The sequence below is a fragment of the Sphingobium sp. TomTYG65 genome (assembly GCF_055395525.1).
Genome location: NZ_AP027330.1, coordinates 1 through 54,477 on the forward strand (window position 1 = coordinate 1; position 54,477 = coordinate 54,477).

Below are 54,477 nucleotides of genomic sequence, written 5' to 3' on the forward strand. Positions count from 1 at the left end.
ATGAAGGGTTTAGCGGCAGTGTCAGGTAATTCGAGCGTTCAGGCTTCGCATGATCATGCGCGCCTTGAATCCGCCTGGGACGCCATCCGCACGGGGCTCCGCCGGGACATCGGCCCGCGCATGTTCGACCAGTGGCTGAAGGCCGGTCAACTTGGCGACTATTGCCCGGAATCCCAGACGCTGGACCTGTTGTTCGCGTCGGACTTCACCGCCAATTTCGTATCCGGCCATTTTGGCGACCGTTTGCGCATGGCCTGGCGTTGCGCCGGGGTCGGCGTGCGCGAGGTGCGGCTGCGCCGTGCGCCCCATATGGTCGGCCCGCGCCTCCTGGAAGCCACCCCGGCACAGGACGCCGCTCCGGCGGCTGATGCTGTCCTTCCCGAAGCTGGCGTCGCCTGCAATTTCCAGCCGCGCCACAGCTTTGCCGATTTCGTGACGGGCGACTCCAACCATCTCGCCTTTTCCGCGGCGCAGGCGATCGCTGGCGAGGCTCAGCCGCGCTTCAGCCCGCTCTTCATTCATGGGAGCACTGGTCAGGGCAAGACGCACCTGCTGCACGCCATCGCGCAGCATTTCTCCACCCACTCGCCAAGCGCCCCCGTCCTCTACATGTCGGCCGAACGGTTCATGATGGAATTCGTGAACGCCATGCGCGCGAACGAAACCATGATGTTCAAGGCGCGCCTGCGCGCTGCCCGGCTGCTGCTGATCGACGATATCCAGTTCATTGCTGGCAAGGGTTCGACTCAGGAGGAGTTCCTCCACACCATCAACGACCTCATCGATTCGGGTGCCCGCATCGTCGTTACCGCCGATCGCGCACCGCAGATGCTCGACTCGATCGACGCCCGCATCCTCTCCCGCCTCGCGGGCGGTCTGGTAGCGGACATTCGCCCGGCCGACCTCGACCTGCGCCTCGCCATCCTGGAGGCGAAGCGCGCCATCGCCGGCGACCCGCCGGTGCCCGATGCAGTGGTGGATTTCCTTGCCCGTTCGATCCGATCGAACATCCGGGAACTGGAAGGCGCGTTCAACAAGCTCATCGCCTATGGCCAGCTGACCGGCCGCTCGGTCGATCTGGAATTTGCGCAAAGCATGCTGGCTGATGCCGTCCGCGCCAACGCCCGCCGCATCACCGTCGATGAGATCCAGAAGATCTGCGCCGCCCATTACAAGATCGATGCGGCGGAGATGCGCTCGAAGCGCCGTGCCCGTGCCGTCGCCCGTCCGCGCCAGGTCGCCATGTATCTCGCCAAGAAGATGACGCCGCGCTCGCTTCCCGAAATCGGTCGCATCTTTGGCGGCCGCGATCATAGCACGGTGATCCACGCTGTCCGCACGATCGAGGAATTGCGCCAGACCAATGCGGACATCGATGCCGACATCCGCGCCTTGCTGCGTCAGCTGGAAAACTGACGCTGACAAGAAGGCGGCGAAGGCATTAGGGTGAGAGCCATGATCCGCTATGTCGCCCTGCTACTCGCCGCTCTCCTGACGCTTTCGCCGCTTCGGGCTCAGACAGCTGCCACAGCATCGCCTGCCGATGTGCGGGTTGCGCTCGATACCGACGCCGGGCGCATCATCGTCGCGGTCCATTTGGGCAAGGCGCCCATCACTGCAGCTAATTTCCTGCGCTATGTCGATCAGAAGCGGTTCGATGGCGCCAGCTTCTATCGCGGCGTCGGCTCGCCGGACTATGGCTTCGTTCAGGGCGGCACGCAAAATGCCCCTTCGCGCGTCCTGCCACCGATCGCACATGAGCCAACCACGCAAACCGGCCTCACCCATGATGACGGCGCGCTCTCCATGGCCCGCTACGCGCCCGGCAGCGCCACCGGCGATTTCTTCATCGTGCTGGGCAATATGCCAAGCATGGACGCCCATCCGGAAGCAGCGGGCGACAATCAGGGTTTTGCCGTGTTCGCCCATGTCGTGGAGGGCATGGACGCCGTCCGTGCGATCCTCTCCGCGCCCAAGTCACCGACCGCAGGCGAAGGCGTGATGAAGGGTCAGATGCTCGATCAGCCTGTCAAGATTCTCACGGCCCGCCGTCTTCCCTGACGGGGCAAAAGAAAAGCCCGGCGATCACCGACCGCCGGGCAATGGGCATGGCTGGGAGCCGCCCCGTTACAATCTACTCAGCCCTTCCGCTCGGGCGGCAGGGTGATCTTCACTTCCTCGCCATTTTGCCCCGGGAAGCCGGTAAACATGGCGTCGATCAGGTTCGGCACCAGATAGGTCAGCCGGTTCGACAGCGATTGCGCGCTCGCCTTGCCCTCGAACAGCCGGCGATTGTCCGCCGCCCGGTCGATCTTCATGCTGAGGTCGCTGGTATAGACGGTGTAGCTGCTGACGTCGCTATAGCCCGGACCGAAGAGCCACGGATCATAAAAGCCGTAGCCCCATGGCCGACCCCAGCGGCCGCGCCAGCCCCAGCCGCCATAGAAGAACGGATCGGGCCGCCCGAATCCGGTTGAGCGTACCTTTTCCCGCCCATTATCCACATGATAGGCGACCCGCACGATCAGGTCGGCGCGCGCCGGATCGCTCGCGGGAACATAGCCGGTCTGGCTCAGCCGCTGTCCTACCAATCCTGCATATTGCGAAAATTCAAGACCACCCGCCAGACGAGGATCGTCGGCAACGATGGTGAAACTCTGCCCGGCGGGCGCGGGCAACTGCTGGAAGCGGGCCACGTCCGCCTTGAACGGCGTCGCGCAGCCAGACAGGGCCACCAGCGCCAGAGCGGGCGCCGCAGCCAGGCCGATCTTCTTGATAGGGTTCATCGTTCTGCGTCCTGTAGGCGGTAAGCCTGTTACAATCTTGCGCTCTGGCGTAGCATAACGCAACTGAACACCATTTGAACGCTCGAACAGGGCGAGCGAGCGCAAATCATGTCCGGTCATCCCTAGGACGGCACGGTCATGATCTTCCCGTCAGACGGCCCGGCCAGCAGGCTTCAGCGCATCAGTCCCATGGCATCATAGGCCGCACGCAGCGTCGGTTCCGCTGCAGCCTTTGCCTTGGTCGCACCCTTCTCCAGGATAGCATCCAGCGCCGCATCATCGGTGCGCAATTCCAGGAAGCGGGACCGGATCGGCCGCAGTGTTTCCACCAGCAGTTCACCCAGCGCAGGCTTGAACGCGCCAAAGCCCTTGCCCGCGAATTCGGCGCAGACAGCGTCGGCGGTGGTGCCGGCCAGGGTCGCGTAGATGCCGACGAGGTTGTTCGCCTCCGGACGTCCAGTCAGCCCCGCCGCGCTTTCCGGCAGCGGTTCGGGATCGGTCTTCGCCTTCCTCACCTTCTGCATGATCGTATCATCATCGTCGGTCAGGTTGATGCGGCTCATGTCGCTGGGATCGGACTTGGACATCTTTGCCGTCCCGTCGCGGAAGGACATGATGCGCGCCGATTCCTTGGGGATGATCGGGTCGGGCAGGGTGAACAGCTCCACCCCAAAATCAGTATTGAACTTGGTCGCGATATCGCGCGCCAGTTCCAGATGCTGCTTCTGGTCCTCGCCCACCGGCACATGGGTAGCGTTATAGACCAGGATGTCGGCCGCCTGCAGGACGGGATAGACGAACAGGCCGATCGACGCGCCCTCGCGGTCCTTGCCCACCTTGTCCTTGAACTGGGTCATGCGGTTGAGCCAGCCGATCCGCGCCGTGCCGTTCAGCAACCAGCACAATTCCGCATGGGCGGGCACGCGCGCCTGGTTGAACAGGACGGAACGATCGGGATCGATGCCCGCCGCGACCAGCGCCGCCGCCATGTCGCGGACGTTGCGGATGCGCTGCTCGCGCCCCTCATGCACCGTGATGGAGTGCATGTCGGCGAGGAAGAAGAAGCACTGGCTTTGCGCGTCCATCTCGTCCTGCATCCGCACCCAGTTGCGGATCGCGCCCAGATAATTGCCCAGGTGCAGATTGCCGGTCGGCTGGATGCCGGAAAGGACGCGCATTCTTCTATCCGTTCTTCGATGTTGCGGTTGAACCCCGCCGGCGCATAAGCGCCTTTAGGTCGGACACCCGATAAGCGCCCGTGAGGAAACAGGCCACCCCGTAAAGGGCGATCCCCGCGCCGACAAGCATGGCGAGCGCCACATAACGCTGGATCATCGCTCCGCCGAGCCATGGCTCCAGAAGGCTTTCGCCCGCGAACAGCGCGCCACCCATCGCCACCGCCGCCAGCGCCAGCCGGGGCAGCCGCCTGCGCAGCTGAGCGTCAGCCGCGAAATGCCCGCGCTTCACCAGTGTCGCATAGAGCATCGCCACATTGACGGTGGACGACAGCGCGGTCGCGAGCGGCGGCGCGACATGCCCCAGCCCGGCGCGCGCCATCAGCGGGATCAGCGCGATATTGCCGATGATGTTGATGAGGATCGACAGCATCGCATAGCGCACCGGCGTCTTCGTATCGCCGCGCGCATAATAGCCGGGCGTCAGTACCTTCACGAGCACATAGGAGGGCAGGCCGATCGAAAAGGCCGACAGCGCCCAGCCGCACCGCTGCGCATCTTCGACCGTGAAGCGCCCATATTGGAACAGCCCGCGTACGATCGGTTCGGCCACGGTGATGAAGGCGACGGTTGCGGGCAGGGTGAGGAACAGCGCCAGCTCGATGCCCCGGTTCTGCGTCTCCATCGCTTGCTGTTCCTGCCCGGTGGACAGCATGCGGGAAATGGTTGGCAGCAATATCGTGCCAAGGCCGATGCCGATCAGCCCCAGCGGCAACTGGTTCAGCCGGTCGGCATAATAGATATAGGTGATAGAGCCCGATGCGAGCAGCCATCCAGACAGAGCGGTGGAGATCAACAGGTTGATCTGCGACGCACCCGCACCGGCCGCAGCAGGCACGATAAGCCGCAGCAATTCGCGAACATCCGCGTCGAAGCGCGGGCGCTTGAGCTTCATCGACACGCCCGCCCGGCGGCAAGCCCAGATCAGCCACAACAGTTGCAGCGCGCCGCCCACCGTCACGGAAATCGCCTGCACGCGCGCAGTCTCATATTCGTCCGCGCCGTGGAACAGCCACAGCCCGGCGATCATCGCCAGGTTGAGCAGAATGGGCGCGGCCGCATTGACCCAGAATTTGTCGAGCGAGTTCAATATGCCGCCCAACAGGGAGGCGAGGCTGATCAGCGCCAGATAGGGCAGGGTGATGCGGGACAGCAGCACCGCAAAGGCGAATTGTTCAGGCGTCGGGTTCTGCCGCGAAAAGCCGCCCGACAGCAGCCAGGTGATCGGCCACGCGGCAGCGATCAGCACGACAGTGAAGAGGATCAGCACCGGCAGCAGTACGGCCAGCGCCCGCTCGGCGAAATGATAGCCTGCCGCGATCCCGCCGGGCCCCGCCGCCTTGCGGTTGAACATGGGGATGAAGGCGGCGGAAAAGGCGCCCTCTGCGAAGAGGGCACGGAACATGTTGGGCAGGCGGAAGGCGACACCGTTGAAGGCATCGGATGCGAAGCCTGCGCCGACATAGCGCGCCGCCAGCGAATCCCGCACCAGGGCAAGTATGCGGCTGGCCAGCGTCAGCCCGCCGACCGACCCGAGCGCCTTTGCCAGTTTCATATTTTCATGTCTCCGCCCGTTCGCCCTGAGCTTGTCGAAGGGCTTTCCTTCTCTTGAACTGAGAAGAGAAGGGCTTTGACATTCGAACGACGCCAGTGACTTGTTCGAACAGCCCGAACGGGACCAGAGATCATTATATTGTCAGGCGTGCCCGGCCGGCTCACCCGCCGTCTGCGCGATCGCCTGCGCTTGCTGTTCATAAAGGCCGCCGAAATCGATCGGGTCCAGCAGCAGCGGCGGGAAGCCGCCGTCGCGGATGGCGTCTGCCAGCACGCGGCGGGCGAAGGGGAAGATCAGGCGTGGCGCTTCGGCCAGCATGAAGGGCTGAAGCTGCTCGTCGGGCACGTTGCGCATGCCGAAGATGGCGGCATAGACCAGTTCGACGGCAAAGGCGGTGCCCTGCGGCGCGGTCGCCTTCACTTCGATCTTCAGCGAAACTTCGACGACTTCTTCGCCGACCTTGTCAGCGCCGATGTTGAACTGCACGTCGATCTGCGGCTGGTCCTGCCACTGATAAACGGTGGGCGCGTTCGGGTTTTCGAACGACAGGTCCTTCACATATTGGCTGATCAGCGCGATCTGCGGCCCCGTGTCCGCGCCGTTGCCCGTGTTGGCAGTCTGGATGGTATCGGCTTCGTCGGCCATCTGTGCTTCCTGATTTTCCCTGTTGATCCACAGGCGACGCGCCCGGGACAATGGCCCGTGCGCTTAGCAGGGGCGGCGGGGCAGGGCAATGGCGGCGGCCGAAAGCGGAGATTTGAATTTGGGGGAAACATGCCTATGTTGGCTGCGTTGTTTTCTTGAATCTAGACCAAAGGGTGCCTGGCCCCGTGTATGTAATTGTCATCCTCGCCCTCATCGCCGGATTTCTGGCGCTGCGGCTCTATTCCGTTCTTGGCAAGCGGACGGGGCATGAGCAGGAGCCTGCCCTGCGTCCGGCCGAGGAGCGGGCCAAGGTGACGGTGCTTCAGCCGCGGCCGGTAACCGACATGCCCGGCGATTCGGTGCGGCTTGCCGACGGCCTGATCGCGCCCGGCGGCGAAGCGGGCGTGCGTGCGCTGATCGCGGCTGACCGCAGCTTCGATGTGCCGCAGTTCGTCGAAGGCGCCAAGGCTGCCTACAAGATGGTGCTTGAAGCCTTCTGGCGCGGCGACCGTTCGGAACTGGAATGGCTCTGCGACGCCGACGTGCTGGCGTCCTTCGAAGAAGCCATCGCGCAGCGCGAAGCAGCTGGCCATGTCCTCGACAACCGCCTCGTCCGCATCGAAAAGGCGCAGATCGTCGATGCGAGCGTCAGCGGCCGGATTGCCGAAGTGTCGCTACGGTTCGAAGCCGACATCGCGGCAGTAACGCGTGACCAGGATGGCAATGTCGTCGCGGGATCGTTGACCGACGCGGTCGGCACCAACGATATCTGGACCTTCACGCGCGACCTGCGCAGCACCGATCCCAACTGGAAGCTCAGCGAAACCGACGAGGCTGCATGAGCCTGCGCCAGTCGGGGGGTGCGCTGGCCGCGGCGCTGCTGCTATCTGCATGCGCTGGCGGCGTCATACCGCCCGGAGCGCCGGGAGCCCCACCAGCCCGACCGTCACGCGGCGGCGAAGCGGCAGTTCGCCCGCTTCCCGCTACGCCACGCCCGACGCTGCCGGTAACCCCGCCGCCGGTCCCTGTGGCCGACACCGGAACGGCGCTCGCCGCAGGCATTATCCGTGGCCCCGACCTCGCGACCCTCATCCCGTCCGGCGAGCGTTCCCGAAAGGCGCTGGAAGCTTTCCGCATCTCCTGCCCATCGCTGATGCGGCGCACCGACCAGAGCGGCCTCACCCGTGGATCGGACTGGAACAGCGCCTGCGCCGCCGCGTCCAGTTGGCCCGACGCCAGTGCCAGCGAATTTTTCTCGCGCAATTTCGAAGCGGTGCAGGTCGGGCCGGGAACGGCCTTCGTCACCGGCTATTATGAACCGGAAATCGCCGGGTCCCGTACTCGGCAGGCTGGTTATCAGGTGCCGATCTATCGCCGCCCGCCCGATCTGATCGATGTCAATCTCGGTCTGTTCAGCGACAGCCTCAAGGGCAAGACGATCCGCGGCAAGGTGCAGGGCAGCAACTTCGTCCCCTATGACGACCGGTCGCAGATCGTGTCCGGCTCGCTGGCGGGGCGCGGTCTGGAGATTGCCTGGGCGGCGGACCCGGTCGAATTTTTCTTCCTTCAGGTGCAGGGTAGCGGCCGCCTTCTCCTGTCCGATGGCGGCGTCATGCGTATCGGCTATGACGGGCAAAATGGCCGCGACTATACCGGTATCGGCAAGCTGATGAAGGATCGCGGCCTCATCCAGGCCGGATCGATGCAGGACATCATGGCTTATCTGCGCGCCAATCCCGCCGAAGGCGCGCAGATCATGAATGAGAATAAGAGCTTCGTCTTCTTCCGCGAACTGACGGGCGCGGGGCCGCTGGGGGCGTTGGGCGTACCCGTGACCGCGGAAGCGACGGTTGCTGCCGACCCGAAATATGTGCCGCTGGGCGCCCCCATCCTGCTCTCGCTCGACCGCGCCGAACCCAATGGCATCTGGATCGCGCAGGATACCGGCGGCGCGATCAAGGGCGCGAACCGCTTCGACAGCTTCTGGGGCGCGGGCGACCGCGCACGGTCGGTCGCCGGGGGCATGTCCGCTCGCGGCAGCGCGCTCATTCTGCTGCCGATCGGCTCTGCCGCGCGCCTCTCGAGCCAGTGAGCGCCCTTGGCCATGGCGCGGCGGCATCTTTCGTCTGAAGAACAGGCGCTTTGGAGCGCGCTCACCCGATCGGTCCGGCCGTTGCGGCCTGGCTCTCGCCCGGTCGATGCGCCCCCTGCACCCACAGCACCCGCGGCCCGGCCAGGGTTAACGCCAGCGCCGCTCCCTTCTGCCATTCCGGCGCCCGTTCGAAGCCCGGCGGCCATGCTCGATTCCAATTGGGAGCGTCGGATCCGTAGCGGCACGCTCGTACCGGACATGGCGATCGACCTCCATGGCCACAGCCTTTCCGCCGCCCACACCAGGCTGAACCAGGCGCTCGCCACGGCCCTCTCCCGCGACCTGCGTATCCTGTTGATCGTGACGGGCAAACCGCCCAAAGCCAACGCAACCGGCCGCGATTCACGTCGCGGCGCGATCCGGGGAGAGATTGGCCACTGGCTGGAAACCAGCGCCTATGCCGACCGCATCGCCAGCGTCCGCCTGGCTCATCCCCGCCACGGCGGAGAGGGCGCAATCTATGTCATATTGCGCCGCAAAAAATAGCCTCCCTACGGACGGTCACTGACCTTTTCTTAACCAGCGTCCTTCATACCCCTCCTCATCCGCGGCTCATCGTCGAGCTGCGCTCTGGGCGGGAGGCACATGCAGGGCGTGACATTGAAAAGCCGCGCCACCGCCTTCGCCTGCGCCGCGGGGGCGCTGGTGTTTACCCTGTCCCTCGTGCTCGGGCAGGATCAGGCGACCGACATCGTCGGCATCGGCCGCTCGCTCATCATCGCCATATTATGCGGCACGATGAGCTGGGCGTCCGCGCGCCAGACGATCGCCACGACCGCCGACGCCATCGACATTGCAACGGAAAGGCTGATCGCGGCCGCGCATGGCGACCTGCAATCGCCAGTCTCTCCGGAGATAGCGGACGAACTGCCCGACCTCTCCGTCGCCATGACCAGCCTGTTCAGCCAGGTGCGCACCAATCTCGACCATGTGCAGACGCTCGCCCTGTTTGATCAGGTCACCGGCCTCGCCAACCGCACCAGCTTCTGCCGCCAGGTCGAACGGCTGCTCGCAGAACGGGAGGAGGAGCGCGCGGCGGCACTGTTCTTCATCGACCTTGATGGCTTCAAGGGCGTCAATGACACGCTCGGCCATGCCGCGGGCGATCAGCTGCTCGCCCGCGTCGCCGGCCGCCTGCGCGAAGTCGTGATGGCGCAGGTCAGTGCCGGCCTGAGCGATGCCGTCCTCGGCCGCCTCGCTGGCGATGAATTCACGATGTTCTTCCCGGACCTCCCCGGCCGCGAGTCCGCCAGCCGGATCGCCCGCGCCATCCAGTTCGCGCTCAGCGAGCGATTCGACCTTGGCAGCCAGCATATCGAACTAGGCGCGTCGATTGGCATCGCCTGCTACCCCGATCATGGCGACACGCTTTCCGCGCTGTTGCGTTCGGCCGACATCGCCATGTACCACGCCAAGCATCAGGGCCGTAACCGCGCCGAGATGTTCACCACCGAACTCGCTCTGGAAGCAGCGGACCGCGCCGAGTTGGAACGCGACCTGCTGCTCGCCCTGCAGCGCGACGAGTTCATCCTCGAATTTCAGCCGCAGGTCGAGGCGATCAGCGGCCGCGTCGTCACTGCCGAAGCCCTCATCCGCTGGGCGCATCCGGAGCGCGATCTGGTGATGCCCGGCTTCTTCGTGCCGGTGGCCGAAGAAAGCGGCGCGATCGTGGCGCTGGGCGATTGGGTCATGGGCCGCGTCTGCGAAACCGCCTCCCGCTGGGCGCAAGCGGACATTGGGCAGCGGATCGCCGTCAACATATCCTCGCGCGAATTGTCGCAGGCGGACTTCTTCCTGCGCCTGCGCCACGCCATGGCCGCGCACCAGACGCCCCCGCACATGCTGGAGCTGGAAATCTCCGAATCGCTCGCGATGGAAATGGACAGGCGCGTGCTGGATCAGCTGCGGGCTCTGCGACAGGAAGGCGTGCGGATCGCTATCGACGATTTCGGCACCGGCTATTCCAACCTCTCGCGTCTCAAGGAATTGCCGATCGACCGCGTCAAGATTGACCGCAGCCTGGTGCGCGACATCGCCATTTCCGCCGAAGCACGCACGATCTGCAGCGCCGTTGTCGGCCTGATCCAGGGCCTGGGCATGGAAGTGGTGGTGGAAGGCGTCGAATCGCAGGCGCAGATGGAAATGCTGCGCGTCATCGGCTGCACCCTTTTCCAAGGCTATCATTTCGCACGGCCGACCGGCGAGGCGGACTATCTCGCCCGCTTTACCGCCCCGGTCGAGAGCGATCGCCGTATCGTCTGATTTCCCATTCTAAAGAAGTTCAGCATGGCGCGGCGGTTAGGGTGCGTGGCCGCGAAATCAGCCAGCCAAAGCGCGCCGCACGATCAGCGCATAAATCTCGCCCAGCGCTGTCAAATCCTGCACCGCGACCGCTTCATCCAGCTTGTGCATCGTCGCGTTGTTCAGCCCGAACTCCACCACCGGGCAAAGCCGCGAGAGGAACCGCGCATCGGATGTGCCGCCGGTTGTGGAAAGCTCCGCCTCCACGCCCGTCACATCCCGGATCGCTCCCGCTACGAGGTCTGACAGAGGCCCAGGCGCCGTAAGGAAAGGCTCCCCGCTGATCTTCGCCGTCACAACGCCGCCTTCGGTCGCGGCAATCGCGCTGATCCGTTCGATCAGTTCCGCGCCGCTATGCTGGTCGTTGAAGCGGATCGAGATGCGCGCCTTTGCCGCCGCCGGAATGACATTGGTGGCCGGGTTGCCGACCTCCAGATCGGTGATCTCGATATTGCTCGGCTGGAACCAGTCATTCCCCTCGTCCAGCACCTCCGCATCGATGGCTGAAAGGATGCGGACGAGGCGCGGGATCGGATTGTCGGCCAAATGCGGATAGGCGACATGCCCCTGCGTGCCATCGACCCTGATCCACATATTGACCGATCCACGTCGGCCGATCTTGATGACATCGCCCAGCCGCTGTGATGAGGTCGGCTCGCCCACCAGGCAAAGGTCGGGCCGCAGGCCATGCGCCGCCATGCGCTCCATCAGCGCCAGCGTGCCGTACACCGCCGGACCTTCCTCATCCCCGGTGATGATGAGGCTGATCGTGCCCGGAAGTTCCTCCGAAATGCTGCCGATGGCGCCCACGAAAGCAGCGATCGATCCCTTCATGTCAACAGCGCCACGCCCGTAGAGCAGTTCTCCGCGCAGCTCCGGCGTAAAGGGATCGCTTGTCCACCCGTCGCCCGGCGGCACCACATCCAGATGCCCGGCAAAGGCGAAATGCGGCCCTGCACCCGTCGTCCGCCAGGCGAGCAGATTTTCGACCGGCCCGTCGGGCGCTTCGCCCACCACGAACCGGTCGACGGTGAAGCCCATCGGCTTCAGCATCGCCTCCAGCACTGCAAAAACTTCGCCCTGAGCCGGCGTGACCGAAGGACAGGCGATCAGCTTGCGTGCTATATCCACTATGTCGGCATTGGTGCTGGTCATGCTCATGGCGCTGCGTTAGCGAAAGCCGAGCGCCTTTGCCAGCCGGAGGAAGGATCATGCCCAAGATCAATCTCACACTCATAGAGCAGAGCAACAGGACCGGCTATCCGGCTCCCTACGCCGCTGCCGTGGATGGCCGTTGGGTGCGAAAGCTCGGCCCTGACAATGGGCTCGCGGACTTCGGCGTCAGCCATGTCGTGCTGAAGCCGGGCGCTGCCTCCTCCCAAAGGCACTGGCATGAGGATGAGGATGAATTTGTCGTCGTCCTGAGCGGCCAAGCCGTTCTGGTGGAGGATGAAGGCCGCGTGGCGATGCAGCCGGGAGACATGGCCGCTTTCCCCAAGGGAGAGCCCAACGGCCATCACATCGTCAACGAAAGCGACGGCGATTGCGAACTGCTCGCCTTCGGCCGGACACCGACCGGCGACGCGCATTATCCGGACATTGACCTGCTTTGGTCGCGCGGCGGGTATCATCGCAAGGACGGGAGCGCTTTTTGAGCGGATCGGCCGGGCTCGACAGGCGCATGATGCTGGCTGGCATGGGCGGCGCGCTGATCGCGGCCAAGTCTCCGCCGCCACTCCTTACCAAGCCGCCCCGGCTTCGTCCCGGTGACACGGTGGGGCTGATCGAACCGGCGGGCTTCACCGACGACGCCTTTGACCTCGAAATCGTCAAGGAAACCGTCGCCGCCATGGGTCTGAAGCCCAAGCCTGCCCGGCATCTGGTGGAGCGCTACGGCTATCTCGCGGGCAGGGATGCCGATCGCGCGGCGGACGTCAACGCGATGTTCGCCGACCGTGATGTGCGTGCTGTCTTCGCCGTACGGGGCGGCTGGGGCTGCGCGCGCATCCTGCCTTATCTGGATTTCGCCACGATCCGCGCCAATCCAAAGCTGCTGGTCGGGTTCAGCGACATCACCGCGCTTCACCTCGCCTTTGCCGCTCGCGCCGGATTCGCGACCATCCACGGCCCCAATGCCGCGAGCAGCTGGCCGCAGTTCAGCTGGGACACTTTCCGCGCAATCGCCTTCGACGGCGCAACGCCGACGCTGATAAACCCGCAGGGTAAGGAGGATCGGCTGGTGCCGCTCGGCGGTCGCATCCGCACCTTTCGCGGCGGCCGTGCGAGCGGTCGGCTGCTCGGCGGCAACCTGACGGTCCTTGCCGCACTGATGGGCACGCCTTGGCTCCCCGATTTCAGCGGCGCGATCCTGTTCCTGGAGGATGTGGACGAGGCCCCCTATCGCATCGATCGCATGCTGACCCAATTGTCGCTGGCCGGGGTGCTGGGAAAGCTTGCTGGCGTGGTCTTCGGCCAATGCACCAGTTGCAGCGCGCGCGAGCCGTCCTATGGCGGCTTCACCCTGTCCGAAGTGCTGCAGCAGCATCTGGAGCCCTTGGGCGTGCCTGCTTTTCAGGGCGCCGCGATCGGCCACATCGCCAACCAGTTCAGTCTGCCGCTTGGCGTGCGCGCCGAAATCGATGCGGATGCTGGCAGCATTCGCCTGCTGGAACCGGCGGTCAGCTAAGCTCGCCTCAGTCCTTCTCGTCCGACGGCCGAACATAGGCCCCGCGCCCATCGGGCGGCACCAGCGCGTGATCCTTGATGGTCAACGTCAGCGTCTGAAAGCCGGGCTCAGGCACATCCTTGGTCTTTTCCGCCGTGAGCAGCACGACCCCGTCCTTCTCCTGCCACCGCCCTTCGGCAAACAGGTCGAGCGCGCCATAAACCAGATACCATTGAAAGCGCCCATCGGCGCGAAGCAGCAACTCCGACCCGGTCTCCATCACCCCGCGCAGATAATAATGCCCAACCCGCTCCGTCGCGTCAGCCAGCGCAGGCGCCGCAAGGAAGGCGGCAAGTGGAAGGAGGGCAGTCATCATGCGCATCGCATGAAGGCTACTCCAAAATCCTCCTCACGCCTATTGCTCGGCGCGAGAAAGTTCGATAATTCGAAGAAACCAGAAATATACCCCAAGGCTCCTCCTTGAAAACGCAGAAACAGATTCAGCTACCCGACGCCGTCGAAGCTCTTTCGGCCTTGGCGCATGGCCACAGGCTCGCCGTCTTCCGCCTCCTCGTAAGGGCGGGCACGGATGGCGTGCCCGCGGGCGAAATAGCGCGGGAGCTTGGGGTACTGCCCAACACGCTCTCAACCCATTTAAACATTCTGGGTCATGCAGGCTTGATCCAATCCCGGCGCGAGGGCCGCTCGGTCATCTACTCCGCCGATTATGGAGCGATGCGCGATCTTCTGGGCTTTCTTGTCTCGGACTGTTGTGGAGGACGGCCGGAGATATGCGCGCCACTGGCAGGTATCGCCGAAGCCGCCCAATGTTGCGCAGCCCCATGACCTTGACGCGCAATATTGTCTCTGAAGCGTTAGGCACGGCGATGCTGTTGGCGATCGTCGTAGGCTCCGGCATCATGGGGCAGCGCCTTTCGGCCGGGAATGATGCGGTCGCCCTGCTCGGCAACACGGTCGCGACAGGAGCGGGACTGGTCGTCCTGATCCACATGTTCGCGCCATTGTCTGGCGCGCATTTCAACCCGGCAGTGACATTGGCCTTCCTCCTCCGCGGGGAGACCGCGCCCCGCATCGCGCTGCTCTATGTGGCGGCACAGCTGGCCGGCGCTGTCCTTGGCGTCTGGATTGCTCACGCCATGTTTGGGGAGCCGCTGATGCAGGTTTCCGCCAAGCTGCGCGACGGCTGGGGGCAGGGCCTTGCGGAAGCCGTCGCCACCTTCGGCCTCATCGGAACCATATTGACCACGCAGCGGTCCCGGCCGGAATTCACGCCCACGGCAGTCGGCCTCTACATCACGGCGGCCTACTGGTTCACTGCATCCACCTCCTTCGCCAATCCCGCCGTGACCGTCGCCCGTTCGCTTACCGACAGCTTCGCCGGGATCGCTCCGTCTTCGGTCCCCTTGTTCATCGCCAGCCAGTTTGCGGGCGCGCTCCTCGCGCTTCCGCTGTTCGGCTGGCTCATCCAGGAAGAGCCGCCCCATGTCTGATGCCTTTCCGGTCACTATCTACCATAATCCTGCCTGCGGTACGTCCCGCAACGCGCTCGCGATGATCGGAGCGGCGGGCTATCTCCCTCAAATCGTGCCCTATATGGAGGCTGGCTGGACACGTCCGTTGCTTGAGCGCCTGCTCCTGGACATGGACGCGTCGCCACGCGATGTGCTGCGGGAAAAGGGCACTCCCGCCGCCGAACTCGGCTTGCTGCAACAGACGACGTCGGATGAAGACATTCTCGCGGCGATGGTCGAGCATCCGGTCCTTGTGAACCGCCCGATTGTCGTAACCCCCAAGGGCACGAAGCTATGCCGCCCGTCAGAGGTCGTGCTGACCCTGCTGGAACGCCTGCCCGATCAGTTCACGAAGGAAGATGGCGAGATAGTCAGGCTTTGAAGGCGGCTGTAAGCGCCTTCGCCTTCACGCCCCCTCAAAAGGCAGCAAAGCCTCATAAACCTCCAGCGGCGGCTTCCCCTCGACCCGCCCGCCCCGGCGCATCAGGAAAGCGTGCCGCACGATCTCCGCCTGTTGCTCAAGCCCGTACCGCTGGAAAGGGCGGCCCGGCACCATCTCATAGCCATAGCGGCAGAAGGGGTGCCGCATCAGCGGCAGAAACCATTTCCCGCCCCGCTGCGCCTGCCAGACATGTGTCATCTCATGGATGAAATGGCTCTGCAGATGCAGCGGCTGATCGCAGAAGTCGGCGCAGAACAGCCCGCCCTTCGGAGGGAACCACAGGTCCCCGTCCGGCGCCATGGTTACGCGGTCGGGCTGGAGCGGCCACCATTTTCGGTTATGCGCCCACACCCGGTCATAGGCGATCGCATCGCCGAAAATGGACCGGGCGAGCGCGATCTCCCCCGATGTGAGGACGCGGCTGGTCAATGCGCCTTGGACTCTTCAGGCTTGGGTGAAGGGCCCGCAGCGCCAGGCTTCTGGATCACCGCGTCCACCAGCAACCGGTCGCCATTGGCCAGCAGGAAAGTGAAGGTCATCTTGCCCCGGCTGATCGCCGTATCATTGACGCCCCAGATCATCAGATGCTTGCCGCCCGGTGCGAAGGCGACCTTCGTCTTGGCGGGAATATCCACCGAATCGAGCTTCTGCATCATGGTCATGCCATCATGGTTCATGCTTTCATGCATCTCGACCTTCAGCGCATAATCGGTCAGCACGCCACGCAGCTGGGTCGCCGCGTCGCCGCCATGCGCCACGAAATAACCGGCCGACGGGGTTTCCTTGTTGGGGCTGAGCCGCACCCATGCCTGGTCGATATAGGTGGGTGCTGGATCGCCGCAGGCCGCCAGCGCGAGAGGGGCGGCCAAGGCAAAAAAGGATAGGGGTGCGCGCATCATTCCACTTTCGTGACTGTCTCGTTTCCGGTCGCTTGCCACGGTAATCGCAGGCACTTCTTGTGCCAAGAAAGATCGCGCCTATATCCCATCCGCAAACCGGCCTTGCCTTGGCGCTTTCGTGAGGTATGGGGCCGTCAACCGCTGAATGAATTGGGGTTCAAAGAGGACAAGATGGGAAAAGTAATCGGCATTGACCTTGGCACCACCAACAGCTGCGTGGCTGTGATGGATGGCGGCAAGCCCAAGGTGATCGAAAATGCGGAAGGCGCGCGCACCACGCCGTCGATCGTCGCCTTCACCAAGGATGGCGAGCGCCTGATCGGCCAGCCCGCCAAGCGTCAGGCCGTCACCAATCCGGACAATACGATTTTCGCGGTGAAGCGCCTCATCGGCCGCCGCTTCGACGATCCGACCACCAAGAAGGACATGGAGCTTGTCCCCTATCACATCGTGAAGGGCGGCAATGGCGACGCATGGGTCCAGGCGGGCGGCAAGGATTATTCGCCCTCGCAGATTTCGGCCTTCATCCTGCAGAAGATGAAGGAAACCGCCGAGAGCTATCTGGGCGAAACTGTCACGCAGGCGGTCATCACCGTTCCCGCTTACTTCAACGACGCCCAGCGTCAGGCGACCAAGGACGCCGGCCAGATCGCCGGCCTTGAAGTGCTGCGCATCATCAACGAGCCGACCGCGGCTGCGCTCGCCTATGGCCTTGAAAAGCAGGACGGCAAGACCATCGCCGTCTATGACCTTGGCGGCGGCACCTTCGACATCTCGATCCTGGAGATCGGCGATGGCGTGTTCGAGGTGAAGTCCACCAATGGCGACACCTTCCTGGGTGGTGAAGATTTCGACGCCAAGCTCGTCGAATATCTGGCCGAAGGCTTCAAGAAGGATGAGGGCATCGACCTCACCAAGGACAAGCTGGCTCTGCAGCGCCTGAAGGAAGCAGCCGAAAAGGCGAAGATCGAGCTTTCCTCGGCGCAGTCGACGGAAGTCAACCTGCCCTTCATCACCGCTGACCAAAATGGTCCCAAGCACCTCGTCAAGAACATCACCCGCGCCGATCTGGAACGTCTGGTGACCGACCTCATCAAGCGGACCATGGACCCTTGCAAGAAGGCGCTGGCCGACGCTGGCATCTCCGCGAGCGAGATCAGCGAAGTCGTCCTCGTCGGCGGCATGACCCGCATGCCCAAGGTGCGCGAGGCCGTGAAGGAGTTCTTCGGCAAGGAGCCGCACACCGGCGTCAACCCGGACGAAGTCGTCGCCATGGGCGCGGCTATCCAGGCGGGCGTTCTGCAGGGCGACGTCAAGGACGTGTTGCTGCTCGACGTGACCCCGCTGTCGCTCGGCATCGAAACGCTGGGCGGCGTGTTCACCCGCATGATCGACCGTAACACCACGATTCCCGCCAAGAAGTCGCAGGTTTACTCGACCGCCGACGACAATCAGCAGGCGGTGACGATCCGCGTGTTCCAGGGCGAGCGTGAAATGGCGGCGGACAACAAGCTGCTCGGCCAGTTCGATCTGGTCGGCATCCCACCCGCACCGCGCGGCGTGCCGCAGATCGAAGTCACCTTCGACATCGACGCCAACGGCCTCGTCAACGTCCATGCCAAGGACAAGGGCACCGGCAAGGAACAGCAGATCCGCATCCAGGCTTCGGGCGGTCTGTCCGACGCCGACATCGAACAGATGGTGAAGGACGCGGAACGCTTCGCTGACGAAGACAAGAAGCGGCGTGAAGGCGCAGAGGCGAAGAACAACGCCGAAAGCCTGATCCACACCACGGAGCAGCAGCTTTCCGAGCATGGCGACAAGATCGACGCTGGCTTGAAGTCGGAGATCGAAACCGCGATCGCCGCGACGAAGTCGGCTGTCGAAGGCGGCGACGCCGAAGCCATGAAGGCCAAGGCGCAGGAACTCGCTCAGGTTGCTATGAAGCTCGGCCAAGCCATTTACGAGAAGGAACAGGCCGGAGCCGCTTCGCCGGGTGCTGAGGCTCCCAAGGCGGATGATGATGTCGTCGATGCCGAATTCTCGGAAGTGGACGACAACAAGGCTTGAAGCTGATGCTGATCACCCGTCATTCCAGCGCAAGCTGGAATCTCTCTCCCTCCTGCAATCTGATGCCCGTGATCGAGAGAGACCCCAGTGTTCGCTGGGGTGACGGGCAAAGCGGGCGGGGGCCCCAATGAGTACCGAACTGGACTATTACGAACTGCTCGAGGTCGAACGCACTGCCGACGCCTCGACCATCAAGAGCGCCTACCGCAAGCTGGCGATGAAATATCACCCGGACAAGACCGGGGGATGCACCGACGGCGAGGCCAAGTTCAAGGCTGTCTCCGAAGCCTATGAGTGTTTGAAGGACCCGCAGAAGCGTGCGGCCTATGACCGCTACGGCCACGCTGCCTACACCAATGCCCAAAATGGCGGCGGGGGCGGCTTCAACGAGCGCGGCGCGGGCGGCTTTTCCGACCTTGGCGATATTTTCGAGACGATCTTCGGCCAGAGCGGCTTTGGCGGCGGCGGCCGTCAGGCGCAGCGGCGCGGCGCGGACCTGCGCTACGACATGGAGATCACGCTCGACGAAGCCTATCATGGCAAGAAGACCGAGATTGAGATCGAAGTCTCCGCTGCCTGCGAGAGCTGCGACGGTTCAGGCGCGCAGCCCGGCACCGGCGTCAAGACCTGCGGCACCTGCGGCGGTCATGGCCAGGTCCGCGCGCAACAGGGCTTCTTCGTGGTCGAACGCACCTGTCCCAGCTGTCACGGCGCAGGTCAGGTGATCGAAAGCCCCTGCCGCAGCTGCCGCGGCGAGGGCCGGGTGGACAAGCCCAAGACGCTGTCGGTCAACATCCCTGCAGGCGTCGACGAAGGCACGCGCATCCGCCTCTCTGGCGAAGGCGAGGCGGGCGCACGCGGCGCACCTGCAGGCGACCTCTACATCTTCCTTCATGTGAAGCGTCACTCGCTGTTCGAACGCGACGGCACGACGCTCTTCTGCCGCGCGCCCGTCAGCTTCACTACGGCGGCGCTCGGTGGCTGCATCGAAGTGCCCGGCCTCGACGGCCAGCGGCATGAGATCAAGATCCCGAGCGGCATTCAGTCCGGCAAGCAGATCCGCCAGCGGGGCGCTGGCATGCCCGTGCTGAACGGCCGGGGGCAGGGCGACCTCGTCGTCCAGATCGATGTCGAAACGCCGACGCGCCTCACCGCCAAGCAGAAGGAATTGCTCGAAGCCTTCCGCGAAACGGAAACGGGTGAGGAATGCCCGCAATCGACCGGCTTCTTCAGCAAGCTCAAGGAACTCTGGGGCGACTGACCCGGGCATGCGCCCAACAATGACGGACATTCCTCCCCCTGACAGGGGCGGGAATGTCCGCAGCTACTTCCGCAAATTTCGCCGGAAAAAGTCCGTCATCACATCCAGCGCTTCGCGCGCTTCGGGCAGTTCCTGGTTTCCGAAGAAACAATGGTCCAGCCCGTCCCACACATGCAGGTCGGCATCCACCTTGGCCTTGATCAATTCGCGATGCGTGTTGACGGCCGCGCTGACCTCGCCCGCCCGCGTCGATGTCAGCAGCAAGGTGGCTGGGAAGAAGCGCAGCACGTCGCTCGACATCATCGGCGACATGAGCGGGTCCAGAAGATCGTGGTCGCCATAATAGAAGCGTTCATCCAGCGTCGCGGGCGTGGTCAGCCCCTGCATCGGTTTGAACGTGTACCAGCTGTCACCAGCCCAGCGCGCATCCGCTGACGCGCAGAATATGCCCGCCGCGCCCGGCGAAGGCAGCTTCACATGCTGGAACCAGGCAATCGCCTGCGCCGTCAGCAGCCCGCCTGCAGAGCTTCCGAAAATGCCGATCTGCGACGGTTTGCGCGTCTTGAGCAGCTCCCTGTAAACCGCCGCGACATCTTCGCTGGCCGCCGGAAAAACAGCTTCCGGCGCTTGCCGATAATCGATCGTCAGGATTTCAAAGCCGGTGCGCCCCGCCAGCGGAATGGATTCCTGCAGTCCCCCGGCAGCAGCATTGGCCATGATGAAGCCGCCGCCCGGCAGGTTGATCAGGATGTTGCCGCGCGACCCGCTCCGTTTGGCGGGTGTTACCAGATAGCCGTGGACGCCCCCCACCGTCACTTCGCGATACGTAACCTGGTGCTGCTCGGCCAGTTTGCGCACAGCCGACGCCATGTTGCGCGCCATCATCTGCCGCGCTGCCGGCACCCTGCCCTTTTCGATAAGCTGGGTCAGCATGTCGTTAGCGTCGAAGGGGCGGCGGGGCAGGGATTTTCGCGCTTCTTCACTGAGATATATGGAAGGCGGCAAGCGGAAACCCGGAACATTCACCGTGCCGTCTGCTTCAATGGGATTGGGCTTGGTCTGGGCTTGCACCACATTGGCGGCAAGAACCGCGGCCATGACAGTCACGCCAGTCATAATAATGCGGCGCATGATCATCCTCCCTTTGGCCGATTGCTCTGCCGGCTGCCTATATCGTACGATACAGTTCTATTTAACCTGCGTCAACGAACGAACATGTCGGCCGCAAAAGGCACAAAAAAAAAGGGCACCCCAAGCATGGGGCGCCCTCCTTTGAAGCTTGCCGGTTCTTAGAAGCGGTAGCCGAGGATCAGAGCAGCCTGATGACGCTCGGGCTTGAAGCCGCCAGCATTCTCATAGCTCGAATAACGATATTCGCCGCGGACGATGAAGCCCTGAACGGTCGTTTCGAGGCCGGCACCCAGACGATAGCCGTCGAGCTTCACGCCGTCGCCTGCTGCGTCCTCGAAGCGGGCATTGGTGTAGCCGCCCTTCGCATAAGCCAGCACGTTCGGGACGACTTCGCCGCCGATGCGCACGCCAGCGTACAGGTCACGGTCGGTGTGAACGCCCAGTTCCTTGGCGTCGGAATCGGCATATTCGCCTTCGACGCCGAACACCGCGCCGTTGACGTTGATGTCATAGCCGACGACGCCGCCATAGAGCAGGCCGCTGTCGTGATTGACCGAGTTGAGGTCAACATGGTCCAGACCGACGACGGCGCCGATGTAAGGACCCGAGAAGGGCACGGCATCCTGTGCGAAGGCCGGTGCGGAAACGCTGGCGAGCAGCAGCGCGGAAGCGATGAACTTTTTCATGGGACTCCTTTCCCTGGTTTCTAAATTCCCTGTCCGGCGCGGCTTAGAGAAGGAGGTCGGAAGGAGTAAAGCATTGAAATGCAATAGATGCCGCATTGCACAACAGGCTGTGGCAATGTTGCATCACGCCTTGAATCGGACCGCGGACGTCCTAAGCGAAACGGTAATCCGCGGGGCAGGACGCTATTTTCTCGGTGCCGATAGCGTCCAGGATAGCGCTTTCCCCACCTTAAGCGCTGATACTCTTTGATCTTGTGAACAGCCTGATCCGGGTTGGCACGGGAAGCAGCGGACGTTACCCCGCTTCCATGTTCTCGACCCTGTTGGATAAGGTGCCTGCCAAGATCAGGGGCAGGGTAGCGGCCGTCGTCGGCGCGATCCTGCTGAGCCTCGTCGCCATTCTGTTCGCCAAGAGCGGGGAATTTGCCCAAAGCGTTTTCGCGACAGTGGCTGACGCTCATCCCCTTGTGCCATTCATAATGTCTCCCGCCATCTTCATGATGGTTGTTTACGCGACGCGCCGCTGGGCGCCGGCGGCGCGTGGATCGGGCATCCCCCAGGTGATAGCCGCAGGACACAATCCTGAATTGGCTTCCAGGGGGCCGCTCGTCTCCCTGCGTTCTGGCGCAGCCAAATTGGCCGGTACAGTCATGATGCTGCTGGCTGGCGGCTCGGTAGGCCGCGAAGGGCCGACGGTACAGATCAGCGCGGCTCTGATGGTGGCGGTACATCGCTGGCTGCGGGTGCCGGTCTCTGCCGGGGTTATGATAGCAGGCGGAGCGGCGGGCGTTGCTGCCGCTTTCAATACGCCGGTAGCGGGCGTGGCCTTCGCGATTGAAGAACTCGCTTCCGCCTTCGAACAGAAAGTGGCGGTCTTCGTGATGGCGGCTGTGATGATATCCGGCTTGGTCAGTCTCGGATTGTCCGGCGACTATGTTTATTTCGGCGTAATGAGCCAAAAAATGCCCGTCAGGGACATGCTCTTTGTAGCGCCCTTGGCAGGCGTCGTCGGCGGTGTGGCAGGCGGCTTCTTCTCGCGCGGCTTGATCGCGATGAGCAGCTCAGGTTCGCCGATCCTTGTACGGGTGCGGGCGCATCCGCTGCTTTTTGCAGGCGGCTGTGGGCTGATAGTCGCGATAGGCGGCGTTGCTACTGCAGGGCTGACCTGGGGCACGGGCTATGAAACGACGCAGGGGCTATTGGCTGGGGAGCGCGCGCCGCTGATCTTCGGTCCGGCCAAGTTCATTTCAACGCTTGCGACGGCGCTCAGCGGAGCGCCCGGCGGGATATTCGCCCCCTCGCTGTCTGTTGGGGCTGGCCTCGGTAGCCTGCTTTCCCATCTGGTGCCCTTTGCCCCGTCTGGCGCCGTCGTCCTTCTTGGCATGGCGGGCTACTTCACGGGTGTCGTTCGCGCTCCCCTAACGGCCTCGATCATCATGATGGAGATGACGGCAGAGCGATCGATGATCCTTCCGCTATTCGCGACCGCGCTTATAGCCGACTGGGTCAGCTCGCTCGTTTGTCAGCCCAAATTGTATCACGCACTTTCGAAACAGTTCCTGCCAGCTTGACCTCGCGCACGCGGAAGGCTGCTTGCATATTGACCGAATGGCGGGGCAAGCGCTCCCAGCTCAAGCCGCCAGGAACATGTCCGGATCGATCGCCATCAGGCTCTCCGCGCCACCCTCGATCTTCCGCCTCAGCGCCCCGGCATCCGGCATCACCCGCTCTGCAAAGAAGCGCGCCGTGACCAGCTTCGCCTCCAAATAGCGGGCGTCGCCTTCAGCCGCCTCCAGCAGCGCCGCCGCGGCCTTCGCCATCCGCAACCACATGAGGCCGGTCGATACGATGCCCAGAATATGCATATAATGTACCGCGCCCGCCCCGGCATTGTCGGGATTTTGCATGGCGTTCTGCATCAGCCACATCGTCGCCGCGCCCAGCTGTCCGCTCGCCTTTTCCAGCGCTTCGGCTACGCTCGCCAGCTTCGCATTGCCCTTCGCTTCGGCCACCTCGTCCGCAACGATCTTCAAGAAAGCCTGCAGTGCCCGCCCGCCATTCATCGGCAGCTTGCGGCCAACCAGGTCCATCGCCTGCACGCCGTTGGTGCCCTCGTAAATCTGGGCGATGCGGGCGTCGCGCACATATTGTTCGACGCCATTTTCCCAGATGTAGCCATGGCCGCCGAACACCTGCTGGCACATGACCGCAACATCAAAGCCCTTGTCGGTGCCATAGCCTTTCAGCACCGGGGTCAGCAGCTGGACAAGGTCGTCCGCCGCCTGCCGCTCTTCCTCCGTCGCGGCATGCTGCGCCAGATCGACCTGCAATGCGCCCCACAACATCAGCGCCCGCAGCCCTTCGGTCAGGGCCTTCGCCTCCATCAGCATCCGTCGCACATCGGGATGGACGAACAGCGTGTCGGCCTTTTCCTGAATGTCCTTGGGTCCGGTCAACGCCCGGCCCTGCCGTCGCTCGCGGGCATAATGGACCGCATTCTGGAACGCGATCTCGGCCTGCCCCAGTCCCTGCATGCCAACCCACATGCGCGCGGCGTTCATCATGATGAACATGGCGGCCAGGCCCTTATTTTCCTCGCCCACGATCCAGCCCTTCGCCCCGTCATAATTCATGACGCAGGTCGCATTGCCGTGAATCCCCATCTTATGTTCGAGCGAGCCGCAGGACACAGCATTGCGCTCGCCCAATGATCCATCGTCATTCACCAGCATCTTGGGCACCACGAACAGCGAGATGCCCTTGCTGCCTTCCGGCGCGTCCGGCGTTTTGGCCAGGACCAGGTGGATGATATTTTCGGTCAGATCCTGCTCGCCCGACGAAATGAAGATCTTCGTGCCGGTGATGGCATAGCTGCCATCATCCTGGGGAACCGCCTTGGTCTTGATCAGGCCAAGGTCGGTGCCGGCATGGGGCTCGGTCAGGTTCATCGTGCCGGTCCATTTGCCCGACACCATATTGGGGATATATTTCTGCTTCTGCTCTTCGCTGCCCTTGGCGAGCAGGGCGGATACGGCGCCGCTGGTCAGGCCATGGTACATTTCAAAGCTGTGATTGGCCGACAGCACATATTCGCCTACAGCCGACGCGACGACATTGGGCAGGCCCTGTCCGCCATATTCGACCGGCGCGTGCAGCGTCGTCCAGCCGCCCTCCACATAGGTGTCGAACGCTTGTTTGAAGCCTGGAGGAGTCGTCACGCTGCCGTCCGGATGGCGGGTGCAGCCTTCCTTGTCGCCCACGGCGTTCAACGGAAACAGCACCTCTTCCGCCATCTTGCCGCCTTCGGCCAGGATCGCTTCGACCAGGTCCGGCGTCGCATTCTCGAACCCGGGCAAATTGGTGTAGCGGTCGAGCCCAACGACATGGTCGAGCACGAAGCGGGTCTCGCGAAGCGGGGCGGTATAGCTGGGCATGATCGTGTCTCTCCGGGCGTTTTTCTATTTTGGCGGGGTGGCGGGGTGGCGGGGTTCAGGGCTTTTCGATCGCCTTCACGAAGTCCGACAGTTCGGCGATGGCCGCATCGATATCGACTTTCTGCCGCGTCAGCAGCTCGATGCGGGCTTTGCATTTGGCGACTGTGACGCGCCGCTGCTCTTCATGTTCCTCGTCGGCGTCATAAAGGTCGATCATCTCGCGAATGTCGGCCAGGCTGAACCCCACCCGCTTGCCGCGCAAAATCCAGGCGAGGCGGGCGCGGTCGCGCCGCGAATAGATGCGGGCGAGGCCGTGGCGTTCCGGCGCGATCAGTCCCTCATCCTCATAAAAGCGCAATGCCCGCGCCGTCACGCCGAACTCTTCCGACAGATCGGTGATCGTGTAGGTCTGCCGTTCCTGATGGTCGGGCAATTCTATGCCCGCGATGCTGCTGCGCTGGTCCATGGCCATTAGCTAGGAGAGGTTTACGTTAACGTCAAGTGCGATCCTTCGGCTTCCAAAATCGTTTCAACTCGCCATTTCCTTCATGATTTCGCCGAGCAGGGACCTTTTGTCCTGATGACAGCGACGCCCTCCGCCGCTAAGTGCGCCCCATCATGTTGGGGGCAATCAGACAATCGGAAACAGCTCGCGGCCTGCTCGCCGCCCTGGCTCTGCTCGTCCTCGCCATTCAGATGATCGCTCCTTCGGGCTTCATGCCGGTCCGCACCGATCGCGGCATCGTCGTAACCCTCTGCACCGGCCAAGGCGCGGTCAATGTGCTTGTCGATCGCGAAAAGGCGCCTCACCGGCAGGATGACGGCGCGCCGATCCAGCAGCATTGCGCCTTCGCCGCCTCCGTCCAGCCCGCTGTCCCGCCGCTCATCCTCGCGGATCTTCCGCTGCCCGCCTGGCAACTCGCCTTCGGGCCGATAGCCTTTGCCCTCAAGACGGGGCTGATCGCGCGCCTAGCCGCGCCGCCGCCACCTTCGTCCGGGCCACCCGCCACCTCCTGAAATCGGTTCTGTTTCAACGCACTTTTGCGCGTCCCATTTTCACGAGGTTCTCTACCATGTCCGCTCTTTCTGTCGCGCGCGGCGTTTCGCTGTGCGCCCTTGCCTGTTCGCTTATCTCCATTCCCGCTCTGGCCGAAGGAGCCTCTGAGCAAAGCCGCATCATCGTCACTGCCAGCCCGGTGATTCAAGCCGCAGCAGAACGGATCGACCGCACCGCTGGCGGCGCTGATATGGTCTCCGCCGAAGAGTTTCAGGATAAGCTCGCCGTCTCCCTCCGTGACGCGCTCAGCTTCTCTCCTGGCGTTTACACCCAGCCCCGCTTCGGCCAGGAGGTTCGCATCTCCATCCGCGGCTCGGGCCTGTCGCGCGGCTTCCACATGCGGGGGCTGACGCTGCTGCAGGACGGCATCCCTATCAACATGGCCGACGATAACGGCGACTTCCAGGAACTGGACCCCCAGGTGTTCCAGCATCTGGAAGTCTATCGCGGTGGCAACGCTTTGCGTCTGGGCGGCTCCACCCTGGGTGGAGCGATCAATGCGGTCACGCCGACCGGCCGTACTGCGCCGGGCGCGGAGCTGCGGGTCGATGGCGGTTCCTTCGACACGCTGCGCGGCAAGGCAGCCTACGGCTATGCCGATGAGCGCGGCGACGCCTGGGCTGCAGTCACTGCCGACCGGTCCGATGGTGATCGTGATCATGGTCAGCGAAAGGCGTTGCGCTTCAACGGCAATATCGGCCTGAAGCTCAGCGATCGGGTGGAAACGCGCTTCTACGCCAGCGCGCAGACCATCCGGCAAAAGCTGTCCGGCGCGCTCAACGAAGCCGATGCGCTCGATGATCCTGGCAAGGGCACCTTCGCGGGCGACCAAGCGCGCAACATCGATTCGATCCGCTTCCAGAACCGAACGACCGTCCAGCTGGATAGCGGCGAACTGGCCTTCGGCGCCTATTATAACAGTAAATCGCTCGACCATCCGATCTATCAGGTCGTGGATCAGAAGTCGGAAGATCGCGGACTCTTCGTAAGCCTTGATTTGACGGGCGAACTTGGCGGCGTGCCCGTGGCGCTGACGCTGGGGAGCCAGGCGCGCTTCGGCCGTGGCGATTTCCGCCAGTTCGTCAATCTGAACGGCAAGCCAGGGGCGGTAACCTCGATCCAGAAAGCGCATGCCCAAACCATCAACAGCTATGGCGAGGCGCGGATCGCACCGGTCGCGGGCCTATGGCTGATCGCCGGGGGGATCTACACCCATGGCGAGCGACGGCTCGACAATCGCTTGGCGTCCGCGCGCAGCGGCGGTGCGAAGTTCGACAGCTTCGCCCCGAAGTTCGGCCTACTGTTCGAGCCGTCCCGGACGGCCCAGTTCTATGCCAACTATAGCCGATCGGTCGAACTGCCTGGCTTCATCGAACTGGGTCAGCTTGCGACAGGTGCAGGGGGTGTGACATTACCCGGCTTCACTCCCCTCGACGCGCAGCGAGCCTGGACGGCCGAGATCGGCACGCGCGGCAGTTGGGGCATCGCCCGCTGGGACGTCAGCCTCTACCGCGCCGATATCCGGGGCGAGATGCTGCAATATAATGTGCAGGCGGGCGTGATTCCTGCCGCTACCTTCAACGCGGACCGCACGCGCCACCAGGGTGTCGAAGCGGGCCTGGACCTGATGCTGGCGCCTTGGGCGCTGCTGCGGCAAGTCTATCAATATAGCGACTTCCGCTTCCGCGGTGACGCACTCTATGGCGACAATCGCCTGCCCGTAGTGCCGCGCCATGTTTATCGCGGGGAACTGCGTCTCGGCAGTGAGCGCGCTAGCATCTCCCCCGCCGTCGAATGGGTGCCGCAGGGCGCGTGGGTCGATTACCAGAACAGCAAGCGGACGGACGGTTATGCGACGCTCAGCCTCGGCGCGCAGGCGGAGTTGCTCCCGGGCCTCACCCTTTTCCTCGACGCTCGCAATCTGACCAAGGAGCGGGCGATCGGCGATATAGGCGCGGCGGTCCGCTACACCGGCCAGGCGGCTTTCTACCCCATCGAACGGCGTGCCATCTATGCGGGGCTGCGCGCACGTCTCTGAAAAGGCGTGCGCCTATCCTCATGAGGGGGTGGAGCGAGGCGGGAAATGGGGCTAGAGGCAGCGCCATGTTGCGTTTGTCCGGCCTGAAACTCCCCCTCGACCATCCGGCCGAGGCGATGCCTGCCGCCATCTGCGCGCGGTTAGGAATCGAGGCTTCGGATCTGATCCGCCATGTCGTTGTCCGCCGGGGCAATGATGCGCGCCGCAAGAACGCCATCCAGCTCGTCTATACTGTCGATGTCGAGCTGACCGACGAACAGGCGGTGCTGGATAGCCTCGCAGGTGACCATGATGTGCGCCGGCGGCCGGATACCGACTATCGCTTCGTTACCCGTGCGCCAGAACATTGGGCGGGGAAGCGGCCTGTCGTGGTGGGAGCGGGACCCTGCGGCCTGTTCGCGGGGCTGATCCTGGCGCAGATGGGCTTCCGCCCGATCATCCTCGATCGCGGGAAGGTTGTGCGGGAAAGGACCAAAGACACCTGGGGCCTGTGGCGACGGGCCGAACTGAACCCAGACAGCAATGTCCAGTTCGGCGAGGGTGGCGCAGGGACTTTTTCCGACGGCAAGCTCTATTGCCGGGTAAAGGACCCCCGCTTTCTGGGACGAAAAGTGTTGGAGGAATTCGTAGCGGCCGGTGCTCCCGACGACATTTTGACCGAAGCACATCCCCACATCGGCACCTTCCGCCTCGTCACCATGGTTGAAAGCCTGCGACGCCAGATAGAGGGGTTGGGCGGCGAATATCGCTGGCAGCACAAGGTTGATGAACTGGAACTGGAGCGGAATGGCGATGGTTCGCAGCGTCTGCGCGGCCTCCACTTGGGTGACGGCAGCTTTATCGAGGCGGACCATGTGGTGCTGGCGGTCGGGCACAGCGCGCGGCCGACTTTCGAGATGCTGCACCGTCACGGCGTGCATATCGAAGCCAAGCCTTTTTCCATAGGCGTACGCATCGAACATCCGCAGGGGTGGATCGATCGCGCGCGCTATGGCAAATGCGCCGGCCATCCGATATTGGGCGCCGCCGCCTACAGCCTGGCCCATCATTGCGAGAATGGGCGTACTGTTTACAGCTTCTGCATGTGTCCGGGCGGGCGCGTGGTCGCCGCGACGTCCGAAGAGGGACGTGTCGTCACCAACGGCATGAGCCAATATAGCCGCGCCGAATTCAACGCCAATTCCGGTCTGGTTGTAGGCATCGATCCGGAACGGGATTATCCGGGTGGGCCTTTGGCCGGGATCGATCTGCAGCGCCATTTGGAAAGCCTGGCCTTCACCGCTGGAGGCTCCTCCTATTGGGCGCCGGCTCAAACGGTCGGGGATTTCCTGGCGGGACGCGCTTCGACCGCGCTCGGCGAAGTGGTCCCCTCCTACAAGCCGGGCGTCACCATGACCGACCTGTCCCGCTGCCTGCCTGCCTTCGTCATAGAGTCCTTCCGGGAAGCGCTGCCCGTGTTCGGCCGCCAGATCGCCAATTACGACCACCCCGACGCGGTCATGACAGGAGTGGAAACCCGTACATCCTCCCCAATCCGCATAACGCGCGGCAAGGGCTTCCAAAGCCTCAATGTGGCCGGCCTTTATCCGGCGGGTGAAGGAGCGGGCTATGCGGGTGGCATCCTGTCCGCTGCCATTGATGGGATAAAGGTCGCCGAGGCCGTAGGAATGGCGATCAATAGCTGATGCCGAGTCGCCCTGGCGATGCCGTAGCGGAAGTTCGGCAAAAGGCAGTCGCAACGGGGACTTAACCGATCATCTTTGCGAGCCGAGGCAAAAACAGAGGCCAAAGACCATTTCTGTCAAAAAATGAAGCCTGCATGAAATAATCCTATCCCAATGACATTGCTCGGGTATATTAATTACCCCTCCGATCGGCTTTGCAATATACAGTCTGCGCTGCTCTCGGCCGGTCCGACGCTGCCGCAGTGGCTCTCAGTGAAAATCGATGAACAGACAGAGGAGGCCTCTATGTACGCCAAACCTGTGATGGCGGCGCTTTGCGTCTGCTTGGCTCTGCCGGTGGCTGCAGGTGCACGGCAGGGCCCCGGCCAATTGACGGTCGTGGCGCCTGACAAGGACACGATAAGCTATGAGAAGTGGACGGATCGGGCGGCATCGCGGCTGTCGCGGAGCATCCGTCAGGCAACGTCGCTTTATCGGGACAGCACTTCGACCGGCTATGCACGTGTGCAGTTCCGCTTGGGAGAACAGGGCAGGCCGGAAAATATCTCCCTGACTGGCTCCTCGGCATCGGGCAGCATCGATCGCATTTCGATGCGGGCGATCCGGTCGATGGGTTCACTCTATCCTCTGCCGCAGGATGTCCGTTCAGGGTCCAAGTTCGAAGCGTGGATTATCGTCGCCAATGATGCGACGGAAAGAGAGAATATGCTGACCAGTCTGCGTGCCGAACACCGCGCGCAAACAATGGCGCAGGCCCCAGGGGAGCGTCCGATCCTCATCGCGCAGCGCTAATTGAAGGGCTGACGGGGCGCACAGCCATTTTGCGCCCCCTCAACCCGCCTGGAAACTTTCCGACGGGAGGGCGCGTTCTCCCGCCATGCGTCGCCTTCATTTTGACCTCCACAACGGCACCGGTTTTACTGCGGACGAGGAGGGCCGCGAACTCAGTGACGATGACGATCCCCGCGCATTCGCTATTCGGAGCATCCGCTCGATCCTCAGCGAAGAAATAATGAAGGGCGTAATCGACCTTACCGGATGGATCGACATCAGGAGTGAATCCGGCGCACAATTCGGGCGGGTATCCTTCAGCGAGGCTGTGTGTCTCCGGCTCGGCCCAGGAGACCGCGATGATAGAGGCTCATCTCGCCAAGCTTAAGTTCCGGCACTCGCTGACGGGTGCAGAGGAAGAGGCGGTGCGCGCCATCATTCCTCCAGGTCGGCGTGTCGGACGCACCACGACCGTAGTGCATGAAGGGGAACGGCTGGAGGCGAGCACATTGCTGCTCGAAGGGTTCATGTGCCGCCTCAAGGACCTCGCCGGTGGCAAGCGGCAGATCACGCAGATCCATGTTGCTGGCGATTTTGTTGATCTGCATGGCTTCACCCTCAAGCGTCTTGAACATGATGTCATGACGTTGACTGACTGCACCATTGCGCTTGTGCCGCATGAACATATCCGGCAACTGATAGAGCAATGGCCCCGCCTGGGGCGCCTGTATTGGTTCAGCACCAATCTGGATGCCTGCATGAACCGTGAATGGGAATTGTCCCTAGGCCAGCGATCGGCGGTGGAAAGGCTGGCCGCGCTGTTTTGCGAGCTTCATGTGCGGCTGCAAGTTGTCGGCGGAGTAAGCGAGAGCTTCAATCTGGGCATGAGCCAATCACAGCTTGCCGAGAGTTTGGGAATGACGGCGGTTCACGTCAACCGTACCTTGCGGCTGTTACGGGACCGGGGCTTGCTCAGCTACCGGCGTGGTGAGGTGCAGATATTGGATCTGGACGGGCTGAAGGCCGTAGCCGATTTCGACGACCGCTATCTTTACCTGAACGCCGACCCGCTCTGACGGCGGCAGTCGAGAAGTTGTTGATTTCAGATGCAATAAGGTGTGGATTGACAGGATCGCCATCCGGAACGTCAGGAACTCATGCCGGCATCACAAGACAGTCAGCAGGTGAACGCTGAAAGGGTGAAACCACCGATCCCGGCGGACGAGGTCGATCGGCTGAAGGCGTTGGAACATTATCGTCTTGGCGGCATCGGCCGCGAGCTTCCCTTCGACCATATCACGCAGTTCGCAGCGGAACTGTTCAAAGTTCCCATGTCCCTAGTATCGATTGTAGGGTCGGACACACAATGCTTCCGCGGGGCGTGCGGTATCGATCAGACGCACACGTCGCGCGATATCGCCTTTTGCGCTTTCGCGATCCTGCAGCAGGACGTCATGGTGGTGCCTGACGCGACCCAGGACCCGCGCTTCCGCGGCAATCCCCTCGTCCGGGGTGAGCCGCATATCCGCTTCTATGCCGGGGCGCCCCTGCGGGTGGCCAATGGGCAGCCGATCGGCACTTTGTGCATTGTCGATTACAAGCCTCGGCTTTTCGGTGAGGCGGACAAAGAGCGATTGGCTCAACTGGCGCGCACGGTGATTGACCTGATTGAGCTGCGCGTCGAAGGTTTCGCCGCCGAGGAGCATCGCCGCAAGCTCGACGAAGAGCGGCAGTTGCTGAAACTGACGGTGGAAAATGTCAGCGGCGGTGTCGCAGTGGTCGATCAAAACCTGCGGCTGATGCTGTGGAACCAGGCTTTCGTCGATCTTTTCGACTACGCTCCTGACAGCGTAAAGGGGGGATTGGATGCGCGCAATCTCATCCGCATGACCGCTGAGCGGGGCGAACTTGGTCCAGGCGATCCAGATCAGATCGTCGCAGGCTTCGTCCAATCCATTCGAACTAATAGCAGCCGGCGCCTGGAGATACAGCGTCGCGACGGCCGCATCCTCGACATCCGCCGCGAATCAATTAGGGGCGGGCGCTTCATCATGACCGCACGGGATGTGACGCAGGAAAGGCAGATTAGCCGGATCAAGGATGAACTGGTTTCGACTGTCAGCCATGAGCTTCGGACGCCGCTGACCGCCATTTCGGGTGCGCTGGGTTTGATGGCGGGCGGCGCTGCGGGCGAGTTGCCGGAGCGTGCGAAGCAGTTGGTCGCGATCGGCGGCAAGAATGCAGAGCGCCTGATTCATCTGGTGAACGACCTACTGGACATGGACAAGCTGCAGTCGGGCAAGCTTGTCTTCCATTTCGATGACCGCGATCTGACCACTCTTCTCACTGAAGCCGTTGAGCAGATCGAGCCTTATGCTCAGCGTTTCGGCGTACATGTCGATTTCGACCAAGCCGCCGCGCCATTACTCGCCAACGTGGATGGCAACCGCATTTGCCAAGTGATGGCGAACCTTCTTTCGAACGCCTGCAAATTCTCGCCCGCTGGAGGCCATGTACGCGTTTCGCTCGAGCGTGCGGGACAAGTTGCCCGGATCAGTGTCGCTGATGAAGGGCCCGGCGTTTCGCCCGAATTCCGCGCGAGGCTGTTCAAACGGTTCGAGCAGGAGGATGGCGCGCATCAGCTTGGCCATACGGGCACGGGCCTGGGCCTCGCGATCAGCAAGGCCATTGTCGAGGCCCACGGCGGAAGCATCGCGCTGGACCCGGAAGCGGAGAGGGGGGCGACTTTCCTTGTAGAACTCCCTCTTTCCCCGACGAATTGAGCAGGGAGGGCGCAGATGACTCGCATCCTTTATGTTGATGATGAGGCGGATCTGCGGGAGATCGCTGCCATGTCGCTGGAACTCGACCCGGAGCTGGAAGTCAGAACGGCGGCATCGGGAGGAGAAGCGCTGGAGCAGGCGAAGCAATGGCAGCCCGCGCTCATCCTGCTTGATGTGATGATGCCCGGAATGGATGGGCCCGCAACGCTGGCGGCGTTGGGGGTTGATCCAGCCACGCAAGCAATCCCGATAGCCTTCATCACCGCCAAGACGCACCCGCGGCATGTGAATGACCTGAAGGCGCTGGGCGCCTGCGCGGTGCTGGCGAAGCCTTTCGATCCCATGACCCTGGCGTCAACGGTGCGGGCACTGCTCCGCTGATGAGCGGGCCCGATCAGAAGATGGAGATGCTGCGCCAGCGTTTCCATCAACGGGCCGCATCGGATCGGGCCGAAATCGCAGAGGCGCTTCGGCAGGGTGACTATCCGCAGTTGCTACGTCTGGCTCATGGTATGGCGGGCATCGCCGCCATCTTCGGCTATGGGGAGGTCAGTATGCAAGCGTCGGCCTTGGAAGATGGGGTGGAGAGAGAACTGGACCCTCAGGTGCTGGCGGATTTGGGTCGCGCGTTGATCGTAGCGCTGGATGAGGTCGGCTGAGCCGAAAAAGGGCGGCATCCGAAGATACCGCCCCATTCCAGCTGAGCTGGACCGGTCGGCTCCGCATGAAGCGGAGCCAAGCCGATTACTTGAGCTCGACGGTCGCGCCGGCTTCTTCCAGCTGCTTCTTGAGCTTTTCGGCTTCGTCCTTGCTGACGCCTTCCTTGATCGCCTTCGGCGCGCCTTCGACGAGCGCCTTGGCTTCGGTCAGGCCCAGGCCGGTGATGGCGCGGACTTCCTTGATGACGTTGATCTTCTTGCCACCGTCGCCGGTGAGAACGACGTCGAACTCGGTCTGCTCTTCAGCAGCCGGAGCAGCGGCGCCAGCAGCCGGAGCGGCGACAGCGACGGCAGCGGCGGCCGAAACGCCCCACTTTTCTTCCAGGGCCTTCGACAGCTCAGCGGCTTCGAGGACGGTCAGGGCCGACAGCTGGTCGACCAGAGCATTGATATCTGCCATGTTACTATTCCCTTCTGGGCGGGGCACATGCCCCTAAAACAAGAGTTGAAAACGTTATTCCGAAAAAGGCCGGGCCGATCAGGCCGCGTTCTTTTCCGCATAGGCGTTGAAGACCCGCGCGAGCTGCGCAGCCGGTGCCTGGGTGACGGTCGCGAGCTTGGTCGCGGGTGCAACGAGCAGCCCGACAATCTTCGCACGCAGTTCATCCAGCGACGGCATCGAGGCGAGCGCCTTGACGCCCTCCGCGTTCAGCAGCACTTCGCCCATCGCGCCACCAACGATCTCAAGCTTGTCGTTGGTCTTTGCGAATTCGACCGCAACCTTGGCGGCTGCGACCGGATCGGCCGAGGAGGCAAGAGCGACCGGACCAGTCAGCAGGCTGCTGATGCTGGTATAGTCGGTGCCTTCAAGAGCGATCCTGGCGAGGCGGTTCTTCGTAACCTTGAAGGTCGCGCCGGCTTCGCGCATTTTCTGACGCAGGTCCGTCGACTGGGCGACGGTCATGCCGAGGTTGCGGGTCACGACGACCACGCCAACTTCCGCCAGATGTGCGTTCAGCGCGGAAACGACCTCAGCTTTCTGATTACGATCCATGCCATTCTCCACTTCATGTCCACCGGCGAACCGGTGAACGGCTAAAACCCGTGGCCAGCACGGGGCACTAAGTCCGAAGGGGAGAGATCGACTGGCCCGCATCCCTCATGGGAGAACAGGCAGACCCGGACAGGGACAAGCCCGGCCGGTAAAGAACTTTTCCCCGTCTAGGCCGGAAATTAAGAAGGGCAGATTCCCTTCACCGACTGTCTCGGACGGAAGACCCAAAAAGGGCCTGCTGCGGGCGCCCGTACAGATTTGTAGGAGCGATGTCACGCGGATTCTGACGATGGCGTGGAATGGAGCACGGAAAACCGCCATTTTTCGCCGAGGTTCACACCGTATGCGCGCGCGTACGCGGGCGCGCGTAGGCGTTGTGGGAAGCAGTCGGACGTTTCAAAGACCGAGGCGGGATAAGGTGGCCGGAGGGATGTAGGACAGGGGAAAGTGGGGGGCGGGGGAGGAAATAGGATGTTTTTTTCGCCTGTTGTGGCGGGGTGGCAACAGAGTGGGGAGGGGGTGGCAGGCTAAGTGGGAAGCTTTGATTTCATGCCGGATCCTTCGACAAGCTCACGGCTCCTCTGCCCAACCAAAGGAGCGGGACCCCGGATCAAGTCCGGGGTGACGAGGGTGAGGGTGATTGCAGGGGGTCAGTTCGAGACGTGTCTGCGACCCGCGACTTGGCCGTTTGACGTTGCCGCTGATATTGCGCCAGCCTACCTCCTGGCCCCCTCCCGCCTGCGGGAGGGAGATGTCGTTTATCCGCCCGACTCCGTTCGTCCTGAGCTTGTCGAAGGACGCGGGATGCTCAGGCCGTAGCGCGCAGAGTTCGACAAGCTCAGCACGAACGGGCGTTTTTTGAAGCCGACATTTCCAAACTGCCCAATTTCCTAAACCCGGTCCGCTTGCACCACGGCGTCGAGCGCGCGAAGGGCGGAGAGGATGCGGTTCAGGTGTTGGGCATCGTTTACTTCCAAATCGATGATGTCGGTGTGGAACGGGCCTTCGCGGTTCACCAGTTGGAGGTTCAGAATGTTCGCCTTGGTCGCGCCGAAGACGTTCGCGACGGCGGCGAGCGCGCCCGGCTGGTTCTTGACGATCACCTGAAGCCGCGCGGTGCCGCCCTTTGACTTGCTGTCCCAGGCGAGGTCGATCCAGTCGTCGTCCTGGCCTGCTTCCAGCGAGCGGCAGTCGATGGTGTGAACCTCGATGGGTTCGCCGGTGCGGCGCACGCCGACGATGCGATCGCCGGGGACGGGGTGGCAGCAGTCGCCCAGATTATAGGCGATGCCGGGCGTCAGACCGCGGATCGATACGGGCGCATGCTGGCGCGGATGCGCCTCCTCCATTCCCTCGGCGCTGGTGGAGCCGGGAACAAGGGCCTCCATCACCTCCGAATCGCGAAGGCGGTGGGTGGCGATGGCGATCATGAGCGCGCCGCGGTCATCAAGCTTCAGGCGCTTGAGCGCGGCCTTCAACGCCTTGTCGCCCAGCTCGCTGGCGAGTTCGGGGGAGAAGCGGCCGATAATCTCGTCATAGAGCTTTTCGCCGAGCGCGATTTCCTCGCCTCGCTGCTTCTGCCGGATGAAGCGGCGAATGGCGGCTCGCGCCTTGCCGGTGATGGCAAAGGTCAGCCATCCCGGTTGCGGCTCCTGCCCTTCAGACTTCAGGATTTCGACCTGATCGCCATTTTCGAGCGGCGTGCGCAGCGGCACAACCCGGCCGTTGACCTTCGCCCCGACCGTCTGGTTGCCGAGCGAGGTGTGGACCGCATAGGCGAAATCGACCGGGGTCGATCCCTTGGGCAGCTGATGCAGCTCGCCCTTGGGAGAGAAGGCGAAGATGCGATCTTGATACATCGCCATGCGGGTATGTTCGAGAAGTTCGTCGGCGTCCTGGCTCTGCTCCAGGATTTCGACGAGGTCGCGCAGCCAGGCTGCGTGATGATCGTTGGCGTCGCCCTTCTGCTTATAGGCCCAATGCGCGGCGAGCCCCAGTTCGGCGTCATGGTGCATGTCGCGGCTGCGGATCTGCACCTCGATACGGGCATTGTCCTGATGGATGACGGTCGTGTGCAACGAGCGATAGCCGTTGCGCTTGGGCGTGGAGATATAATCTTTGAACCGCCCCGGGACCATCTTGTAGGTCTGGTGGATGACGCCAAGAGCGCGGTAGCAATCCTCGGTCGTTTCCGTGATCACGCGGAAAGCCATGACGTCGGTCAGCTGCTCAAAGCTGATGTGCCGCTCCTGCATCTTCTTCCAGATGGAATAAGGATGCTTTTCGCGCCCCGACACGGTGACGGACAGATTCTTGCTGCCCAGCAGCAGCTGCAGCTCCGCGCCGATGCGATCGACCTTGTCATGGCCGCCTTCCTTCAGCTGCTCCAGCCGCTTGGTGATGCTGTCATAGGCTTCCGGCTCCAGTTCGCGGAAGGAGAGGAGCTGCATTTCGCGCATGAAGTCGTACATGCCGATCCGCTCGGCGAGCGGTGCGTAGATATCCATCGTCTCGCGTGCGATGCGGCGGCGCTTGGCCTCATTCTTGATGAAGTGCAGCGTGCGCATATTGTGCAGCCGGTCGGCCAGCTTCACCAGCAACACGCGAATATCGTCCGACATGGCGAGCAGGAATTTGCGCAGATTTTCCGCCGCCCGTTCATTTTCGGACATGGCCTCGATCTTCGACAGCTTCGTCACGCCGTCGACCATACGCGCGACGTCCTTGCCGAACGCGCTTTCAATCTCCTCATAGGTGACCAGCGTATCTTCGATCGTGTCGTGCAGCAGCGCGGTGACGATCGTCTGATCATCCAGGCTGAAGTCGGTCAATATGCCGGCGACTTCAATCGGATGGCTGAAATAGGGGTCGCCGCTCGCGCGCTTCTGGGACCCGTGTTTCTGGACGGAAAAGACATAGGCGCGGTTGATCATCGCTTCGTCCGCATCCGGATCGTAGCGCTTCACCCGCTCAACAAGTTCATATTGACGCAGCATCGTGGCGCGATTGTCCGGGAAGCATCTTGCTGTGCAACAAAAAAATCCCATTTAGCCGTAAAATGGCTGCGCTTTTGCAACGGCGGTGGCTTTAAGCTATCTAGGCAGGACGATGAAGCACAATTTGGCGCAGGATCTGGAACAGTGCGCGCTTCCCAGCGCATTGGAAGCGATGGGGGAACGCTGGTCGTTTCTCATCCTGCGTGGCGCATTGTCCGGAATCCGGCATTTCGAGGAATTTCAATCGACGCTGGGCATCGCCCGCAACATCCTGGCCAATCGTCTGGCCCGGTTGGTCGAAAATGGCATCATGCTGCGCCAACCGATGCAGTGCGACCGGCGCAAGATCGAATATCGCCTGACGGAAAAGGGCCAGGAGCTCGCCCCCGTCATGATCGCGCTGCGGCAATGGGGGGAAAAATGGGGCTGCGGTCCTGTATCCTGTCAGGTGCTGGCCGACCGGCGGGACGGGCAGCCGATACGCAAGGTGACGATCCAGGCGCATGACGGTCGGCCTTTGGAGTTGAGCGACCTGGTGTGGCTCTGCCCCGACGAGATCACGCCCATGGCGGCGGAGCCAGCAGCCGCGGCCTGAACTTAGGTCCCACGAAAAAGCGGTTCCCACTTTTTTGTGGGATGTTCTAGGCTGGCGGCAATGTCTGTGCATCGTATCCAGCCTCAGCCTTTTTTCGCTGACAAGAACCGCGCCTTCTGGAACCTGCAATCGGTGGGATGGGCAGGAGCCTTCCTGCTGCGCGGGTCTTCGACCATCGCCAATGGGCAGCCGCTATCCAGCCTGATACCCGTGATGATCTCGACTGTCAGCGGCTATTCGGTGACGCTGCTGATCGCGGTGATCTTCCGTTTTCTGCAGAAGCAGCGGCCGATCGTCACCTGGGGCGCTTCGATCGTCACAGTGGTTGCGGCGGCGGGGTTGGTGGCGTTTATCGACGCCTGGGTCTTTTCCACGCAGAATCGCGGCAGCGATACGGCGGGGCTGCAGCTATTTCTGGGCGCCTTCTATCTTAGCATCACCCTGCTCGGCGCCTGGTCAGCGCTCTATTATGCAATCAATTTCTACCTGACGGTGGAGGAACAGGCCGATCAGCTGCTGCGGCTGGAAAATCAGGCGTCGAGCGCGCAACTGGCCATGCTGCGCTACCAACTCAATCCGCATTTCCTGTTCAACACGCTGAACAGCATCTCGACGCTGGTGTTGCTGAAGCAGACCGATCGGGCGAATGCGATGCTCTCACGCTTGTCCTCCTTTCTGCGCTATACTCTGATCAATGAGCCGACGGCGCAGGTCACGATCGAGCAGGAGGTGGAGACGCTGAAACTCTATCTGGAGATCGAGAAGATGCGGTTTGAAGACAGGCTGCGGCCCGTCTTCAACATCGATCCGGCTGTGGCGCAGTCGCGATTGCCTTCCTTGCTGCTCCAGCCCTTGGTCGAAAATGCGATCAAATACGCGGTGACGCCCAAGGAGGAGGGGGCCGAAATCTCCATTACGGCGCAGCCTGCCGGTGAAAACGTCCGGATCGTCGTGTCCGACACGGGTCCGGGATTGAACGAGGGGTTCACCCGCCCGAACAATCCGGTGAGCGAAGGGACAGGCGTTGGCTTGGCGAATATCCGTGATCGCCTGATTCAGGCGTTCGGGGAACGACAGAGCTTTGAAACGCGTTCCACGCCAAGCGGCTTTTCGGTCCAGATCGAAATGCCGCTTAATCTGGATGAACCATCGAAAGTGGCCGCATGACCATAAGAACAATCCTCGTCGACGACGAAAGCCTGGCTATCCAAGGCCTCAAGCTGCGTCTGGAAGCGCATGAGGATGTCGAAATCGTAGAAACCTGCTCGAACGGCCGCGAAGCCATTCGAGCAATCAAGACGCATAAACCCGACCTTGTGTTCCTTGACATTCAGATGCCCGGATTTGACGGCTTTTCCGTCGTCCAGGGCTTGATGGAAGTCGAGCCGCCGCTGTTCATATTCTGCACCGCCTATAGCGACCATGCGATCCGCGCCTTCGAAGCGCAGGCCGTCGATTATCTGATGAAGCCGGTGGACGAAGGCCGCCTTGCCGATGCGCTCGACCGGGTGCGCCAGCGCCTGTCCGAAAAGAAGCAGGTGCAGGAAGCCGAAAAGCTGCGCGAGGTGCTGGCCGAAGTCGCGCCCGATGCGATGAACGAGTTCAACGCTGGAGGGGACGAGGACGCGCCGTCGTCCAATCGCTTCGAAAAGCTCATCAACATCAAGGACCGGGGACAGATTTTCCGCGTGGATGTCGATTCGATCGAGCGGATCGACGCGGCGGGCGATTATATGTGCATCTATACCGCCGATAATTCGCTGATCCTGCGCGAAACCATGAAGGATCTGGAGAAAAGACTGGATCCCAGGAATTTCCAGCGGGTGCATCGATCGACCATCGTCAATCTGAGCCAAGTGCGGCAGGTGAAGCCGCATACCAATGGGGAGTGTTTCCTGGTGCTGGAGTCAGGCGCCCAGGTGAAGGTCAGTCGTTCCTACAGGGACGTGGTGGCGCGCTTCGTCCATTGAGTTTCAACGGAAAACCCACTGGCGGTTGAGGCCGAACATCACCGCGGGCGTTACGAAGATCATGGCCGGGATGGGCGACCATTCCGGCCATTTCATATGGGTGACGCAGAGGAATACCCAAAGGGCGTTCAAGGCATAGCTGAGCAGGGAGACCGCGACGAACTTGACCCCGCGCGTCGCATGCCCGCCATCTTCGCTGCCATGGCCGCGGAAGGTGAAGGCGCTGTGCGTAACATAGCCGATCATGACCGCCGCGAGATAGCCGGTCACATTGGCGATCTGCGGATGCCATCCGGCCAGCGCGGCGAGCGTCCAGTAAACCGCCGCCTGGCAGGCGGTGATGAACAGGCCGCTGATGCCGTAGCGGACGATTTGCCAGAACAGGGCCTGTCTTTCCGGCGGCAGGCGTGACAGCAATTTCATGGAGGCCCCGTTGCGATTTGATGCGGAGCCTCTAATCCACCCGCCATGAACTTGCAAAGCGGTGTTCCCCTGCGCGGCCGCGCCACGCGCGCCCTGACCAGCCTGTCCATATGGGCGGAGCAGAATTGGAAGTGGCTGACCTTCCTGATGTGGGTCACGGCTGCAGCCTGGCTGCTCTATTCGCGCTGGCCTTCGGTCCATTGGCTGACGCTGAATGACACCGACGACAATATCCGCTTCGTCCAGGTGAAGGACTGGCTGGCGGGGCAGGGCTGGTACGATCTGCGGCAATATCGGCTTGACCCCCCCGCAGGTTTCAACATCCACTGGTCGCGCCTCGTCGATCTGCCGATCGCGGGCCTGATGCTGTTCTTCCGCGCCTTCGTCGAACCAGGGCTGGCCGACCGGCTGGCCTGCGCGATCGCGCCGATGCTACCGCTGCTGCCGCTGATGCTGGCGCTGGGCTTCATCGCACGGCGGCTGGCTGGTGGAAACGGCTGGATTTTAGCCGCGCTCGCCCCCTTCGCCGCGCAGATGGGGATCAGCATGTTCGTGCCGATGCGCATCGACCATCATGGCTGGCAACTGGCGCTGACCGTGACGATGCTGGCCGGGCTGATCGACCGCAACTGGCTGCGCGGAGGCATCATCGCCGGGGTCAGCAGCGCGCTGTCGATCGCCATCGGCATGGAGATGATCGTCTATCTGGCGGCAGGCGGCGCGCTGATCGCGCTGCGCTGGGTGTTCAAGGAGGGCGCAGGGCGGCGGATGCTGCCTTATGCGCTGAGCCTTGCCGGATCGGTGTCCATCCTCTTCCTGCTCTTCGCGAGCTACGCCAATCGCCAGATGGTCTGCGACGCGATCTCTCCCATCTGGGTGGCGATCTTCGGCGCGGTGGGCGCGGGCATGACGCTGCTCGCGCTGCTGCCGTTGCGGAGCTGGCCAGCGCGGCTGGGGGCGGGCCTTGTCGTCGGCGCGGCGGTCGCCGCCTTCGCCTGGTTCAACTGGCCGCAATGCTTGACCGGAGCCTATCAAATCTCGCCCGAGCTGGAGCGGCTGTGGTTGGCCAATATCCGTGAGGCCAAGCCGATCACCGCGCAAGCCCGCAGCCTGGTGGTGCCGCTGATGGCGATCCCGGTGGCGGGCCTGTTCGGCCTGATCTGGGCGCTGTGGGAATCGCGGCGGGACAGCGACCGGCTCTGGGCCTGGGCCACGGTGGGGCTGATGATGCTGTTTTCCACCGCCTTGCTGTTCTGGCAGCTGCGCGCCGGTCCGGCGGCGCAGTTGCTGGCGATCCCGCCGGCGGCCTGGGCGGCGCATCGCGTTATTCAGGCGGTCTTCTTCGGCCGTCCTCTGGCGCGCGCGCTGGGGATCGCCGGGACCGCGCTGCTCGCCACGGCGGCCTTTGCGACGCCGCTCTATCCGCAGATGAACCAGCTATGGGCCGCAGTCTCGGGCGAGAAGCCCAAGCCGCAGAAGCCGGGGGTCAAGACGCGGCAGGACGCGATCAACAAGGCGAATGGACGATGCCGGTCGCTGCCGGCGCTGGAGGTGCTGAACCAGCTTCCCCCCGCGACCATCTTTACCATGGTCGATCTTGGCCCGCGCATCATCGCGACGACGCACCATAGCGCGCTCGCTGGCCCCTATCACCGCAACGGCAAGGTGATCCTGGACCTGCATCATGCCTTTGACGGATCGCCCGAAGCCTTTCGTCCGATCGCGGCGCGGCACTATGCGACCTATCTGCTGATCTGCCCCGGTTTCCCGGAAGGCACCGTCTATCAGTCGCGCAGTCCGCGCGGTTTCTATGCCGGGCTGATGCGGGGCGATGTGCCGGGGTGGCTGCACGCGGTGCCGCTCAAGAGCGGTTTTGCCCTGCCTTACACGCTCTACCGGATCGATTATTCAGCGGCGGACGGCGAAAAAGTCCCGCAGCAACGCTGAAGCCTCGGTTTCGCCGAGCCCGCCATAGACTTCGGGCCGGTGGAGGCATTGCGGCTGGGTGAATAGGCGGGGGCCCTGTTCTATCGCGCCGCCCTTGGGATCGGACGCACCGTAGTAGAGGCGGGCGATGCGGGCGTGGGAAATGGCGCCCGCGCACATGGGGCAGGGTTCCAGCGTCACCCAGAGGTCGCAGCCCGTAAGGCGGAAGTCGCCGATCCGCGCCGCCGCCGCGCGCAGGGCGACGATTTCGGCATGGGCGGTGGGATCATTGTCGCGCCGGTTGCGGTTTTCGCCCTCTCCAATGACTTCGCCGTCCCGCGTCACGACTGCGCCGATCGGCACCTCGCCCGCTCGCTCGGCAGCGGCTGCCAAGTCAAGCGCGCGGCGCATGGGCGCTGGGAGGGGGAAGGGCGGCGGCATGAGCGCTTCCTTATAGCGATTGGTAGGCCGCGTCTGCATCTCTGTTTGGTTCGCGCAAAGGCGCAGAGCGCGCAGAGCGCCTTCACGGCGGGCGCGGAGGCGCGGAGAAAAGCTGCCGCGCCTGCGGATCGGGGTGGTCCGTTCGCTTCGAGAGAAATCGAGAAGCTGAGGGCGCTACGTCCGGTTTTCCCGATCGCGCTCAAAGGATCGGGAGAGTAGCAATTATGTTATACGTTCTGAGCCGTCGGTCAGGGCTTTTTCACGTCCACGGTCGGGACCTGAACGGTTTCGTTGCGGGTGCCGACATCGACCTTCGCCACATCGGCCTGGAATTTGGGGAGTTGGCCGCCCTCCACCGCTATCTTGGGCAGGCTGCCTTCCTGCGTCTTCTGCAGGTTGATGAAGCCGGTAGCGATACCCGCGGCAAGCACCAGCAGGACAATCAGCAACAAGCCGCCTATGAGTCGCATTGCGCCTTCCTTTCCTATATGGGCAAGAAACGTCCGAGCGGGGAAAAGGGTTGCGAAAGCGGTCCGATCGCTGGGCGGAGCGGGTTGACGCGTATCGGGAATCCCGCTACTGGCGCCGCTTTCCGAACGTACACGAACTACAAGGTTGATTGACTATGTCGCGCATTTGCGAGCTGACCGGCAAGGGCCGCCAGGTGGGTCACAATGTTTCCCACGCCAATAACAAGACCAAGCGCGTGTTCCTGCCCAACCTGCAGAACGTGTCGCTCATCTCCGAAACGCTGGAAACGACCGTGAAGCTGCGCGTGTCGACCCATGGCCTGCGTTCGGTCGAACATAATGGTGGCCTGGACAACTGGCTGCTGAAGACCAGCGATGAAAAGCTGTCGCTGAAGGCGCGCCGCCTGAAGCGCGACATCGTGAAGAAGCAGGCTGCTGCAGCCGCCTGATTCGGTTCGATTCGTTTCGGCTTTTAAGAAGCGGCCTGGTGACGGGCCGCTTTTTTGCGTTGTGCGGCGTGGGGGTGAGTGGCCGCGCCAAAGTGCGGACCGCCAGAGTCGGAGTGAATTTGGTCTTGAGCAAGAGCCGTTCGGGCTGAGCCTGTCGAAGCCTCTTCACTTCACTTGAAGAGAAGAAGGGCCCTTCGAGAAGCTCAGGGCGAACGGGGTGCAGATCCGCATCCTAACGCGGGACGCCTCGATCTGACCGCAGTGCGAATTTCAGCAGCAGGGTGCGCTGGAAGAATTCGTGATTATCGTCCGACGCGATCCAGACGATGGTCCGCTTGCCTTCGCGGGTGATCGCGAGCCCTTCGAAATTGTCGGCCAGAAGCGGTGGCGCCAGCCGGGCGATGGGGCGGCCCCATAGCAGCGCGTCAGGCTTTGGCGCTGCGGGCAGTTCGACCAGCGCCAATGTGGCGGTGAAGAGCTCCTGCAGCGTGACGCGGCGGTTCAGCACCAGCAGATGCCGGTCATCGAGCGCGACGGCATCGGTCGGCCTGTAGCCTTTGGGCGGCACATAGCGCAGGTGGACGGGCGAGGGCGTGCTGCTTTCCGTGGGATCTCCGCTGAACAGCAGCGTGTCGTGCGTGCCGTCGGCCCTCATCCCCATCTCCGCGATCACAAGGAAGCCGCCATCAGGCAGGCGCGCCATGGATTCGATCGATCCGGTTTCCGGCCACGCTGCGATATCCGGCCAGGTGCGGCAGGCTTCCACCCGCGAAAAGCCGGGCGCGTAGCGGCAGATGCGCTGGAGCATTTCAAAGCCGACCCAATAGCGATCCGTCACGGGATCATGGGCGATCGCCTCTGAATCCCAGACCCACCAGGGCTGATCCTGATCCTGCGTCCCGATCGGCAGGGGCGCGATGAAGGGGTGGCGGCTGGCGGGGCCGGGATGGAGGGTGAAGCCCATGAGCGTGCCGGAGTCGCTCAGCGCCAGTACCTCGTCCCGGCCATCGACGAGAAGCGATGAGATGCCGCCGAAGCCGTGATGCGGGCTGTTGAGTTGCCAGCCGCCCAGATAATCGAGCGCGCCGACGCTGTGGATCGACGGGTCCGTGGCGCTCAGTGGCAAAGGGCGCGCGGTGACGAGAAGCGGGCCGGGGCCGAACAGCTCCGGCTTGTTCTTGTGGGGCGCCGGCAGCAGCAGGATCGCGAGAAGCAGGACGATCAATATTCGGCGCATCGCCCGGCCATAGGCAATCGTGCGCGGCGAACCAATGGCCTTTGCCCGCCTAATCCGTCCGTGAGCGGGACATGAGGCGGCTTTTGGCCTATGATGAGGGCGTCGCAGCGGATCGACCCAGGTCCGGCAAGCATATGGAGCGAGGCGATTTTTAGCTGAACGATGGCTGACACGGCCATTCAGGCTTGGCTCAATGCGAATCGGGCAGAAGGGGGGCAATCGATGGTGTGGCGCGAGGAAAGGCCCGCCTGGATCGAGATTTTGAGGAGCAACGCCATGAAGACCAAGTTTCTGATCAATATGGGGGCGGCGCTGGCGATGGGCGCTGCCTCTCTCGCCGTCACTGCCGCGCCGGCCCAGGCGCGCGATGGTTGGGGCCGTTATGAGCGCGGCGATTATTATCGCGGCGACCGGGGTTATCGCGGGTATCGGGGCGACTATTATCGCGGCTATCGTGGCGATCGCTATTACCGCGACAATTATTATCGCGGCTATCGTGGCGGCTATCGCTGCCGTGACAACGGGACCGGCGGGACCATCATCGGCGCGATCGCTGGCGGCCTGCTGGGTAACGAGATCGGCAAGAGCAGCGGCCGTTATGGACGCCGGGGCGACGGCACGGCTGGCGCCATTGTCGGCGCGGGCGTGGGTGCGCTGGCTGGCCGCGCGATCGACCGCGACTGCTAAGCGATCGTCCTATCGTCATGAAGAAGGGCTGCCCGATTGGGCGGCCCTTTTTTTGTGACACCGCGCTGTGGATGGGCCGTGAGCCGGGTCCAATAGAAAAGGGCCGCTCCGTCGCCGGGCGGCCCTATTTCCAAATATCCCGAAAAGGGAATTACATCGCGTTCGAAGCGGCGTTCGAAGCAGCATTGGCAGCGTTCGAAGCCGAGTTGGAAGCGTTCGAAGCAGCGTTCTCGGCAGCGTTCATGGCGTTGTCGGCAGCATTCGAAGCGTTCTCAGCAGCATTGGCAGCAGCGTTCGAAGCGTTGTCTTCATGCTTCGAGCAAGCGGCGAGGCCGAGCGACGCGGCGAGAACGAGCGAAAGAGCAATCGACTTGGACATGGGCAAACCCCTCTCAGAGATAAAAACAGTGCAGACCACTCTCGGAGAAAAGTTCACCCCCCTTTGCGCCTGCGGGGCCGATTCGTAATGAATTGGGCGACTCATGGCAATCCCATTCATGCGACTCGCCATTTTGCCGGGCTTCGCGGAGGGATGTAGCCTGAGCCGTTGCGCGGCCATTGACGTATATAAAGATTTCTTTATATGGGATGGTATGAGCGCCGCACTCGACATCTTCAGGGCTTTGAGCGACCCGACGCGGCTGCGCATCATCTATCTGCTGCGCGCGATGGAGTTGGCGGTAGGCGAGATCGCCCAAGTGGTGGGCCAGAGCCAGCCACGCGTGTCGCGCCATGTCCGTATCCTGGCCGAAGCGGGTCTGGTCGAGCGGCGCAAGGAAGGCAATTGGGTTTTTCTGCGACTGGGGAAAGCGGCGGCGATTGCGCCTTTTCTGACGCTGTTCGATCGACTGGCGCCGTCCGAAAGCGAAGATCTGTGGCAGAAGGCGGACCTCGCGCGGCTGGCGGCGGTGCGGGCGGACCGTTCGCGCGCGGCGGAAAGCTATTTCGCCGAACATGCCGAGGAATGGGACGCGATCCGGTCGCTGCATGTGCCCGATGTGGATGTCGAGGCAGCGATGACCGCTCTGTTGGACGCGGAGGCGATCGGGCATTTGCTGGATATCGGCACCGGCACCGGGCGGATGATCGAGCTGTTCGGCCCGTCGGCGGAGCAGGTCACGGCTCTGGACCGGAGCCCCGACATGCTGCGGCTGGCGCGGGCGAAGCTGCCGCACGACGCCGGGGACAAATATGCGCTGGTGCTGGGCGACTTTGGCGCGTTGCCGCTGGAGCCGGGCAGCATCGACACGGTGGTGCTGCACCAGGTTCTGCACTATGCGCAGGCGCCCGAGGCGGTGATCGCCGAGGCGGCGCGGGTCACCGCGGCGGGCGGGCGGGTGCTGATCGCCGACTTTGCCGCGCATGAGAGGGAAGAACTGCGGCTGCGCGACCAGCATGCGCGGCTTGGCTTTTCCGACGAGCAGATCGAAAGCTGGTTCGCGCAGGCGGGCCTGGAACTGGAACGGGTGGAGGTTCTGCCCGGCCAGGAATTGACGGTGCAATTATGGCTGGGGCGCCGCAAAGGCGCGCGCATCCTGCGACATGAAGGACGACTTTCCGCATGACACTTTCCTTCCCCTCCGTCGAAGAGGCCCGGCGGGCGCTGGATGCCCCGCTCTATGCGGACCTGGCGGGCGACCTGAATGTGAGCTTCGAATTCTTCCCGCCCAAGACGGAGAAGATGGAGGAGCAGCTGTGGTCCGCGATCGAGACGCTGACGCCGCTGGCGCCCAAGTTCGTGTCGGTGACCTATGGCGCTGGCGGATCGACGCGGGAGCGGACGCATAACACGGTGGCGCGGATCGCGAAGGAAACGCCGCTCTCCGCCGCCGCGCACCTGACCTGCGTCGCAGCGAGCAAGGCCGAGATTGACGAGGTGGTGGACGCCTATTGGGAAGCGGGCGTGCGGCATATCGTCGCGCTGCGCGGCGATCCGCCCGAAGCGGGCAAGCATTTCGAGCCGCATCCGGAAGGTTACAAGGGCGCGGCGGAGCTGGTGGAGGGACTGCGCAAGCGGCATCCTTTCGAGATTTCGGTGGCGGCCTATCCGGAGACGCACCCCGACGCGGCCAGCGCGCAGAGCGATATCGATAATCTTAAGCGCAAGTTGGACGCGGGCGCGAGCCGTGCGATCACGCAATTCTTCTTCGAGCCGGAAACCTTCTTCCGCTTCCGCGACACGGTGGCAGCTGCGGGTATCGATGCGGAGATCATTCCGGGGATCATGCCGGTCAGCAATTTCGCCGCGGTCCAGCGCATGTCGGCCATGTGCAACACCGATGTGCCGGGCTGGATGGGCAAGCTGTTCGAAGGGCTGGATGATCTGCCCGCCGCGCGGCAGCTGGTGTCGGCGACGTTGGCGGCCGAGCTGTGCCGCAAGCTCTATGCGGGCGGGGTGCGCGACTTTCATTTCTATACGCTCAACCGGGCGGAACTGAGCTACGCGATCTGCCATCTGCTCGGGCTTCGGCCGCAACTGGAGAAGACGGCATGACCGCCGAGGAACGCTTCCGCGCCGTTGCGGCGGAAAAGATCATGATTTTCGACGGCGGCTACGGCACGTCGATCCAAAAGCATGGGCTGACCGAGGCCGATTATCGCGGCTCGCTCGATCTGGCGAAGGACCAGAAGGGCAATAACGACCTGCTGTGCCTGACCCGGCCGGATATCGTCGAGGGCATCCACACCGCCTATCTCGACGCGGGCGCGGACATGATCGAGACGAACACCTTCTCGTCCACCAAGATCGCCATGGCCGACTATAGCTGCGAGCATCTGGTGCGGGAGATCAACATCGCCGCCGCGCAGATTGCTAGGCGGGCGTGCGAGGCGGCGACGGCGAAGGACGGCCGCCCGCGTTTCGTGGCGGGGTCGATCGGGCCGACGAACAAGACGCTGTCGATCTCGCCGGACGTCAATGACCCGGCTTATCGCGAGGTTGATTACGACACGCTGAAGGCGGACTATCGCGAGCAGTGCGATGCGCTGATAGAGGGCGGGGTGGATTTCCTGCTGGTCGAAACCTGCTTCGATACGCTGAACGCCAAGGCGGCGGGCATGGCTGCGCGGGAGGCCGAGGCGGCGGCGGGGCGGCCTGTGCCGTTGATGCTGAGCTTTACGATTACCGACATGTCCGGGCGGAACCTGTCGGGGCATACGATCAACGCCTTCTGGTATTCGCTGCGGCATCTGAAGCCGCTGACCATCGGGGTGAATTGCGCGTTCGGGGCGGATTTGCTGCGGCCTTATCTGAGTGAGTTGGCGAAGAATGCCGATACGCTGATCCTGGCCTATCCCAATGCGGGGCTGCCTAATGAACTGGGGCAATATGATGAGTTGCCGGAGACGACGGCTTCGCTCCTTCGCCAGTGGGTGGATGAGGGGCTGGTCAACATGGTCGGCGGCTGCTGCGGGACGACGCCCGCGCATATCGGTGCGGTGGCGAAGGCGCTTGCGGGGCATAAGCCGCGTCAGGTGCCGGAACTGCCGGTGGTGACGCGGCTCGCGGGGCTGGAGCCCATGCATATCGCGGCTTAAATTGCGGGAGGAGGTAACTCTCCTCCGTTCGCCCTGAGCTTGTCGAAGGGCCTCACTTTCTTAGAAGATAAGGGAAGGGCTTCGACAGGCTCAGCCCGAACGGATTAGAGATCGGGATATGACCCAAACCTCCACCGCCACTTTCGTTAACATCGGTGAGCGCACCAACGTCACCGGATCGGCCAAGTTCAAGAAGCTGATCATGGCGGGCGATTACGCCGCTGCCATCGACATCGCGCGCGATCAGGTGGAGAATGGCGCGCAGATCGTCGACGTCAACATGGACGAGGGCCTGCTCGACGCCGTCGAGGCGATGACGACCTTCCTGAAGCTGATGACGTCAGAACCGGATATCAGCCGCGTGCCGGTGATGATCGACAGTTCGAAGTGGGAAGTGATCGAGGCAGGGCTGAAATGCGTCAGCGGTAAGCCGATCGTCAATTCGATCAGCATGAAGGAGGGCGAGGAAGCCTTTCTGCATCATGCGCGGCTGTGTATGGCCTATGGCGCGGCGGTGGTCGTCATGGCCTTTGACGAGACGGGGCAGGCCGATACGAAGGACCGCAAGGTCGAGATTTGCGAGCGCGCCTACAAGCTGCTGATGTCGATCGGCTTTCCGCCGGAGGATATCATCTTCGATCCCAATATCTTCGCGGTGGCGACGGGGATCGAGGAGCATAATAATTACGGCGTGGACTTCATCGAGGCGTGTCGCGAGATCAAGGCGCGCTGCCCGCATGTCCATATTTCGGGCGGGCTGTCGAACTTCAGCTTCTCCTTCCGTGGCAATGAGCCGGTGCGACGGGCGATGCATTCGGTCTTCCTCTACCACGCCATTCCCGCCGGTCTCGACATGGCGATCGTCAATGCAGGGCAGCTCGACGTCTATGATGCGATCGATCCGGCGCTGCGTAAGGCGTGCGAGGATGTGCTGCTGAACAGCGACCCCGAGGCGGGCGATCGCCTCGTCGCGCTGGCGGAAAGCTATAAGGGCAAGGATGCAGCGTCGGAAAAGGCGGCGCAGGAATGGCGCGGCTGGCCGGTCGCCAAGCGGCTGGAACATGCGCTGGTCAAGGGCATCGACATGTATGTGGTCGAGGATACCGAGGAAGCCCGCCTCGCGGCCGTGAGGCCCATCGAGGTGATCGAAGGCCCGCTGATGGACGGCATGAATGTCGTGGGCGACCTGTTCGGGGCGGGCAAGATGTTCCTGCCGCAGGTCGTGAAGTCCGCGCGCGTCATGAAGAAGGCGGTGGCGCATCTGCTGCCCTTCATCGAGGCGGCCAAGGAACCGGGCGCCAAGGGCAAGGGCAAGATCATCATGGCGACCGTGAAGGGCGACGTCCATGACATCGGCAAGAATATCGTCGGCGTCGTGCTCCAGTGCAACGGCTTCGACGTGGTCGACATGGGCGTGATGGTGCCGTGGCAGGACATTTTGAAAGCGGCGAACGATCATGATGCCGACATGATCGGGCTTTCGGGTCTGATCACGCCTTCGCTGGACGAGATGGTGACGGTGGCGCAGGAGATGCAGCGCGCCAACATGACTATGCCGCTGCTGATCGGCGGCGCGACCACATCGCGGGTGCATACGGCGCTGCGCATCGACCCGGCCTTCAACGGGCCGGTGGTGCATGTGCTGGACGCCAGCCGCGCCGTGGGCGTGGCGACGGCGCTGGTGTCAGAGACGCAGAAGGATGACTTCGTCAACAAGACGAAGGATGATTATGAGCATGTGCGGAAGGCGCGCGAGGGCAAGGGGCTGAGCCAGTTGCTGTCGATCGAGGACGCGCGCGCCAACGCCTTTGAGTTGGACGAGAGCCTGAAGGCGCCGCGTCCGCTACTGCCGGGCATTCACAGCTTCCCCGATTGGGACCTTAAGGACCTGATCAACTATATCGACTGGACCCCGTTTTTCCGGGCGTGGGAGCTGGCGGGCAATTATCCCGCCATCCTGTCCGACGAAGTGGTGGGCGAGAGCGCGACCAGCCTGTTCAACGACGCGCAGAAGATGCTGGAGCGGATCGTCGAGGAGAAGTGGCTGACCGCGCGGGGCGTGGCCGGGCTGTGGCCGTGCCGCCGTGAGGGCGACGACATCATCGTCCATGTCGAGGATGAAAAGCATATGCGCCTGCCGATGCTGCGTCAGCAGATCGCCAAGCGGGAAGGGCGGGCGAATATGTGCCTTGCCGACTTCATCAGCCCCAATGGCGACTGGATGGGCGGCTTTGCCGTGTCGATCCATGGGATCGAGCCGCATCTGGCGCGGTTCAAGAATGCGATCGACGACTATTCCGACATTCTATTGAAGGCGCTGGCCGACCGTCTGGCGGAAGCCTTTGCCGAGCGGCTGCATCATTATGTGCGCACCGCGCTGTGGGGTTATGCCGAGGGCGAGCAGTTGACCAATGAGGCGCTGATCAAGGAGCAGTATCGCGGCATCCGTCCGGCACCCGGCTATCCGGCCTGTCCGGAGCATAGTTTGAAGCCGCTGCTGTTCGACATGCTGGATGCGCACCATGCGACCGGCATCACGCTGACGGAGAGCTTTGCGATGCTGCCGACCGCGGCGGTCAGCGGTTTCTATTTCGGGCATGCGCAGGCGGAATATTTCGGCGTGGCGCGGGTCGGGCGTGACCAGCTGGAGGATTATGCGCAGCGGCGCGGGATCGACCTGGAAACGGCGGAGCGCTGGCTGCGGCCCAATCTGGATTGAAGGAGCGGGTCGGCGAATGCGGACAATCAAATCTTCTTTGCCTCGCTTTCTCCTGTTGGGATTCGCTGCTGTCATTTCCGGTTGCGTCCATGGCGAGGACATTCGGCGCTATGGCGGCATTGCTCCTGGAGCGGTCTATGTGGCGATGGGCAGTTCCTTCGCCGCTGGGCCGGGCATTGCGCCTTCCGCGAATAGCAAACCGGCCATGTGCGCCCGCTCCGCAAACAACTATGCGCAGCAGCTTGCAAAGCGGCGCGGGTTGGAACTAGTCGATGTCAGTTGCAGTGGAGCGACGACCAGCGGCGTGCTCGACGGTTGGGCAGGCATACGCCCGCAGATCGAAGCGCTGACGGCGGAAACGCGGCTTGTCACCATCACGATTGGCGGCAATGATGTCAGCTATATCGGCGGTTTGATGTCGGCATCCTGCCGTCAGGTGAATTCGGCGAGCGGCGCTCGCTGTCCAGCCGCTCTACCGCCCAAGGAAGAAAGATGGACGGAGCTGGAGGCTGCCTTACGCCGTATCGCGGCCGAGGTGAAGCAGCGCGCGCCTAAGGCGCAGCTGATATGGGTCGATTATCCTGTAGTCCTCCCGGAAAAACGCCTCTGTGCCGCCACTCCCCTTTCTCCTCAAGATGCCGGCATGGCGCGGGCGATAGCGAAGCGGCTAGCGGCACTGACCGCGCGCGTGGCTCAGGAGACCGGCTCATCGACCCTTGCCGCTTCGCGCTTGACTGCCGGTCATGATGCTTGCGCACGGGATCCGTGGATGAACGGCTATCCGGTGAAAGGGGGCAAGCCTGTCAGCGCGCCCTATCATCCCACGCTGCCGGGCATGACGGCGATCTCAGTCGCGCTCGACAGGATGCTTGATCGTTAAGGCTGCGTCACCGCTTCTCGTGGTTCGCCGCGACCGCTTTGGCCACCGCCTGCATCAACTGCCAGCGTGAGGGGATGGGCTCGGTCGTGCTGCCGATCATCACCGCGACGGCATAGCTGGTGCCGTCGGGCGCGGTCATGATGCCGACGTCGTTGAAGCCCGTCGAGCGCGCGCCCAGGATCTGGCCAGTGCCGGTCTTGTGCAGATAATGCCAGCCTGCGGGCACGCCGCCCTTGATCCGTTGCGGGCCGGTTTTCGCCTCGCTCATGATCGACATCAGCAATTGGGCGGAAGCGGAGGAGAGCATGCTGCCTTCCTTGAGCTTCGCCAGCGCGTTCACGATCGAGGAGGGGGCCGCGCCGTCTGGCGGGCTGGCGAGGTAATTGTCGAGCGCCTTCACGCGCGCGCCCATCGGAACCCTCTCCCGCGCGGCGTAGAAGTTGCGGCCGATCGAATAATCCTGCCGCCATTCCAGCCCGGCGGTCGTCGCCTGCAGCAGCCGCTCGCCGGGGCCGAAGCGGATGTCCTTGATATAGTGACGGGCAAGATAGGAGCGCACCGCGTCGGGACCACCGACGGCGCGGAGCAGCGTGTCGTTGGCGGTATTGTCGCTTTGCGTCATGGCGCGGCGCATCAGGTCGGAATAGCTGGTCGTCCAGCCGCTGTTCCCGACCAGTGCGGCGGTGGGCTGGTGAAAGAGGGTAAGGTCCTTGCGCGTGATCGTCGTGGTGTCGGTCAGGCGGATCTTGCCGCGATCGACCGCGTCGAGGAAGGTCATCGATACCCAGAGCTTCGACACGCTCTGCTGCGGGAAGAGGGCGTTGCCGTTCCACGCCACGGTCCAGTCGCTGCCGACGCGGCGGACGGCGATACCGACCTTGCCGTTGAAGCTTTGGCCCAGGTTGCGCACTACGCTGACGAGGGCAGGAGGCGGCGTTTCGCGCTGGTCGACGTTCAGCGCCTGGAAGGGCTTGGGCGGATTCGCGACCGGCTTGACCGGATAGGTTGATGTGGTCGGCTGCACCCGCTGCGGCGTTCTGGCCTGGGGTTCTACCGGCGCGCTGACACAAGCCGACAGCGCCGCCATCAACAAGACAAGGCGGAACGAACCGCCATCGGGGCGCAACCCGCGCCCGTTATTTCCATCACTCATTTGCGTCCCCGCGCTCTCCCACCCCTCCTTCGTGGCGCGGGCCTTTTCGCTGACAAGGTTCATGCGACGAATGATTCCACAATTGCGATGTAAGGAGTCTGAACGAAGGTGCCTCTTGCGCTCAGTTAAGGTTAAGCCGCGACGGGTGATGAG

Annotated in this window: 55 protein-coding genes; 34 read left to right on the plus strand and 21 right to left on the minus strand. The window is 63.0% G+C overall.

Features of this window, described 5'->3' with window-relative positions:
• Window positions 1-1,416: a chromosomal replication initiator protein DnaA gene (dnaA, locus tag ACZ5Y5_RS00005; protein ID WP_464809177.1), complete on the plus strand. Its 1,416-nt coding sequence runs from the start codon at window positions 1-3 to the stop codon at window positions 1,414-1,416.
• Between the two features lie 39 nt (window positions 1,417-1,455).
• Window positions 1,456-2,061: a peptidylprolyl isomerase gene (locus ACZ5Y5_RS00010; protein WP_464809178.1), complete on the plus strand. Its 606-nt coding sequence runs from the start codon at window positions 1,456-1,458 to the stop codon at window positions 2,059-2,061.
• Window positions 2,062-2,138: 77 nt separating this feature from the next.
• Here ACZ5Y5_RS00010 and ACZ5Y5_RS00015 read toward each other — a convergent pair whose 3' ends face one another.
• From ACZ5Y5_RS00015 to secB, 4 genes are all read right to left on the minus strand, one after another.
• The gene (locus ACZ5Y5_RS00015) at window positions 2,139-2,786 is read right to left on the minus strand and encodes a DUF4136 domain-containing protein (protein ID WP_464809179.1); all 648 of its coding nucleotides are present in this window, start codon (window positions 2,784-2,786) and stop codon (window positions 2,139-2,141) included.
• A gap of 173 nt (window positions 2,787-2,959) precedes the next feature.
• A complete protein-coding gene (gene trpS / locus ACZ5Y5_RS00020) occupies window positions 2,960-3,964 on the minus strand; it encodes a tryptophan--tRNA ligase (protein WP_464809180.1) in 1,005 nt (334 codons plus the stop codon).
• A gap of 4 nt (window positions 3,965-3,968) precedes the next feature.
• Entirely contained in the window at window positions 3,969-5,576 is a 1,608-nt protein-coding gene (murJ, locus tag ACZ5Y5_RS00025) for a murein biosynthesis integral membrane protein MurJ (protein WP_464809181.1), read from the minus strand.
• Window positions 5,577-5,717: 141 nt separating this feature from the next.
• Entirely contained in the window at window positions 5,718-6,221 is a 504-nt protein-coding gene (gene secB, locus ACZ5Y5_RS00030) for a protein-export chaperone SecB (protein WP_464809182.1), read from the minus strand.
• 185 nt (window positions 6,222-6,406) lie between these two features.
• On the opposite strand from secB, the gene ACZ5Y5_RS00035 reads away from it, so the two are divergent.
• The 4 genes from ACZ5Y5_RS00035 (at window position 6,407) to ACZ5Y5_RS00050 (ending at window position 10,635) form a co-directional block, all read left to right on the plus strand.
• The gene (locus tag ACZ5Y5_RS00035) at window positions 6,407-7,063 is read left to right on the plus strand and encodes a Tim44/TimA family putative adaptor protein (protein ID WP_464809183.1); all 657 of its coding nucleotides are present in this window, start codon (window positions 6,407-6,409) and stop codon (window positions 7,061-7,063) included.
• Window positions 7,060-8,313 (plus strand): murein transglycosylase A, encoded by a 1,254-nt coding sequence (gene mltA / locus ACZ5Y5_RS00040; protein WP_464809184.1) that lies wholly within the window; start codon window positions 7,060-7,062, stop codon window positions 8,311-8,313. The genes ACZ5Y5_RS00035 and mltA overlap by 4 nt, the downstream gene beginning before the upstream one ends.
• 12 nt (window positions 8,314-8,325) lie before the next feature.
• The gene (locus ACZ5Y5_RS00045) at window positions 8,326-8,859 is read left to right on the plus strand and encodes a Smr/MutS family protein (protein WP_464809185.1); all 534 of its coding nucleotides are present in this window, start codon (window positions 8,326-8,328) and stop codon (window positions 8,857-8,859) included.
• A 99-nt stretch (window positions 8,860-8,958) separates the two neighbouring features.
• Window positions 8,959-10,635: a putative bifunctional diguanylate cyclase/phosphodiesterase gene (locus ACZ5Y5_RS00050; protein ID WP_464809186.1), complete on the plus strand. Its 1,677-nt coding sequence runs from the start codon at window positions 8,959-8,961 to the stop codon at window positions 10,633-10,635.
• A 57-nt stretch (window positions 10,636-10,692) separates the two neighbouring features.
• On the opposite strand, the gene dapE is transcribed toward ACZ5Y5_RS00050, so the two are convergent.
• Window positions 10,693-11,835: a succinyl-diaminopimelate desuccinylase gene (gene dapE / locus ACZ5Y5_RS00055; protein ID WP_464809187.1), complete on the minus strand. Its 1,143-nt coding sequence runs from the start codon at window positions 11,833-11,835 to the stop codon at window positions 10,693-10,695.
• A gap of 50 nt (window positions 11,836-11,885) precedes the next feature.
• On the opposite strand from dapE, the gene ACZ5Y5_RS00060 reads away from it, so the two are divergent.
• Window positions 11,886-12,329, plus strand: a complete 444-nt coding sequence (locus ACZ5Y5_RS00060; RefSeq protein WP_464809188.1) for a cupin domain-containing protein — start codon at window positions 11,886-11,888, stop codon at window positions 12,327-12,329.
• Window positions 12,330-12,370: 41 nt separating this feature from the next.
• Entirely contained in the window at window positions 12,371-13,360 is a 990-nt protein-coding gene (locus ACZ5Y5_RS00065) for a S66 peptidase family protein (protein ID WP_464810550.1), read from the plus strand.
• Between the two features lie 7 nt (window positions 13,361-13,367).
• On the opposite strand, the gene ACZ5Y5_RS00070 is transcribed toward ACZ5Y5_RS00065, so the two are convergent.
• Window positions 13,368-13,712: a hypothetical protein gene (locus ACZ5Y5_RS00070; protein WP_464809189.1), complete on the minus strand. Its 345-nt coding sequence runs from the start codon at window positions 13,710-13,712 to the stop codon at window positions 13,368-13,370.
• Window positions 13,713-13,819: 107 nt separating this feature from the next.
• Between ACZ5Y5_RS00070 and ACZ5Y5_RS00075 the strand changes: the two genes are divergently transcribed.
• Genes ACZ5Y5_RS00075 through arsC form a run of 3 tightly spaced genes read left to right on the plus strand, consistent with a single transcriptional unit; the run spans window position 13,820 to window position 15,253 of the window.
• Window positions 13,820-14,185: an ArsR/SmtB family transcription factor gene (locus ACZ5Y5_RS00075; protein ID WP_464809190.1), complete on the plus strand. Its 366-nt coding sequence runs from the start codon at window positions 13,820-13,822 to the stop codon at window positions 14,183-14,185.
• Window positions 14,167-14,850 carry an MIP/aquaporin family protein gene (locus ACZ5Y5_RS00080; RefSeq protein WP_464809191.1) on the plus strand — a complete coding sequence of 228 codons (684 nt, stop codon included), beginning with the start codon at window positions 14,167-14,169 and terminating at the stop codon, window positions 14,848-14,850. Before ACZ5Y5_RS00075 ends, ACZ5Y5_RS00080 begins: the two co-directional genes overlap by 19 nt.
• Window positions 14,843-15,253: an arsenate reductase (glutaredoxin) gene (gene arsC, locus ACZ5Y5_RS00085; protein WP_464809192.1), complete on the plus strand. Its 411-nt coding sequence runs from the start codon at window positions 14,843-14,845 to the stop codon at window positions 15,251-15,253. The genes ACZ5Y5_RS00080 and arsC overlap by 8 nt, the downstream gene beginning before the upstream one ends.
• A gap of 24 nt (window positions 15,254-15,277) precedes the next feature.
• Here the strand turns inward: arsC and ACZ5Y5_RS00090 are convergent, their stop codons facing one another.
• Together ACZ5Y5_RS00090 and ACZ5Y5_RS00095 are read right to left on the minus strand one after the other, a co-directional pair.
• On the minus strand, window positions 15,278-15,742 hold the full coding sequence (locus ACZ5Y5_RS00090; protein ID WP_464809193.1) for a vgr related protein: 465 nt from the start codon (window positions 15,740-15,742) through the stop codon (window positions 15,278-15,280).
• Window positions 15,739-16,209, minus strand: coding sequence for a copper chaperone PCu(A)C (locus ACZ5Y5_RS00095; RefSeq protein WP_464809194.1), 471 nt, complete (start codon window positions 16,207-16,209; stop codon window positions 15,739-15,741). Before ACZ5Y5_RS00095 ends, ACZ5Y5_RS00090 begins: the two co-directional genes overlap by 4 nt.
• Before the next feature lie 174 nt (window positions 16,210-16,383).
• Between ACZ5Y5_RS00095 and dnaK the strand changes: the two genes are divergently transcribed.
• Together dnaK and dnaJ are read left to right on the plus strand one after the other, a co-directional pair.
• Window positions 16,384-18,282: a molecular chaperone DnaK gene (gene dnaK / locus ACZ5Y5_RS00100; protein WP_464809195.1), complete on the plus strand. Its 1,899-nt coding sequence runs from the start codon at window positions 16,384-16,386 to the stop codon at window positions 18,280-18,282.
• Between the two features lie 127 nt (window positions 18,283-18,409).
• Window positions 18,410-19,543, plus strand: a complete 1,134-nt coding sequence (gene dnaJ, locus ACZ5Y5_RS00105) for a molecular chaperone DnaJ (RefSeq protein WP_464809196.1) — start codon at window positions 18,410-18,412, stop codon at window positions 19,541-19,543.
• A gap of 63 nt (window positions 19,544-19,606) precedes the next feature.
• Here dnaJ and ACZ5Y5_RS00110 read toward each other — a convergent pair whose 3' ends face one another.
• Both ACZ5Y5_RS00110 and ACZ5Y5_RS00115 read right to left on the minus strand, forming a co-directional pair.
• Window positions 19,607-20,674, minus strand: coding sequence for an alpha/beta hydrolase (locus ACZ5Y5_RS00110; RefSeq protein WP_464809197.1), 1,068 nt, complete (start codon window positions 20,672-20,674; stop codon window positions 19,607-19,609).
• Between the two features lie 158 nt (window positions 20,675-20,832).
• Window positions 20,833-21,360 (minus strand): porin family protein, encoded by a 528-nt coding sequence (locus tag ACZ5Y5_RS00115; protein ID WP_464809198.1) that lies wholly within the window; start codon window positions 21,358-21,360, stop codon window positions 20,833-20,835.
• 308 nt (window positions 21,361-21,668) lie between these two features.
• On the opposite strand from ACZ5Y5_RS00115, the gene ACZ5Y5_RS00120 reads away from it, so the two are divergent.
• A complete protein-coding gene (locus ACZ5Y5_RS00120; RefSeq protein ID WP_464810551.1) occupies window positions 21,669-22,931 on the plus strand; it encodes a chloride channel protein in 1,263 nt (420 codons plus the stop codon).
• Window positions 22,932-22,991: 60 nt separating this feature from the next.
• Here ACZ5Y5_RS00120 and ACZ5Y5_RS00125 read toward each other — a convergent pair whose 3' ends face one another.
• Window positions 22,992-24,794, minus strand: a complete 1,803-nt coding sequence (locus ACZ5Y5_RS00125) for an acyl-CoA dehydrogenase C-terminal domain-containing protein (protein WP_464809199.1) — start codon at window positions 24,792-24,794, stop codon at window positions 22,992-22,994.
• A gap of 55 nt (window positions 24,795-24,849) precedes the next feature.
• Complete coding sequence (locus ACZ5Y5_RS00130) at window positions 24,850-25,260, minus strand: MerR family transcriptional regulator (RefSeq protein ID WP_464809200.1); 411 nt, start codon at window positions 25,258-25,260, stop codon at window positions 24,850-24,852.
• A 152-nt stretch (window positions 25,261-25,412) separates the two neighbouring features.
• Between ACZ5Y5_RS00130 and ACZ5Y5_RS00135 the strand changes: the two genes are divergently transcribed.
• The 9 genes from ACZ5Y5_RS00135 (at window position 25,413) to ACZ5Y5_RS00175 (ending at window position 33,787) form a co-directional block, all read left to right on the plus strand.
• The gene (locus ACZ5Y5_RS00135; protein WP_464809201.1) at window positions 25,413-25,811 is read left to right on the plus strand and encodes a DUF2946 family protein; all 399 of its coding nucleotides are present in this window, start codon (window positions 25,413-25,415) and stop codon (window positions 25,809-25,811) included.
• A gap of 56 nt (window positions 25,812-25,867) precedes the next feature.
• Complete coding sequence (locus tag ACZ5Y5_RS00140; RefSeq protein WP_464809202.1) at window positions 25,868-27,889, plus strand: TonB-dependent receptor family protein; 2,022 nt, start codon at window positions 25,868-25,870, stop codon at window positions 27,887-27,889.
• A 65-nt stretch (window positions 27,890-27,954) separates the two neighbouring features.
• Window positions 27,955-29,574: an NAD(P)/FAD-dependent oxidoreductase gene (locus ACZ5Y5_RS00145; protein WP_464809203.1), complete on the plus strand. Its 1,620-nt coding sequence runs from the start codon at window positions 27,955-27,957 to the stop codon at window positions 29,572-29,574.
• Window positions 29,575-29,859: 285 nt separating this feature from the next.
• A complete protein-coding gene (locus ACZ5Y5_RS00150; RefSeq protein WP_464809204.1) occupies window positions 29,860-30,366 on the plus strand; it encodes an energy transducer TonB family protein in 507 nt (168 codons plus the stop codon).
• Between the two features lie 85 nt (window positions 30,367-30,451).
• A complete protein-coding gene (locus ACZ5Y5_RS00155) occupies window positions 30,452-30,733 on the plus strand; it encodes a DUF6894 family protein (protein ID WP_464809205.1) in 282 nt (93 codons plus the stop codon).
• Window positions 30,705-31,421 (plus strand): Crp/Fnr family transcriptional regulator, encoded by a 717-nt coding sequence (locus tag ACZ5Y5_RS00160; RefSeq protein ID WP_464809206.1) that lies wholly within the window; start codon window positions 30,705-30,707, stop codon window positions 31,419-31,421. Before ACZ5Y5_RS00155 ends, ACZ5Y5_RS00160 begins: the two co-directional genes overlap by 29 nt.
• 81 nt (window positions 31,422-31,502) lie before the next feature.
• A complete protein-coding gene (locus ACZ5Y5_RS00165; RefSeq protein ID WP_464809207.1) occupies window positions 31,503-33,128 on the plus strand; it encodes a GAF domain-containing sensor histidine kinase in 1,626 nt (541 codons plus the stop codon).
• 15 nt (window positions 33,129-33,143) lie between these two features.
• Window positions 33,144-33,509, plus strand: coding sequence for a response regulator (locus ACZ5Y5_RS00170; protein WP_464809208.1), 366 nt, complete (start codon window positions 33,144-33,146; stop codon window positions 33,507-33,509).
• On the plus strand, window positions 33,509-33,787 hold the full coding sequence (locus ACZ5Y5_RS00175) for an Hpt domain-containing protein (RefSeq protein WP_464809209.1): 279 nt from the start codon (window positions 33,509-33,511) through the stop codon (window positions 33,785-33,787). The genes ACZ5Y5_RS00170 and ACZ5Y5_RS00175 overlap by 1 nt, the downstream gene beginning before the upstream one ends.
• Window positions 33,788-33,872: 85 nt before the next feature.
• On the opposite strand, the gene rplL is transcribed toward ACZ5Y5_RS00175, so the two are convergent.
• The 3 genes from rplL to ACZ5Y5_RS00190 all read right to left on the minus strand — a co-directional run bounded on the left by rplL (window position 33,873) and on the right by ACZ5Y5_RS00190 (window position 37,837).
• Entirely contained in the window at window positions 33,873-34,247 is a 375-nt protein-coding gene (gene rplL / locus ACZ5Y5_RS00180) for a 50S ribosomal protein L7/L12 (protein WP_464809210.1), read from the minus strand.
• Window positions 34,248-34,325: 78 nt separating this feature from the next.
• Complete coding sequence (rplJ, locus tag ACZ5Y5_RS00185) at window positions 34,326-34,841, minus strand: 50S ribosomal protein L10 (RefSeq protein ID WP_464809211.1); 516 nt, start codon at window positions 34,839-34,841, stop codon at window positions 34,326-34,328.
• A gap of 890 nt (window positions 34,842-35,731) precedes the next feature.
• A complete protein-coding gene (locus ACZ5Y5_RS00190; RefSeq protein WP_464809212.1) occupies window positions 35,732-37,837 on the minus strand; it encodes a RelA/SpoT family protein in 2,106 nt (701 codons plus the stop codon).
• A 112-nt stretch (window positions 37,838-37,949) separates the two neighbouring features.
• Here ACZ5Y5_RS00190 and ACZ5Y5_RS00195 point away from each other — a divergent pair, with 112 nt between their 5' ends.
• Genes ACZ5Y5_RS00195 through ACZ5Y5_RS00205 form a run of 3 tightly spaced genes read left to right on the plus strand, consistent with a single transcriptional unit; the run spans window position 37,950 to window position 40,402 of the window.
• Complete coding sequence (locus tag ACZ5Y5_RS00195) at window positions 37,950-38,432, plus strand: winged helix-turn-helix transcriptional regulator (protein ID WP_464809213.1); 483 nt, start codon at window positions 37,950-37,952, stop codon at window positions 38,430-38,432.
• Window positions 38,433-38,492: 60 nt separating this feature from the next.
• Entirely contained in the window at window positions 38,493-39,599 is a 1,107-nt protein-coding gene (locus ACZ5Y5_RS00200; RefSeq protein ID WP_464809214.1) for a sensor histidine kinase, read from the plus strand.
• On the plus strand, window positions 39,596-40,402 hold the full coding sequence (locus ACZ5Y5_RS00205; protein ID WP_062118703.1) for a LytR/AlgR family response regulator transcription factor: 807 nt from the start codon (window positions 39,596-39,598) through the stop codon (window positions 40,400-40,402). The genes ACZ5Y5_RS00200 and ACZ5Y5_RS00205 overlap by 4 nt, the downstream gene beginning before the upstream one ends.
• 3 nt (window positions 40,403-40,405) lie before the next feature.
• On the opposite strand, the gene ACZ5Y5_RS00210 is transcribed toward ACZ5Y5_RS00205, so the two are convergent.
• Window positions 40,406-40,825: a GtrA family protein gene (locus tag ACZ5Y5_RS00210; protein ID WP_464809215.1), complete on the minus strand. Its 420-nt coding sequence runs from the start codon at window positions 40,823-40,825 to the stop codon at window positions 40,406-40,408.
• A gap of 45 nt (window positions 40,826-40,870) precedes the next feature.
• Here ACZ5Y5_RS00210 and ACZ5Y5_RS00215 point away from each other — a divergent pair, with 45 nt between their 5' ends.
• Window positions 40,871-42,772 carry a hypothetical protein gene (locus tag ACZ5Y5_RS00215; protein WP_464809216.1) on the plus strand — a complete coding sequence of 634 codons (1,902 nt, stop codon included), beginning with the start codon at window positions 40,871-40,873 and terminating at the stop codon, window positions 42,770-42,772.
• Here the strand turns inward: ACZ5Y5_RS00215 and ACZ5Y5_RS00220 are convergent.
• Both ACZ5Y5_RS00220 and ACZ5Y5_RS00225 read right to left on the minus strand, forming a co-directional pair.
• Window positions 42,734-43,192, minus strand: coding sequence for a nucleoside deaminase (locus tag ACZ5Y5_RS00220; RefSeq protein WP_464810552.1), 459 nt, complete (start codon window positions 43,190-43,192; stop codon window positions 42,734-42,736). The genes ACZ5Y5_RS00215 and ACZ5Y5_RS00220 overlap by 39 nt on opposite strands.
• A 248-nt stretch (window positions 43,193-43,440) precedes the next feature.
• The gene (locus ACZ5Y5_RS00225; RefSeq protein ID WP_464809217.1) at window positions 43,441-43,662 is read right to left on the minus strand and encodes a hypothetical protein; all 222 of its coding nucleotides are present in this window, start codon (window positions 43,660-43,662) and stop codon (window positions 43,441-43,443) included.
• Between the two features lie 155 nt (window positions 43,663-43,817).
• Between ACZ5Y5_RS00225 and rpmB the strand changes: the two genes are divergently transcribed.
• Window positions 43,818-44,111 carry a 50S ribosomal protein L28 gene (rpmB, locus tag ACZ5Y5_RS00230; RefSeq protein WP_097090848.1) on the plus strand — a complete coding sequence of 98 codons (294 nt, stop codon included), beginning with the start codon at window positions 43,818-43,820 and terminating at the stop codon, window positions 44,109-44,111.
• Window positions 44,112-44,343: 232 nt separating this feature from the next.
• Here the strand turns inward: rpmB and ACZ5Y5_RS00235 are convergent, their stop codons facing one another.
• Window positions 44,344-45,348, minus strand: a complete 1,005-nt coding sequence (locus ACZ5Y5_RS00235) for an esterase-like activity of phytase family protein (protein WP_464809218.1) — start codon at window positions 45,346-45,348, stop codon at window positions 44,344-44,346.
• A 276-nt stretch (window positions 45,349-45,624) separates the two neighbouring features.
• On the opposite strand from ACZ5Y5_RS00235, the gene ACZ5Y5_RS00240 reads away from it, so the two are divergent.
• Window positions 45,625-46,035, plus strand: coding sequence for a hypothetical protein (locus ACZ5Y5_RS00240; RefSeq protein WP_464809219.1), 411 nt, complete (start codon window positions 45,625-45,627; stop codon window positions 46,033-46,035).
• A 151-nt stretch (window positions 46,036-46,186) separates the two neighbouring features.
• Here the strand turns inward: ACZ5Y5_RS00240 and ACZ5Y5_RS00245 are convergent, their stop codons facing one another.
• Window positions 46,187-46,414 carry a circumsporozoite protein gene (locus tag ACZ5Y5_RS00245; protein WP_464809220.1) on the minus strand — a complete coding sequence of 76 codons (228 nt, stop codon included), beginning with the start codon at window positions 46,412-46,414 and terminating at the stop codon, window positions 46,187-46,189.
• Between the two features lie 214 nt (window positions 46,415-46,628).
• Between ACZ5Y5_RS00245 and ACZ5Y5_RS00250 the strand changes: the two genes are divergently transcribed.
• From ACZ5Y5_RS00250 to ACZ5Y5_RS00270, 5 genes are all read left to right on the plus strand, one after another.
• Complete coding sequence (locus tag ACZ5Y5_RS00250) at window positions 46,629-47,600, plus strand: ArsR/SmtB family transcription factor (protein WP_464809221.1); 972 nt, start codon at window positions 46,629-46,631, stop codon at window positions 47,598-47,600.
• On the plus strand, window positions 47,597-48,529 hold the full coding sequence (gene metF, locus ACZ5Y5_RS00255; RefSeq protein WP_464809222.1) for a methylenetetrahydrofolate reductase: 933 nt from the start codon (window positions 47,597-47,599) through the stop codon (window positions 48,527-48,529). Before ACZ5Y5_RS00250 ends, metF begins: the two co-directional genes overlap by 4 nt.
• Entirely contained in the window at window positions 48,526-49,572 is a 1,047-nt protein-coding gene (locus ACZ5Y5_RS00260; protein ID WP_464809223.1) for a homocysteine S-methyltransferase family protein, read from the plus strand. The genes metF and ACZ5Y5_RS00260 overlap by 4 nt, the downstream gene beginning before the upstream one ends.
• A gap of 118 nt (window positions 49,573-49,690) precedes the next feature.
• Window positions 49,691-52,291, plus strand: a complete 2,601-nt coding sequence (gene metH / locus ACZ5Y5_RS00265) for a methionine synthase (protein ID WP_464809224.1) — start codon at window positions 49,691-49,693, stop codon at window positions 52,289-52,291.
• 55 nt (window positions 52,292-52,346) lie between these two features.
• Complete coding sequence (locus tag ACZ5Y5_RS00270) at window positions 52,347-53,171, plus strand: SGNH/GDSL hydrolase family protein (protein ID WP_464809225.1); 825 nt, start codon at window positions 52,347-52,349, stop codon at window positions 53,169-53,171.
• 7 nt (window positions 53,172-53,178) lie between these two features.
• Here ACZ5Y5_RS00270 and ACZ5Y5_RS00275 read toward each other — a convergent pair whose 3' ends face one another.
• The gene (locus ACZ5Y5_RS00275) at window positions 53,179-54,324 is read right to left on the minus strand and encodes a serine hydrolase (RefSeq protein WP_464809226.1); all 1,146 of its coding nucleotides are present in this window, start codon (window positions 54,322-54,324) and stop codon (window positions 53,179-53,181) included.
• Between the last annotated feature and the right edge of the window lie 153 nt (window positions 54,325-54,477).

Coding starts and splice junctions, on each gene's coding strand:
- ACZ5Y5_RS00175 (WP_464809209.1), top strand. CDS start 33,509: ATGAGCGGGCCCGATCAGAAGATGGAGATGCTGCGCCAGCGTTTCCAT.
- ACZ5Y5_RS00235 (WP_464809218.1), bottom strand. CDS start 45,348: ATGCGCCGAATATTGATCGTCCTGCTTCTCGCGATCCTGCTGCTGCCG.
- ACZ5Y5_RS00065 (WP_464810550.1), top strand. CDS start 12,371: ATGGGCGGCGCGCTGATCGCGGCCAAGTCTCCGCCGCCACTCCTTACC.
- trpS (WP_464809180.1), bottom strand. CDS start 3,964: ATGCGCGTCCTTTCCGGCATCCAGCCGACCGGCAATCTGCACCTGGGC.
- ACZ5Y5_RS00110 (WP_464809197.1), bottom strand. CDS start 20,674: ATGCGCCGCATTATTATGACTGGCGTGACTGTCATGGCCGCGGTTCTT.
- ACZ5Y5_RS00120 (WP_464810551.1), top strand. CDS start 21,669: ATGTTCTCGACCCTGTTGGATAAGGTGCCTGCCAAGATCAGGGGCAGG.
- ACZ5Y5_RS00160 (WP_464809206.1), top strand. CDS start 30,705: ATGATAGAGGCTCATCTCGCCAAGCTTAAGTTCCGGCACTCGCTGACG.
- ACZ5Y5_RS00080 (WP_464809191.1), top strand. CDS start 14,167: ATGTTGCGCAGCCCCATGACCTTGACGCGCAATATTGTCTCTGAAGCG.
- ACZ5Y5_RS00130 (WP_464809200.1), bottom strand. CDS start 25,260: ATGGACCAGCGCAGCAGCATCGCGGGCATAGAATTGCCCGACCATCAG.
- metH (WP_464809224.1), top strand. CDS start 49,691: ATGACCCAAACCTCCACCGCCACTTTCGTTAACATCGGTGAGCGCACC.
- ACZ5Y5_RS00220 (WP_464810552.1), bottom strand. CDS start 43,192: ATGCCGCCGCCCTTCCCCCTCCCAGCGCCCATGCGCCGCGCGCTTGAC.
- ACZ5Y5_RS00165 (WP_464809207.1), top strand. CDS start 31,503: ATGCCGGCATCACAAGACAGTCAGCAGGTGAACGCTGAAAGGGTGAAA.
- ACZ5Y5_RS00215 (WP_464809216.1), top strand. CDS start 40,871: ATGAACTTGCAAAGCGGTGTTCCCCTGCGCGGCCGCGCCACGCGCGCC.
- ACZ5Y5_RS00095 (WP_464809194.1), bottom strand. CDS start 16,209: ATGCGCGCACCCCTATCCTTTTTTGCCTTGGCCGCCCCTCTCGCGCTG.
- ACZ5Y5_RS00200 (WP_464809214.1), top strand. CDS start 38,493: ATGTCTGTGCATCGTATCCAGCCTCAGCCTTTTTTCGCTGACAAGAAC.
- ACZ5Y5_RS00155 (WP_464809205.1), top strand. CDS start 30,452: ATGCGTCGCCTTCATTTTGACCTCCACAACGGCACCGGTTTTACTGCG.
- ACZ5Y5_RS00245 (WP_464809220.1), bottom strand. CDS start 46,414: ATGTCCAAGTCGATTGCTCTTTCGCTCGTTCTCGCCGCGTCGCTCGGC.
- dnaJ (WP_464809196.1), top strand. CDS start 18,410: ATGAGTACCGAACTGGACTATTACGAACTGCTCGAGGTCGAACGCACT.
- dapE (WP_464809187.1), bottom strand. CDS start 11,835: ATGAGCATGACCAGCACCAATGCCGACATAGTGGATATAGCACGCAAG.
- ACZ5Y5_RS00225 (WP_464809217.1), bottom strand. CDS start 43,662: ATGCGACTCATAGGCGGCTTGTTGCTGATTGTCCTGCTGGTGCTTGCC.
- ACZ5Y5_RS00115 (WP_464809198.1), bottom strand. CDS start 21,360: ATGAAAAAGTTCATCGCTTCCGCGCTGCTGCTCGCCAGCGTTTCCGCA.
- rplL (WP_464809210.1), bottom strand. CDS start 34,247: ATGGCAGATATCAATGCTCTGGTCGACCAGCTGTCGGCCCTGACCGTC.
- ACZ5Y5_RS00060 (WP_464809188.1), top strand. CDS start 11,886: ATGCCCAAGATCAATCTCACACTCATAGAGCAGAGCAACAGGACCGGC.
- rplJ (WP_464809211.1), bottom strand. CDS start 34,841: ATGGATCGTAATCAGAAAGCTGAGGTCGTTTCCGCGCTGAACGCACAT.
- ACZ5Y5_RS00015 (WP_464809179.1), bottom strand. CDS start 2,786: ATGAACCCTATCAAGAAGATCGGCCTGGCTGCGGCGCCCGCTCTGGCG.
- ACZ5Y5_RS00260 (WP_464809223.1), top strand. CDS start 48,526: ATGACCGCCGAGGAACGCTTCCGCGCCGTTGCGGCGGAAAAGATCATG.
- ACZ5Y5_RS00170 (WP_464809208.1), top strand. CDS start 33,144: ATGACTCGCATCCTTTATGTTGATGATGAGGCGGATCTGCGGGAGATC.
- rpmB (WP_097090848.1), top strand. CDS start 43,818: ATGTCGCGCATTTGCGAGCTGACCGGCAAGGGCCGCCAGGTGGGTCAC.
- metF (WP_464809222.1), top strand. CDS start 47,597: ATGACACTTTCCTTCCCCTCCGTCGAAGAGGCCCGGCGGGCGCTGGAT.
- ACZ5Y5_RS00210 (WP_464809215.1), bottom strand. CDS start 40,825: ATGAAATTGCTGTCACGCCTGCCGCCGGAAAGACAGGCCCTGTTCTGG.
- ACZ5Y5_RS00125 (WP_464809199.1), bottom strand. CDS start 24,794: ATGCCCAGCTATACCGCCCCGCTTCGCGAGACCCGCTTCGTGCTCGAC.
- ACZ5Y5_RS00070 (WP_464809189.1), bottom strand. CDS start 13,712: ATGACTGCCCTCCTTCCACTTGCCGCCTTCCTTGCGGCGCCTGCGCTG.
- ACZ5Y5_RS00195 (WP_464809213.1), top strand. CDS start 37,950: ATGAAGCACAATTTGGCGCAGGATCTGGAACAGTGCGCGCTTCCCAGC.
- ACZ5Y5_RS00010 (WP_464809178.1), top strand. CDS start 1,456: ATGATCCGCTATGTCGCCCTGCTACTCGCCGCTCTCCTGACGCTTTCG.
- ACZ5Y5_RS00145 (WP_464809203.1), top strand. CDS start 27,955: ATGTTGCGTTTGTCCGGCCTGAAACTCCCCCTCGACCATCCGGCCGAG.
- ACZ5Y5_RS00045 (WP_464809185.1), top strand. CDS start 8,326: ATGGCGCGGCGGCATCTTTCGTCTGAAGAACAGGCGCTTTGGAGCGCG.
- ACZ5Y5_RS00140 (WP_464809202.1), top strand. CDS start 25,868: ATGTCCGCTCTTTCTGTCGCGCGCGGCGTTTCGCTGTGCGCCCTTGCC.
- ACZ5Y5_RS00050 (WP_464809186.1), top strand. CDS start 8,959: ATGCAGGGCGTGACATTGAAAAGCCGCGCCACCGCCTTCGCCTGCGCC.
- dnaA (WP_464809177.1), top strand. CDS start 1: ATGAAGGGTTTAGCGGCAGTGTCAGGTAATTCGAGCGTTCAGGCTTCG.
- secB (WP_464809182.1), bottom strand. CDS start 6,221: ATGGCCGACGAAGCCGATACCATCCAGACTGCCAACACGGGCAACGGC.
- ACZ5Y5_RS00150 (WP_464809204.1), top strand. CDS start 29,860: ATGTACGCCAAACCTGTGATGGCGGCGCTTTGCGTCTGCTTGGCTCTG.
- ACZ5Y5_RS00250 (WP_464809221.1), top strand. CDS start 46,629: ATGAGCGCCGCACTCGACATCTTCAGGGCTTTGAGCGACCCGACGCGG.
- ACZ5Y5_RS00135 (WP_464809201.1), top strand. CDS start 25,413: ATGTTGGGGGCAATCAGACAATCGGAAACAGCTCGCGGCCTGCTCGCC.
- ACZ5Y5_RS00275 (WP_464809226.1), bottom strand. CDS start 54,324: ATGAGTGATGGAAATAACGGGCGCGGGTTGCGCCCCGATGGCGGTTCG.
- mltA (WP_464809184.1), top strand. CDS start 7,060: ATGAGCCTGCGCCAGTCGGGGGGTGCGCTGGCCGCGGCGCTGCTGCTA.
- arsC (WP_464809192.1), top strand. CDS start 14,843: ATGTCTGATGCCTTTCCGGTCACTATCTACCATAATCCTGCCTGCGGT.
- dnaK (WP_464809195.1), top strand. CDS start 16,384: ATGGGAAAAGTAATCGGCATTGACCTTGGCACCACCAACAGCTGCGTG.
- ACZ5Y5_RS00205 (WP_062118703.1), top strand. CDS start 39,596: ATGACCATAAGAACAATCCTCGTCGACGACGAAAGCCTGGCTATCCAA.
- murJ (WP_464809181.1), bottom strand. CDS start 5,576: ATGAAACTGGCAAAGGCGCTCGGGTCGGTCGGCGGGCTGACGCTGGCC.
- ACZ5Y5_RS00240 (WP_464809219.1), top strand. CDS start 45,625: ATGAAGACCAAGTTTCTGATCAATATGGGGGCGGCGCTGGCGATGGGC.
- ACZ5Y5_RS00190 (WP_464809212.1), bottom strand. CDS start 37,837: ATGCTGCGTCAATATGAACTTGTTGAGCGGGTGAAGCGCTACGATCCG.